Origin of the sequence: Brevibacterium samyangense, from assembly GCF_039529845.1 — a bacterium.
Lineage (GTDB): Bacteria > Actinomycetota > Actinomycetes > Actinomycetales > Brevibacteriaceae > Brevibacterium > Brevibacterium samyangense.
On the sequence record NZ_BAAANO010000017.1, the window covers coordinates 22,505 to 80,175 of the forward strand.

At 70.0% G+C, this 57,671-nt stretch carries 51 protein-coding genes and 1 tRNA gene; 4 read left to right on the forward strand and 48 right to left on the reverse strand.

Going from position 1 to position 57,671, the window contains the following annotated elements; translation table 11 throughout:
* Positions 1-53: 53 nt before the first annotated feature.
* Positions 54-1,529, reverse strand: coding sequence for a 30S ribosomal protein S1 (gene rpsA, locus ABD172_RS09295; protein ID WP_344309003.1), 1,476 nt, complete (start codon positions 1,527-1,529; stop codon positions 54-56).
* 257 nt (positions 1,530-1,786) lie between these two features.
* On the opposite strand from rpsA, the gene ABD172_RS09300 reads away from it, so the two are divergent.
* Positions 1,787-2,620: a class I SAM-dependent methyltransferase gene (locus ABD172_RS09300; protein ID WP_344309005.1), complete on the forward strand. Its 834-nt coding sequence runs from the start codon at positions 1,787-1,789 to the stop codon at positions 2,618-2,620.
* An 88-nt stretch (positions 2,621-2,708) separates the two neighbouring features.
* On the opposite strand, the gene polA is transcribed toward ABD172_RS09300, so the two are convergent.
* Positions 2,709-5,402, reverse strand: a complete 2,694-nt coding sequence (gene polA, locus ABD172_RS09305; RefSeq protein WP_344309007.1) for a DNA polymerase I — start codon at positions 5,400-5,402, stop codon at positions 2,709-2,711.
* Positions 5,403-5,508: 106 nt separating this feature from the next.
* On the opposite strand from polA, the gene ABD172_RS09310 reads away from it, so the two are divergent.
* Positions 5,509-5,997 carry a hotdog fold thioesterase gene (locus ABD172_RS09310; protein WP_344309009.1) on the forward strand — a complete coding sequence of 163 codons (489 nt, stop codon included), beginning with the start codon at positions 5,509-5,511 and terminating at the stop codon, positions 5,995-5,997.
* Here ABD172_RS09310 and ABD172_RS09315 read toward each other — a convergent pair.
* On the reverse strand, positions 5,975-6,583 hold the full coding sequence (locus ABD172_RS09315; protein ID WP_344309011.1) for an ANTAR domain-containing response regulator: 609 nt from the start codon (positions 6,581-6,583) through the stop codon (positions 5,975-5,977). The two genes, ABD172_RS09310 and ABD172_RS09315, sit on opposite strands and share 23 nt — an antisense overlap.
* Before the next feature lie 195 nt (positions 6,584-6,778).
* Here ABD172_RS09315 and ABD172_RS09320 point away from each other — a divergent pair.
* Positions 6,779-6,860, forward strand: a tRNA-Leu gene (locus ABD172_RS09320).
* 82 nt (positions 6,861-6,942) lie between these two features.
* Positions 6,943-7,356 (forward strand): phage holin family protein, encoded by a 414-nt coding sequence (locus tag ABD172_RS09325; RefSeq protein ID WP_344309013.1) that lies wholly within the window; start codon positions 6,943-6,945, stop codon positions 7,354-7,356.
* 51 nt (positions 7,357-7,407) lie between these two features.
* On the opposite strand, the gene pyk is transcribed toward ABD172_RS09325, so the two are convergent.
* From pyk to ABD172_RS09550, 45 genes are all read right to left on the reverse strand, one after another.
* Positions 7,408-8,904 carry a pyruvate kinase gene (gene pyk, locus ABD172_RS09330; RefSeq protein WP_344309015.1) on the reverse strand — a complete coding sequence of 499 codons (1,497 nt, stop codon included), beginning with the start codon at positions 8,902-8,904 and terminating at the stop codon, positions 7,408-7,410.
* Between the two features lie 154 nt (positions 8,905-9,058).
* Positions 9,059-10,513 (reverse strand): glutamate synthase subunit beta, encoded by a 1,455-nt coding sequence (locus ABD172_RS09335; protein ID WP_344309017.1) that lies wholly within the window; start codon positions 10,511-10,513, stop codon positions 9,059-9,061.
* Positions 10,506-15,149 carry a glutamate synthase large subunit gene (gene gltB, locus ABD172_RS09340; RefSeq protein WP_344309019.1) on the reverse strand — a complete coding sequence of 1,548 codons (4,644 nt, stop codon included), beginning with the start codon at positions 15,147-15,149 and terminating at the stop codon, positions 10,506-10,508. The genes ABD172_RS09335 and gltB overlap by 8 nt, the downstream gene beginning before the upstream one ends.
* A 242-nt stretch (positions 15,150-15,391) precedes the next feature.
* Positions 15,392-15,748: a hypothetical protein gene (locus ABD172_RS09345; RefSeq protein WP_344309021.1), complete on the reverse strand. Its 357-nt coding sequence runs from the start codon at positions 15,746-15,748 to the stop codon at positions 15,392-15,394.
* Complete coding sequence (gene trpA / locus ABD172_RS09350; protein ID WP_344309023.1) at positions 15,745-16,545, reverse strand: tryptophan synthase subunit alpha; 801 nt, start codon at positions 16,543-16,545, stop codon at positions 15,745-15,747. The genes ABD172_RS09345 and trpA overlap by 4 nt, the downstream gene beginning before the upstream one ends.
* Positions 16,542-17,771: a tryptophan synthase subunit beta gene (trpB, locus tag ABD172_RS09355; RefSeq protein WP_344309025.1), complete on the reverse strand. Its 1,230-nt coding sequence runs from the start codon at positions 17,769-17,771 to the stop codon at positions 16,542-16,544. Before trpB ends, trpA begins: the two co-directional genes overlap by 4 nt.
* A 59-nt stretch (positions 17,772-17,830) precedes the next feature.
* The gene (gene trpC, locus ABD172_RS09360) at positions 17,831-18,643 is read right to left on the reverse strand and encodes an indole-3-glycerol phosphate synthase TrpC (protein ID WP_344309027.1); all 813 of its coding nucleotides are present in this window, start codon (positions 18,641-18,643) and stop codon (positions 17,831-17,833) included.
* Entirely contained in the window at positions 18,643-18,912 is a 270-nt protein-coding gene (locus ABD172_RS09365) for a DUF6704 family protein (RefSeq protein ID WP_344309028.1), read from the reverse strand. The genes trpC and ABD172_RS09365 overlap by 1 nt, the downstream gene beginning before the upstream one ends.
* A gap of 119 nt (positions 18,913-19,031) precedes the next feature.
* Positions 19,032-19,571, reverse strand: coding sequence for a Trp biosynthesis-associated membrane protein (locus tag ABD172_RS09370; protein ID WP_344309030.1), 540 nt, complete (start codon positions 19,569-19,571; stop codon positions 19,032-19,034).
* Positions 19,568-21,109 (reverse strand): anthranilate synthase component I, encoded by a 1,542-nt coding sequence (locus ABD172_RS09375; RefSeq protein WP_344309032.1) that lies wholly within the window; start codon positions 21,107-21,109, stop codon positions 19,568-19,570. Before ABD172_RS09375 ends, ABD172_RS09370 begins: the two co-directional genes overlap by 4 nt.
* Complete coding sequence (gene hisI / locus ABD172_RS09380) at positions 21,087-21,437, reverse strand: phosphoribosyl-AMP cyclohydrolase (protein WP_344309033.1); 351 nt, start codon at positions 21,435-21,437, stop codon at positions 21,087-21,089. Before hisI ends, ABD172_RS09375 begins: the two co-directional genes overlap by 23 nt.
* Positions 21,437-22,210: an imidazole glycerol phosphate synthase subunit HisF gene (hisF, locus tag ABD172_RS09385; RefSeq protein WP_344309034.1), complete on the reverse strand. Its 774-nt coding sequence runs from the start codon at positions 22,208-22,210 to the stop codon at positions 21,437-21,439. The genes hisI and hisF overlap by 1 nt, the downstream gene beginning before the upstream one ends.
* A 92-nt stretch (positions 22,211-22,302) precedes the next feature.
* Complete coding sequence (locus ABD172_RS09390; RefSeq protein WP_344309035.1) at positions 22,303-23,808, reverse strand: carboxyl transferase domain-containing protein; 1,506 nt, start codon at positions 23,806-23,808, stop codon at positions 22,303-22,305.
* Entirely contained in the window at positions 23,808-25,010 is a 1,203-nt protein-coding gene (locus tag ABD172_RS09395) for a CaiB/BaiF CoA transferase family protein (protein ID WP_344309037.1), read from the reverse strand. Before ABD172_RS09395 ends, ABD172_RS09390 begins: the two co-directional genes overlap by 1 nt.
* 85 nt (positions 25,011-25,095) lie before the next feature.
* Positions 25,096-25,551, reverse strand: coding sequence for a PH domain-containing protein (locus ABD172_RS09400; protein ID WP_344309039.1), 456 nt, complete (start codon positions 25,549-25,551; stop codon positions 25,096-25,098).
* Between the two features lie 38 nt (positions 25,552-25,589).
* A complete protein-coding gene (hisG, locus tag ABD172_RS09405) occupies positions 25,590-26,429 on the reverse strand; it encodes an ATP phosphoribosyltransferase (protein ID WP_344309041.1) in 840 nt (279 codons plus the stop codon).
* A 119-nt stretch (positions 26,430-26,548) separates the two neighbouring features.
* Complete coding sequence (locus tag ABD172_RS09410) at positions 26,549-26,812, reverse strand: phosphoribosyl-ATP diphosphatase (RefSeq protein ID WP_344309043.1); 264 nt, start codon at positions 26,810-26,812, stop codon at positions 26,549-26,551.
* A 74-nt stretch (positions 26,813-26,886) separates the two neighbouring features.
* Complete coding sequence (locus ABD172_RS09415) at positions 26,887-27,537, reverse strand: nicotinamide mononucleotide transporter family protein (protein ID WP_344309045.1); 651 nt, start codon at positions 27,535-27,537, stop codon at positions 26,887-26,889.
* Between the two features lie 45 nt (positions 27,538-27,582).
* Complete coding sequence (rpe, locus tag ABD172_RS09420) at positions 27,583-28,248, reverse strand: ribulose-phosphate 3-epimerase (protein ID WP_344309047.1); 666 nt, start codon at positions 28,246-28,248, stop codon at positions 27,583-27,585.
* A 63-nt stretch (positions 28,249-28,311) separates the two neighbouring features.
* Positions 28,312-29,805: an RsmB/NOP family class I SAM-dependent RNA methyltransferase gene (locus tag ABD172_RS09425; RefSeq protein ID WP_344309049.1), complete on the reverse strand. Its 1,494-nt coding sequence runs from the start codon at positions 29,803-29,805 to the stop codon at positions 28,312-28,314.
* Positions 29,802-30,755 carry a methionyl-tRNA formyltransferase gene (gene fmt / locus ABD172_RS09430; protein WP_344309051.1) on the reverse strand — a complete coding sequence of 318 codons (954 nt, stop codon included), beginning with the start codon at positions 30,753-30,755 and terminating at the stop codon, positions 29,802-29,804. Before fmt ends, ABD172_RS09425 begins: the two co-directional genes overlap by 4 nt.
* A 40-nt stretch (positions 30,756-30,795) precedes the next feature.
* Positions 30,796-32,877: a primosomal protein N' family DNA-binding protein gene (locus ABD172_RS09435; protein WP_344309053.1), complete on the reverse strand. Its 2,082-nt coding sequence runs from the start codon at positions 32,875-32,877 to the stop codon at positions 30,796-30,798.
* On the reverse strand, positions 32,874-34,079 hold the full coding sequence (gene metK, locus ABD172_RS09440; RefSeq protein ID WP_344309054.1) for a methionine adenosyltransferase: 1,206 nt from the start codon (positions 34,077-34,079) through the stop codon (positions 32,874-32,876). The genes ABD172_RS09435 and metK overlap by 4 nt, the downstream gene beginning before the upstream one ends.
* Positions 34,080-34,227: 148 nt before the next feature.
* Positions 34,228-35,511: a bifunctional phosphopantothenoylcysteine decarboxylase/phosphopantothenate--cysteine ligase CoaBC gene (gene coaBC, locus ABD172_RS09445; protein ID WP_344309055.1), complete on the reverse strand. Its 1,284-nt coding sequence runs from the start codon at positions 35,509-35,511 to the stop codon at positions 34,228-34,230.
* Positions 35,508-35,825, reverse strand: a complete 318-nt coding sequence (rpoZ, locus tag ABD172_RS09450; protein ID WP_344309057.1) for a DNA-directed RNA polymerase subunit omega — start codon at positions 35,823-35,825, stop codon at positions 35,508-35,510. The genes coaBC and rpoZ overlap by 4 nt, the downstream gene beginning before the upstream one ends.
* Positions 35,826-35,982: 157 nt before the next feature.
* Positions 35,983-36,561 carry a guanylate kinase gene (gmk, locus tag ABD172_RS09455; protein WP_344309059.1) on the reverse strand — a complete coding sequence of 193 codons (579 nt, stop codon included), beginning with the start codon at positions 36,559-36,561 and terminating at the stop codon, positions 35,983-35,985.
* On the reverse strand, positions 36,558-36,875 hold the full coding sequence (gene mihF, locus ABD172_RS09460; protein ID WP_344309061.1) for an integration host factor, actinobacterial type: 318 nt from the start codon (positions 36,873-36,875) through the stop codon (positions 36,558-36,560). Before mihF ends, gmk begins: the two co-directional genes overlap by 4 nt.
* A gap of 61 nt (positions 36,876-36,936) precedes the next feature.
* Positions 36,937-37,806: an orotidine-5'-phosphate decarboxylase gene (pyrF, locus tag ABD172_RS09465; protein WP_344309063.1), complete on the reverse strand. Its 870-nt coding sequence runs from the start codon at positions 37,804-37,806 to the stop codon at positions 36,937-36,939.
* A complete protein-coding gene (carB, locus tag ABD172_RS09470; RefSeq protein WP_344309065.1) occupies positions 37,803-41,075 on the reverse strand; it encodes a carbamoyl-phosphate synthase large subunit in 3,273 nt (1,090 codons plus the stop codon). The genes pyrF and carB overlap by 4 nt, the downstream gene beginning before the upstream one ends.
* A 29-nt stretch (positions 41,076-41,104) precedes the next feature.
* On the reverse strand, positions 41,105-42,283 hold the full coding sequence (gene carA / locus ABD172_RS09475) for a glutamine-hydrolyzing carbamoyl-phosphate synthase small subunit (RefSeq protein WP_344309066.1): 1,179 nt from the start codon (positions 42,281-42,283) through the stop codon (positions 41,105-41,107).
* On the reverse strand, positions 42,280-42,777 hold the full coding sequence (locus tag ABD172_RS09480; protein WP_344309068.1) for a PH-like domain-containing protein: 498 nt from the start codon (positions 42,775-42,777) through the stop codon (positions 42,280-42,282). The genes carA and ABD172_RS09480 overlap by 4 nt, the downstream gene beginning before the upstream one ends.
* Positions 42,765-44,075 carry a dihydroorotase gene (locus ABD172_RS09485; RefSeq protein ID WP_344309070.1) on the reverse strand — a complete coding sequence of 437 codons (1,311 nt, stop codon included), beginning with the start codon at positions 44,073-44,075 and terminating at the stop codon, positions 42,765-42,767. The genes ABD172_RS09480 and ABD172_RS09485 overlap by 13 nt, the downstream gene beginning before the upstream one ends.
* Positions 44,072-45,112 (reverse strand): aspartate carbamoyltransferase catalytic subunit, encoded by a 1,041-nt coding sequence (locus tag ABD172_RS09490; RefSeq protein ID WP_344309072.1) that lies wholly within the window; start codon positions 45,110-45,112, stop codon positions 44,072-44,074. Before ABD172_RS09490 ends, ABD172_RS09485 begins: the two co-directional genes overlap by 4 nt.
* Positions 45,109-45,681, reverse strand: coding sequence for a bifunctional pyr operon transcriptional regulator/uracil phosphoribosyltransferase PyrR (pyrR, locus tag ABD172_RS09495; RefSeq protein WP_344309075.1), 573 nt, complete (start codon positions 45,679-45,681; stop codon positions 45,109-45,111). The genes ABD172_RS09490 and pyrR overlap by 4 nt, the downstream gene beginning before the upstream one ends.
* Positions 45,682-45,886: 205 nt before the next feature.
* Positions 45,887-46,372, reverse strand: coding sequence for a transcription antitermination factor NusB (gene nusB, locus ABD172_RS09500; RefSeq protein WP_344309077.1), 486 nt, complete (start codon positions 46,370-46,372; stop codon positions 45,887-45,889).
* Positions 46,369-46,932, reverse strand: a complete 564-nt coding sequence (efp, locus tag ABD172_RS09505; RefSeq protein ID WP_344309078.1) for an elongation factor P — start codon at positions 46,930-46,932, stop codon at positions 46,369-46,371. The genes nusB and efp overlap by 4 nt, the downstream gene beginning before the upstream one ends.
* Before the next feature lie 252 nt (positions 46,933-47,184).
* Positions 47,185-48,291 carry a 3-dehydroquinate synthase gene (gene aroB / locus ABD172_RS09510; RefSeq protein WP_344309081.1) on the reverse strand — a complete coding sequence of 369 codons (1,107 nt, stop codon included), beginning with the start codon at positions 48,289-48,291 and terminating at the stop codon, positions 47,185-47,187.
* Positions 48,292-48,354: 63 nt separating this feature from the next.
* A complete protein-coding gene (locus ABD172_RS09515; protein ID WP_344309082.1) occupies positions 48,355-48,927 on the reverse strand; it encodes a shikimate kinase in 573 nt (190 codons plus the stop codon).
* Positions 48,928-49,007: 80 nt separating this feature from the next.
* Positions 49,008-50,201 (reverse strand): chorismate synthase, encoded by a 1,194-nt coding sequence (gene aroC / locus ABD172_RS09520; protein ID WP_344309083.1) that lies wholly within the window; start codon positions 50,199-50,201, stop codon positions 49,008-49,010.
* Positions 50,202-50,421: 220 nt separating this feature from the next.
* The gene (locus ABD172_RS09525) at positions 50,422-51,201 is read right to left on the reverse strand and encodes a prepilin peptidase (protein ID WP_344309085.1); all 780 of its coding nucleotides are present in this window, start codon (positions 51,199-51,201) and stop codon (positions 50,422-50,424) included.
* A 13-nt stretch (positions 51,202-51,214) separates the two neighbouring features.
* Positions 51,215-52,123 carry a shikimate dehydrogenase family protein gene (locus ABD172_RS09530; protein WP_344309087.1) on the reverse strand — a complete coding sequence of 303 codons (909 nt, stop codon included), beginning with the start codon at positions 52,121-52,123 and terminating at the stop codon, positions 51,215-51,217.
* Positions 52,120-53,427 (reverse strand): endolytic transglycosylase MltG, encoded by a 1,308-nt coding sequence (gene mltG / locus ABD172_RS09535; protein ID WP_344309089.1) that lies wholly within the window; start codon positions 53,425-53,427, stop codon positions 52,120-52,122. The genes ABD172_RS09530 and mltG overlap by 4 nt, the downstream gene beginning before the upstream one ends.
* Positions 53,424-53,924, reverse strand: a complete 501-nt coding sequence (gene ruvX, locus ABD172_RS09540; protein WP_344309090.1) for a Holliday junction resolvase RuvX — start codon at positions 53,922-53,924, stop codon at positions 53,424-53,426. Before ruvX ends, mltG begins: the two co-directional genes overlap by 4 nt.
* Positions 53,921-56,584: an alanine--tRNA ligase gene (gene alaS / locus ABD172_RS09545; protein ID WP_344309092.1), complete on the reverse strand. Its 2,664-nt coding sequence runs from the start codon at positions 56,582-56,584 to the stop codon at positions 53,921-53,923. Before alaS ends, ruvX begins: the two co-directional genes overlap by 4 nt.
* A gap of 261 nt (positions 56,585-56,845) precedes the next feature.
* Positions 56,846-57,076 (reverse strand): hypothetical protein, encoded by a 231-nt coding sequence (locus tag ABD172_RS09550; RefSeq protein WP_344309094.1) that lies wholly within the window; start codon positions 57,074-57,076, stop codon positions 56,846-56,848.
* Between the last annotated feature and the right edge of the window lie 595 nt (positions 57,077-57,671).

Genomic DNA, 57,671 nt, shown 5'->3' on the forward strand with positions numbered 1-57,671 from the left:
GGGCTCAGGCGGTGTGGAGTGGCCTCACCGCCCGGGCGCCGATCACAGTGCGATCAGTTGCCCGCGAGCTTCTCGCGGAGTGCGGCAAGCGCCTCGTCGGAGGCGAGGGTGCCTGCGTCCGCCGGCTCCTCGGAGCTGTAGGACGCGCTCGCTGCGGGTGCCTCTGCGGCGTCCTCGGAGCCCGCCTCGGCGTCGGCGGCGATCGCCTTGGCGACCTGCTTCTTGTGCTCCTCCCAGCGGTGCTGAGCGGCGGCGTACTGCGCCTCCCAGGCCTCGCGCTGGGCGTCGAAGCCCTCCATCCACTCCTGGGTCTCGGGATCGAAGCCCTCGGGGTACTTGTAGTTGCCGTCCTCGTCGTACTCCTGGACCATGCCGTAGAGCGCGGGGTCGAGGAACTCCTCGGCCTCCGGGTCGACACCCTCGTTGGCCTGCTTGAGGGACAGCGAGATGCGGCGACGCTCGAGGTCGATGTCGATGACCTTGACGTAGATGGTCTCGTCGACGGAGACGACCTGCTCGGGGAGGTCGATGTGACGCACCGCGAGCTCGGAGATGTGCACGAGGCCCTCGATGCCGTCCTCGACGCGCACGAATGCACCGAACGGAACGAGCTTGGTGACCTTACCGGGCACGATCTGGCCGATGACGTGGGTCCGTGCGAAGTGCTGCCACGGATCTTCCTGGGTGGCCTTGAGCGAGAGGGAGACGCGCTCGCGGTCCATGTCCACATCGAGGACCTCGACCGTGACCTCGTCGCCGACGGCGACGACCTCGGACGGGTGGTCGATGTGCTTCCAGGAGAGCTCGGAGACGTGGACGAGGCCGTCCACACCGCCGAGGTCGACGAAGGCACCGAAGTTGACGATCGACGACACGACACCCGGGCGCACCTGGCCCTTGGCGAGCGTGTTGAGGAAGTCGTGGCGCACCGCCGACTGGGTCTCCTCGAGCCATGCACGGCGGGAGAGGACCACGTTGTTGCGGTTCTTGTCGAGCTCGATGATCTTCGCCTCGACCTGCTGGCCGATGTAGGGAGCGAGGTCGCGGACGCGACGCATCTCCACGAGCGAGGCGGGGAGGAAGCCACGGAGTCCGATGTCGACGATGAGGCCACCCTTGACGACCTCGATGACGGTGCCGGTGACGACGCCCTCGTCTTCCTTGATCTTCTCGATGTCGCCCCAGGCACGCTCGTACTGCGCGCGCTTCTTCGACAGCATCAGACGGCCGTCCTTGTCCTCCTTGGTGAGAACGAGGGCCTCGATGGCGTCTCCGACCTCGACGACCTGAGCCGGGTCGACGTCGTGCTTGATCGACAGTTCGCGCGAAAGGATGACACCTTCCGTCTTGTATCCGATGTCGACCAGAACTTCGTCGCGGTCGACCTTGACGACGGTTCCTTCGACGATGTCACCATCGTTGAAGTACTTGATCGTCGCATCGACGGCCGCGAGGAAATCGTCTGCAGAGCCGATGTCATTGACGGCGATCTGCGAGTTCTGCGCCGTGCCCGGCGTGGTGGTGGTCATAAAGGTAGGGACTCCGTAATGGACTGATGCCCGCGCTGCGTGATTCGCCGAGTCACCGGGAAGCCGAGTCACCGGGAACCGTTCGCGCGGTCTCGATTGTTGATGGATGGACCGTGTGTTGCACACACATTGACCAATAGTAGCACCAACGCCGTCTCCGGGAAGTACCGGTTCCGCCCGTTCCGGCGGGCGCGGACGTGAGTCGCCGCACGTCACGATGCCCGCCCCGGGCGACGCCGGGACCGTAGGATGGCGCCATGACCGACAGCGACTACACGCCCGAGATCATCAGCGGTGGCTACATCGCGATCGACGAGGAGACCTCCGTCCGCGCGAACCGGACGTACTGGGACGGATCCGCCGAGGAGTACCTCGCCGAACACGGGTCCCACCTCGGCGCCAACGACTTCATCTGGGGCCCCGAGGGAATCCGGGAGGCCGACGTCCACCTGCTCGGCGACGTCGCCCGGAAGCAGGTGCTCGAGGTCGGCTGCGGCGCCGGCCAGTGCTCGCGGTGGGTTGCCCTCCAGGGCGCCGTCGCCACCGGGATCGATCTGTCCTCCGGGATGTTGGAGCAGGCCGCCCGGATGCAGCGCGACAATCCGCTGCCGGCCTCCGTCACCCCGCCGACCTACCTCGAGGCGGATGCCCGGAAACTCCCGTTCCCCTCCGGCAGTTTCGACCTCGCGTTCTCGTCCTACGGCGCGCTGCCCTTCGTCAAGGACGCCGATGCGGTGCTCGCCGAGGTCGCACGTGTCCTCCGCCCCGGAGGCCGCTGGGTCTTCTCCGTCACCCACCCGCTGCGCTGGATGTTCCCCGACGTCCCCGGGGAGGCGGGCCTCACCGTCGAGTACCCGTACTTCGACCGCACTCCCTATGTCGAACTCGACGCCGACGGGAACCCCGCGTACGCCGAGCACCACCGGACCCTCGGCGACTGGATCGCCCTCATCGTGGGCGCCGGCTTCGTGCTCGAGCGTCTCACCGAACCGGAGTGGCCCGAGGACAACACCGCCACCTGGGGTGGCTGGTCACCGTTGCGCGGCAAGTTCATGCCCGGCACCGCGATCTTCTCCGCCCGGCTCCCGTAACCGGGCGACCGAACCCACTCCACCGACCGGGTCACTCGTCGGCACCCGAACGCCGCCGTTCCTCGTGGGGAACGGCGGCGTTCGGCGCTCAGTGAGCGGCGTCCTGCCAGGACCGACCGTGCCCGACGTTGACGTCGAGCGGCACCGAGAGTTCGGCGGCTGCGCCCATGCACCCGCGGATGATCCCGGCGACCTCCTCGTACTCGCCCGGGCCGAGTTCGACGACGATCTCGTCGTGCACCTGGAGGAGCATCCGGCTGCGCACCCCTGCGGCCCGCAGTCCGTCCTCGACCCGGAGCATCGCGATCTTCATGATGTCGGCCGCGCTGCCCTGGATCGGCGCATTGAGCGCGGCGCGTTCGGCCATCTCCCTCACCTGGCGACGGTCGCTCGTGAGCTGCGGGAGGTAGCGGCGGCGGCCGTACATGGTCTCCGTGTATCCCGCGGCCCGGGCCCTCTCCACGACCTCGTCGAGGTAGTGCTTGACCGCACCGAATCGTTCGAAGTACCCGTCCATGAGGGCACGTGCCTCCTCGACGCCGATCCGCAACTGTTTCGACAGTCCGAACGCGGAGAGCCCGTACACGAGGCCGTACGACATCGCCTTGACCTTCGAGCGCATCGCCGGCGTCACCTCGTCGGTGGGGACGCCGAACACGCGAGAGCCGACGAAGGAGTGGAGGTCCTCACCCGCGTTGAACGCCGCGATGAGCGCCTCGTCGCCGGAGAGGTGCGCCATGATCCGCATCTCGATCTGCGAGTAGTCCGCCGTGAGGAGTTCCGCGTATCCGCGGTCCCCGTCGGCGACGAACGCCTCCCGGATCCGGCGCCCGGCCTCGGTCCTCACGGGGATGTTCTGGAGGTTCGGGTCCTTCGAGGACAGTCGCCCGGTCGCCGCGACCGTCTGCAGGTACGAGGTGTGGATCCGCCCGTCGTCCGCGACAGTGTTGCCGAGCCCCACGACGGTCTGGCGCAGCTTCGTCACGTCCCGGTACGCGAGGAGGTTCTCGAGGAACGGGTGCCCGGTCTTGACGAGGAGGTCCGCGAGTGCGTCCGCGTCCGTGGTGTACCCGGTCTTCGTCCGCTTCGTCCTCGGCATGTCGAGCTCCTCGAAGAGCACGACCTGGAGCTGTTTGGGCGAGCCGAGGTTGACCTCGTGACCGATCGCCTCGTACGCGGCGTCCCGGGCGGCCTCCGCCTGGGCACCGAACTCCTCGAGGAGGGTCCCCAGTGCACCGGAGTCCACCGCGATGCCCGCGAGTTCCATCCGCACGAGGATCGCCTGGAAGGGCATCTCGATCTCGTCGAGGACACCGAGCCCTCCGGTGTCCGCGAGTTTCGCCCGGAGTGCCTCCGCGAGCGCGACGACACCCCATGCGGCACCGCCGACTGCCTGTGCGGCCTCGTTCGAGAAGGAGAGATCGAGGGTGCCCTGCCCGTCGGTCTCCGGAGGAGCGAGTGAGATCCCGCAGTGCTGGTCCGTGAGCGCCTCGAGGTCGTAGGCGCGGGCGTCGGGCACGAGGAGATACGCGGCGAGTTCGGTGTCGGTCCACACCCGCAGACCGTCGAGGCCCGCCTGCGCGAAGGCCTTGAGCTGTGGCTTCGCGTCGTGCATGACGAGCGCGGTGAACCGCCCGAGTGCGGTGGCGACCTCCGCGAGTTCACCGGCGGAGAGTTCACCGAGTTCGACCGCCACCGCGTCCTCGCCCTGGGCGAGGCCGAGGAGGTCGACGGCGCCCGACCCGCGCTCGAAACGTGCGTCCGAGGCCACCCCGAGGGGCGCCTCGGCATCGCGGTCGGCGAGCCAGGCGAGGAGCCCGGCCCCGTCGAGCACCGCGGTCTCCGGGACCTCCACCGCCGAGGCGCCGGCCCCCGCCGGACTCGTCGTCCCTTCGAGCCCGAGGTCGGCGAGGAGCACCTCGAGGCGCTTCCCGAGGGCCTGGAACTCGAGCTGGTCGAGAAGCGCGGCGAGGGCCTCGTGGTCGATCCGACCGAACTCCGCATCGGCGAGGGCGATCGGCAGGTCGAGGTCGGTGAGCAGGCGGTTGAGGCGGTAGTTGCGCTCGACGTCCGCGAGGTGGTCGCGGAGGTTGCCGCCGGCCTTGCCCCCGATGTCCTCCGCGTGGGCGAGCACTCCCGGCAGGTCCCCGTAGAGCCCGAGCCACTTCGCCGCGGTCTTCTCCCCCACTCCGGGCACTCCCGGCAGGTTGTCGGCCTTCTCCCCCACGAGCGCCGCGAGTCCGCGGTAGTTCGCGGGTGAGACCCCGTACTTCTCCTCCACGGCCGCGGGCGTCATCCGATTGAGATCGGTGATGCCCCGCTTCGGGTACAGGATCGTGATGTCCGCGGACGACAGCTGGAACGAGTCCTTGTCACCGCTCACGATGTTCGTGTCCATCCCGGCCGCCGCGCCCTGCGTCGCGAGGGTCGCGAGGACGTCGTCGGCCTCGAATCCCTCCTTCGTCACGACGGGCACGCCGAGGGCACCGAGGAGGTCCTTGATGAGTTCGACCTGACCGTGGAAGTCGTCCGGGGTCTTCGCCCGGCCCGCCTTGTACTCCGGGTACTCGGCGAGACGGAAGGTCTGCCGGCCGAGGTCGAACGCGACCGCGAGATGCGTGGGACGTTCGGCGGAGAGCGCGGTGAGGAGCATCGACATGAAGCCGTACACAGCGTTCGTCGTCTGCCCCGTGGACGTCGAGAAGTTCTCCGCCGGGAGCGCGAAGTACGCGCGGTAGGCGAGCGAATGACCGTCGATGAGAAGAAGTTTCTGGGAGCTCACCGGATCAGCCTACCGCTCGTGGTCTACTGTCGAGGAGGCCCGAGCGGGGCCGGAACGAGTGCCGCACACCGGGCCCTCGACGTACGCGCACGACACAGGAGAACCGATGACGGAGACGACACTGCCCCGGATGGAACCCGGGCTCACCCCCGAGCAGTACCGCATGCTCATGGAGTACAACCAGGGGCGCGCCGAGGACACCCTCGTGGAGAAGGTCGGGATCGAGTTCACGGACATGGGGTTCGACTGGATCGAGGCCCGGATGCCGGTCGCGGGCAATCTCCAGCCGGCCGGGCTCCTCCACGGCGGAGCACACGTCGTCATGGCCGAGACGCTCGGCTCGATGCACGCGTTCCTCCTCGCGAACGGGAAGAACGTCGTCGGTGTCGATCTCAACGCCACCCATGTCCGGGCGGCCCGCGACGGCTGGGTGTTCGGACGCGCGGAGGTGCTCCATCACGGACGCACGCTCATCTCCCACGAGGTGAAGATGACGAACGAGGCCGGGAAGCTGCTCTCGATCGTCCGGATCACGAACATGGTCCTCGCCTCGCGGGCGAGGGATGAGGCCCTTACTTCTTACCGATCTGGTTGAGCACGGTCTCCGCGACCTCGCGCATGGTCAGGCGGCGGTCCATCGAGGTCTTCTGGATCCACCGGAAGGCCTCGGGCTCGGTGAGTCCCATGTTCGAGATGAGGAGGCTCTTCGCACGTTCGACGAGCTTGCGGGTCTCGAAACGGTCGGTGAGATCGGAGATCTCGGACTCGAGCGCCGCGATCTCCGCATGGCGGGCGAGAGCCACCTCGAGGGCGGGGACGAGATCGGCCGAGGTGAACGGCTTGACGACGTACGCCATCGCACCGGCGTCACGCGCCCGCTCGACGAGTTCCTTCTGCGAGAACGCGGTGAGGAGGACGACCGGGGCGATCCGCGCACGGGCGATCCGTTCGGCCGCGGAGATGCCGTCGAGAACCGGCATCTTGATGTCCATGACGACCAGGTCCGGTCGGAGTTCCTCGGCGAGGCGGATCGCGGATTCGCCGTCCGCGGCCTCTCCGACGACGTCGAAGCCGACCTCACGGAGCATTTCGACGATGTCGAGGCGGATGACGGCTTCGTCCTCGGCGACGACGACGCGACGTACGGGACCGGTTTCGGGGGAGGTCAAGTCATTAGGCACGGGGACGATTCTAAACGCATCACCGCGCGGGCAACGCCCCACGGCCCGGGCCGTCCCTCCATCCGGACGTGAGACTTCCCACCCGCACCCGTCCCGGGCTCGGTGTGGGGCGTGGTGTCGCGTGCGATGTCCGGGACACCCGGGCCGCCGCCGATGTGCAATTCGCCCGGGCCCTGGAATACCATGGGGCTGCTCGCCGGATTGGCGGAATCGGTAGACGCGGCGCACTCAAAATGCGTTGTCGAAAGACGTGTGGGTTCGAGTCCCACATCCGGTACGCGCGTGAAGTCCCGAGGCATCGTTCCCACGATGTCCCGGGACTTCGGCGTTCCCCGGGACCGATGCGTCACACTGGGGTCATGAGATTCCTCGTGGGTGTCCTGTGCAATGCCGCCGGTCTGTGGGTCGCGGCGTGGCTGCTTCCCGGCACGACCATCACCGGTTCGGACTTCCTGTCCCAGACCCTCGGCGCCGTCCCCTCGACGATCGCCGCGTACCTCGTGCTCGGCCTCGTCTTCGGGCTCGTGAACGCCCTCGTCAAGCCGATCGTCGAGTTCGTGAGCCTGCCGATCACGTGCCTCACGCTCGGACTGTTCTCCCTCGTGGTGAACGTCCTCATGGTGCTGCTCACCGGGTGGCTCAGCGGATTCACCCCGGTCGTCCTCGACTTCCGGAACCTGTGGTGGGCGGTCGCGACGACGCTCGTGGTGTGGATCGCCTCCGCCGTGCTCGCCGCGCTGCTGCCGGACACGACGAGGGCCCGGGACGACTGACCTGCCGTCCCGGGCCCTTCCCGCGCGCAGTCCGGCGGACCGCCCGGTCGATCAGCTCTCGGGGATCTCCCCGTAGCCCTCGAGCGGATCGGCCTCGTCCATCTCGTCGCGGTACGCGGCGGCGAGGCCCTTCGCCGCATCACCGATCCGGTGGACGCGCAGGGCGTTCGTCGAGCCCGCGATCCCCGGGGGCGACCCGGCGACGATGATGCACAGTTCGCCCTCCTCCGCGAGACCGTTGCCGAGGAGGACCGTGTCGACCTGGCGGGCCATCTGGTCCGTGTGCCGCACCGACTTCACGAGATAGGTGCGTGACCCCCACGTGAGTGCGAGCTGGTGCCGCACCTTGACGTCCGGGGTGAACGCCATGATCGGGAGGTTCGGGCGCAGACGGCTCATGCGGCGCACCGAATCGCCGGACTGGGTGAAGGTGCACAGGAGCTTGATGTCGAGCTGATGCGCGACCTGGACGGCGGCCGCGGTGATCGCGCCACCGCGGGTGTGCGGAACCGTGCCGAGCGGAGGGATGCGACTCATCCCGTGGTTCTCGGTGGCCTCGATGATGCGCGACATCGTCCGCACCGCCTCGCGCCAGTAGGTGCCGACCGAGGTCTCCCCCGAGAGCATGAGCGCATCCGCGCCGTCGAGCACCGCATTCGCGCAGTCGCTCGCCTCGGCGCGGGTGGGACGGGGCTCGTCGATCATCGACTCGAGCATCTGGGTCGCGACGATCACCGGCTTGGCCTGCTGGCGGCACAGGTCGATGGTCCGCTTCTGGACGAGCGGCACCTGCTCGAGCGGGAGCTCCACGCCGAGGTCACCGCGGGCCACCATGACGCCGTCGAAGGCATCGACGATCTCCCCGAGTGCCTCGACGGCCTGCGGCTTCTCGAGCTTCGCGATGACCGGGACGAGAACGCCCTCCTCGCGCATGACCGCACGGACGAGTTCCGCGTCCGAGGCGTTGCGGACGAAGGAGAGCGCCACCCAGTCGGCACCGAGGTGGAGTCCCCAGCGGAGGTCCGCGATGTCCTTCTCGGACATCGCCGGCACGGAGACGGGGACGCCCGGGAGGTTGATGCCCTTGTGGTCGGAGATGGTGCCGGGCACCTCGACCTCGGTGATGACGTCCGTCGCGGTGACACCCGTGGCGCGCAGGCGGATCCGCCCGTCGTCCACGAGGAGCGGGTCACCGACCCGCACGTCCTGCGGCAGTCCCTCGTAGGTGGTGCCGACCTCGGCCTCCGACCCCTCGACGTCCCGGGTCGTGATGGTGAAGGTCGCACCCTTCTCGAGCGGGATCCGTCGTTCGTCGGCGAAGGTCCCGACCCGGATCTTCGGCCCCTGGAGGTCGACGAGCACGGCGACGGCCTTTCCCGTGTCCTTGGCGGCCTGACGCACCCATTCGTAGCGCTGCCGGTGTTCCTCGTGCGAACCGTGGCTGAGGTTCATCCGGGCGACGTCGACGCCCTCCTCGATGAGCGCACGGATGTCCTCGTAGGTCGACTGGGCGGGGCCGAGTGTGGCGACGATCTTTGCATGCCTCATGGACTCAACCCTACGTCCCCGCCCCCGGATTCGGCAGGCCCCTCGAGCGGGTTCCGGACGAACTCGGGATGAATGAGACACCCCTCACAGCGGGGGACGCCGTGAGGGGTGTGACGAGGGGCGAGCGCAGTGGACGACCACTGCGGGCCGACGGTCACCGGGCGAGCGTGAGGCCCTCGTCCGCCGGGGCGACCGGAGTCGGCAGGAGCGTCGATCCGGTGAGGTAGCGATCCACCTCGGCGGCCGCCGCGCGGCCCTCCGCGATCGCCCACACGATGAGCGACTGGCCCCGCCCGGCGTCCCCGGCGACGTAGACACCCGGGAGGTCGGTCGAGTAGTCCCGGCCGCGGTGGAGACGGTTCCCCGCCAGCGTCGCCCCGTAGGCCTCGAGCTGTGCGGTCTCCGGTCCGGTGAAGCCCATCGCGATGAGGACGAGATCCGCGGGGATCTCCCGCTCCGTCCCCGGCAACGGCACGCGCCGGCCGTCGACGAATCCGGTCTCCGCGACCTCGAGTGCGCGCACCTGACCGGTGCCGTCGTCGACGAAGGACACGGTCGAGGCGAGGAACGTGCGTTCACCGCCCTCCTCGTGGCTCGTCGACACCTCGAAGAGCCGGGGAGTGAGCGGCCAGGGCTCGGATTCGGACCGGGTGCGCGGCGGCTGTTTGCCGATCGCGAGGGTCGTCACCGAAGCCGCACCCTGACGCAGGGCGGTGCCGAGGCAGTCGGAGCCGGTGTCACCGCCACCGATGATGACGACGTGCTTGCCCGCGGCGTCGATGAACGGCACCTCGTCACCGGCGACGTGCTTGTTCGCCGGGGTGAGGTAGTCCATCGCGAACTCGATACCGCGGAGTTCGCGGCCGGGGATCGGCAGGTCGCGGGGCACCGTGGCACCGGTGCACACGAGGACCGCGTCGAAGCGTTCGTCGAGCGCTTCCCAGCTCACATCGACACCGAGCTCGGTGCGTGTGCGGAAACGGGTGCCCTCGGCCTCCATCTGCGCGATGCGGCGGTCGATGTGGTGCTTCTCGAGCTTGAAGTCCGGGATACCGTACCGCAGCAGTCCGCCGATGCGGTCCTCGCGTTCGTACACGACGACGGTGTGACCGGCGCGGGTGAGCTGCTGGGCCGCAGCGAGGCCCGCGGGTCCCGACCCGACGACCGCGACGGTCTGGCCGGAGATCCGTTCGGGGACGAACGGGGTGATGAGCCCCTCCTCGAACCCGCGGTCGACGATCGTCACCTCGATGTTCTTGATGGTGACCGCCGGCTGGTTGATGCCGAGAGTGCAGGAACTCTCGCACGGAGCAGGGCAGGCCCGTCCGGTGAACTCCGGGAAGTTGTTCGTCGCGTGGAGGAGTTCGACGGCGCGCGGGAGTTCGTCCCGCCACATCGCGTCGTTCCACTCGGGGATGTAGTTCCCGAGGGGGCACCCCTGCTGACAGAAGGGGATACCGCAGTCCATGCAGCGACCGGCCTGCGCCACGAATGCCGACTTCGACATCGTGGTGTTGATCTCCTTGTAGTCGAGCAGGCGGACGGGGACGGGGCGCTTCGCGGGGAGTTCGCGCTCGCGCACCTTGAGGAATCCGCGGGGATCAGCCATGAGTAGCCTCCAGGATCTGGGCCCATGCCTCGTCGCCCTCGGGGTCGAGGCCCGAACGTCGTGCGAGGTCCTGGATCTCCAGGACGGTCGCGTAGTCGACCGGCATGAGCTTCGTGAAGCGGGAGAGGACGTCCTCCCCGTGGTCCATCTGGGTCACGAGCGAGCTCGCGAGCGGGGAACCGGTGAATTCGACGTGCCGACGGAGCAGTTCCACGAGCACGGAGGCGTCGTCCGAGGACAGCGCGCTCAGCGAGAACAGTCCGGCGTCGCGTTCCTTCGCGTTCATCCGCGCCGGGTTGAAGTCGAGCATGTACGCGACTCCCCCGGACATACCGGCGGCGAAGTTGCGGCCGACGGCACCGAGGATCACCGCGACACCGCCGGTCATGTACTCGAGACCGTGGTCGCCGATGCCCTCGACGACCGCCCGGGCACCGGAGTTGCGGACGAGGAATCGTTCGCCGACCTGACCGGCGATGAAGAGGTCACCGCTCGTCGCACCGTAACCGATGACGTTGCCCGCGATGACGTTCTCCTCGGGACGACCCCGGACTCCCGGGGCGGTACGCACCGCGATCCGACCGCCCGAGAGGCCCTTGCCGACGTAGTCGTTCGCATCGCCGGTGAGTTCGATGCTCACCCCCGAGGGCAGGAACGCGCCGAGCGACTGCCCCGCGTATCCGTTGAGTTTCACGGTGATGGTGTCGGTGGGGAGGGGCTCCGTACCGAGCGCCTTCGTCACCGTGTGGCCGAGGAGCGTGCCGATCGACCGGTCGACGTTCGTGCTCGTCGCCTCGAGGACGACCGGGGTCCGGTCCTCGAGCGCCGGGCCGATCTGTGCGATGAGCTGCTGGTCGAAGTGCTCGTCGATGCGGTGGTTCTGCACGGTCGTGCGCTTGCGCACCGCCGCGACGGAACCGTCGATGAGCTGCGGTACCGCGAGGATCGGCGAGAGGTCGAGCCCCTCGGCCTTCCAGTGGCGGACCGCCTTCGAGGCGTCGATGCTTTCGACCTGACCGATCGCCTCGTCGAGGCTGCGGAATCCGAGTTCCGCGAGGTACTCGCGCACCTCCTCGGCGATGAACTCGAAGAAGTTCACGACGAACTCCGGCTTCCCGGTGAATCGTTTGCGCAGCTCCGGGTTCTGGGTCGCGACACCGACCGGGCACGTGTCCTTGTGGCAGACGCGCATCATGACACAGCCGGACACGACGAGGGGTGCGGTCGCGAAACCGAACTCCTCGGCACCGAGCAGCGCCGCGATGACGACGTCGCGGCCGGTCTTGAGCTGTCCGTCGACCTGGACGCTGATGCGCTCGCGCAGCCCGTTGAGCAGCAGCGTCTGTTGGGCCTCGGCGAGGCCGAGCTCCCACGGGGCACCCGCGTGCTTGAGCGAGTTGAGCGGGCTCGCGCCGGTGCCGCCGTCGTGGCCGGACACGAGGACGACGTCGGCACTCGCCTTCGCCACGCCCGACGCGACCGTGCCGATGCCGACACCGGACACGAGCTTCACGTGGACGCGCGCCTCCGGATTGGCCCGCTTGAGGTCGTGGATGAGCTGGGCGAGGTCCTCGATCGAGTAGATGTCGTGGTGCGGCGGCGGGGAGATGAGGCCCACGCCGGCCGTCGCGTGACGGGTCCGCGCGACCCACGGATACACCTTCGACGGGGGCAGCTGACCGCCCTCGCCGGGCTTCGCACCCTGCGCCATCTTGATCTGGATGTCCTCGGCCTGCGTGAGGTAGAGGCTCGTGACGCCGAAGCGGCCGCTCGCGACCTGTTTGATCGCGGATCGCCGTTCGGGGTCCATGAGACGGTCGACGTCCTCGCCGCCCTCACCGGTGTTCGACTTCGCGCCGAGCCGGTTCATCGCGATCGCGAGTGTCTCGTGGGCCTCCTGGGAGAGCGAGCCGTAGCTCATCGCTCCGGTCGAGAAGCGCTTGACGATCTCCGAGACCGGTTCGACCTCGTCGATCGGGATCGGACCGCTCGGCAGCGGGCGCAGATCGAAGAGTCCGCGCAGCGTCATGAGTTCACGCGACTGGTCGTCGATGCGCTGTGTGTACTCGCGGAAGATGTCGTAACGACGGGTCTTCGTCGAGTGCTGGAGTTTGAACACCGTCTCCGGGTCGAAGAGGTGCGGGGGCCCCTCGCGCCGCCACTGGTACTCGCCGCCGATCTCGAGCCCGCGGTTCGGTACCGGCGGGTGGTCCTTCGGGTACGCGGCCGCGTGTCGCTCCTCGACCTCGCGGGCGATCCCGTCGATCCCCACGCCCTCGAGGCGTGAGGAGGTCCCGGTGAAGTACCGGTCGACGAACTTCTTCGACAGTCCGATGGCCTCGAAGGTCTGAGCACCGTGGTACGACTGCACCGTCGAGATACCCATCTTCGACATGATCTTGAGCAGACCCTTGCCGAGGGCCTGGAGGAGGTTCTTCACCGCCTGGGCCTCGGTGACGTCGCCGAGGCGTCCCTCGCGGGCCATGTGCTCGGCGGTCTCCATCGCGAGATAGGGGTTGACGGCGGAGGCGCCGAAGGACACGAGCGTCGCGATGTGGTGGACCTCGCGCACGTCACCGGCCTCGACGACGATCGACACCCGGGTCCGGGTCTTCTCCCGGATGAGGTGGTGGTGGATCGCCGAGGTGAGGAGCAACGAGGGGATCGGTGCGAACTCCGCATTGGACCCGCGATCGGACAGCACGAGGAACCGCGCGCCCTTCTCGATGGCCCGGGACGCCTCGGTGCACAGTTCCTCGAGGCGCCGGGCGAGGTTCACTCCCCCGCCGCCGGGACGGTACACACCGCGCAGCACGTGGGCGGCCCGGGTGCGCGCGGGCAGCTTCATCCGCTTGCCGGAGATGTTCACGAGCTTCGCGAGTTGGTCGTTGTCGATGACGGGGTACGGCAGTCGCACCTGCATCGCGTTCTCGGGGCGCGGATCGAGGATGTTGCGTTCCCCGCCGGCCCCGATCGACAGGCTCGTGACGAGCTCCTCGCGGATCGCGTCGAGCGGCGGATTCGTCACCTGCGCGAAGGTCTGCACGAAGTAGTCGAAGAGAAGTCGCGGACGCTCGGCGAATGCGGCGAGCGGGGTGTCGGTGCCCATCGCACCGAGCGGTTCCGCTCCCGCCTCGGCCATCGGGCCGATGAGGATCCGCAGGTCCTCGTCGGTGTACCCGAAGGTCCGCTGGCGGCGCTTCACGGAGGACTGGGGTGCGACGACGTGCTCGCGGTCCGGCAGGTCCGCGAGTTCGATCGAGTTCTCCGCCAGCCACTGCCCGTAGGGCTCGGCGGAGGCCATCGACGCCTTGATCTCGGTATCGGAGATGATGCGCTCGGACTCGGTGTCGACGAGGAACATCCGGCCCGGCTTGAGGCGACCGCGTTTGACGATCCGCTCGTCCGGGATCTCGACGACGCCGACCTCGGACGCGAGGACGACGAGGTCGTCGGTCATCACGTAGCGCGCGGGGCGCAGACCGTTGCGGTCGAGCACCGCACCGGCGACGGTCCCGTCGGTGAACGCGACGGCGGCCGGGCCGTCCCACGGCTCCATGAGGTGCGAGTGGTAGCGGTAGAACGCCCGGCGCTGTTCGCTCATGTGACCGTCGTTCTGCCACGCCTCCGGGATCATCATCATGACCGCGTGGGGCAGGGACCGCCCGGACATGACGAGGAGTTCGAGCACCTCGTCGAAGGACGCGGAGTCCGAGGCGCCACCCGAGACGATCGGGAACAGGCGGCTCACATCGCGGTTGGAGCCGTCGGACCACGGCGAGGAGAGGGCCGGGCTCGCGAGCTGGCTCTCCCGGGCACGCATCCAGTTCCGGTTGCCGCGGACGGTGTTGATCTCACCGTTGTGCGCGATCATCCGGAAGGGCTGGGCGAGCGGCCACGAGGGGAAGGTGTTCGTCGAGAAGCGCGAGTGCACGAGGGCGATGCGCGAGGTGAACCGCGGGTCCTGGAGGTCCGGGTAGAACGGCTCCACCTGGGCGGTCGTGAGCATGCCCTTGTAGGTGAGGGTCCGCGGCGACAGCGAGGGGAAGTAGACGCCCGCGTGCTCGGCGCGTTTGCGGGTCGCGAAGGCACGACGCTCCAGCACCATCGGGACCGGGACCCCGTGTTCGTCGGTCTCGACCGGCAGCGCGGGATCGAGGGCGAGGAAGACCTGCGAGAACAGCGGCATGGTCGCACGCGCCGAGCGTCCGACGACGTCGGGGACGACGGGGACGTCGCGCCATCCGAGGACCGTGAGGCCCTCCTCCCGGGCAAATGCCTCGACCGTCGAGCGTCCGGACTGCGGGTCGGCGGGGTCGAGGAAGGCGGTACCGACGGCGTAATGACCGGCCTCGGGGAGGTCGAGGCCCGACTCCTCGAGGAAGAACGCGTGCGGGACCTGCACCGTGATTCCGGCGCCGTCGCCGGTTCCCTCGTCACCGCCGACCGCGCCGCGGTGCTCCATGTTGCGCAGGGCGACGAGGGCCTGTTCCACGACCTCGTGATCGGCTTCGCCCCGGTAGCGCACGAGCATCGCGAGCCCGCAGGCGTCGTGTTCGTTCGTGGGGTCGTAGAGTCCCTGCGCGGAGGGACCTCCGTGGGATGGCAGACGCGAGGACATGCTGGAGGAGCTCATGGCACCGCCCTTCACCTAGATCGTTCGGACATGACTGAAAGTTCCAGTGGACGGCGCTGTCCTCACTGAACCGCTTTTCCGTGCGGAAAAGACACAAGTCCGTGATGCGTATCACGCATGACGGACTTGCCACTATACATGAGATGACCCATGTCACTGCAGCGTGTCTGTCACGCGGACGTTTCCGCTGCGGGTCCCCCGGGTAACCCGGGGTAACGATCTGTCGGGGTGGTCGTGCGGTGCTACTCCTGCCCCCGGTGCTGCGTGTCCTGCTCGCGCGCCTGCACCCGGCGGATGGCCCGGGTGTCGGTCTGCCCGTCGACCTGCGGGACGATCGAGATCGCCGAGGTGACGGCTCCCCACACGCCGAACGCCCGCTTCGAGGGCACCGGGTCGATGCCGGGAGCCTCGTCCTCCGGCGCGTCGGCGGAGCCGGATCGCCCCGGTCCCGCCGAGGCGCCGTGCGAGCGGGCGCTGCCCGGCGCCTCGAGCCCGGTCCCCGTCCCCCGGCTGCGCCGCAGGAGCAGGACGACGACGCCCGCCCCCGCGGCGAGGACGACGAGCACGAGCAGGAGCACGAGGAAACCGGTTCCCGTCACGCGGTGACTCCGCGGGCGAGTTCGGCGCCGAGCGCCCGCACACCCTCGACACCGTCCGTGTCGAGGGCCCGGACGAGGGCGGATCCGACGATGACGCCGTCGGCGTAGGAGGCGACCTCGGCGGCCTGCTCCGCGTTCGACACACCCAGTCCCACGCACACATGTGCCGCGCCGGCCTCCCGGACCGCGCTCACGAGAGCACGCGCATGGGAGTCGACGGTCGACCGGGTGCCGGTCACGCCCATCGTCGAGGCGGCGTAGACGAAGCCGCGGCTGGCCCCGGCGACGAGGTCGAGGCGTTCGGGCGTCGAGGAGGGCGCGGCGAGGAAGACCCGGTCGAGACCGAACTCCTCGGCGGCCTCGATCCACGCGGCGGCCTCGTCGGGGATGAGGTCCGGGGTGATGATGCCGGCACCGCCGGCGGCCGCGAGATCCCGGGCGAACGCGCGGACGCCGTACTGGACGACGATGTTCCAGTACGTCATCACGACCGCGCAGCCACCGGCCGCGGTGACGGCCCGGACCGCCTCGAAGAGGTCGGTGGTCCGGACCCCGGCGGTAAGAGCGACGTCGTCCGCGTGCTGGATGACCGGACCGTCCATCCCGGGGTCCGAGTAGGGCATGCCGACCTCGACGATGTCCGCACCCGACTCGACGAGGGCGACCATCGCCTCGATGGAGGTCTGTGTCGTCGGGAAGCCGACGGGGAGATAACCGATGAAGGCGGCGCTGCGGCCGGCGGCCTTCGCGGCGTCGATCGCCTCCGCCGTCCGCACGCGTGTGCTCGTCGTGCTCATACCTGGGTCGCCCCTTCCTCGATGTAGCCGAACCACCGGGCGGCGGTCGTCATGTCCTTGTCGCCGCGACCGGAGAGGTTCACGAGAATCAGCGCCTCGGTGCCGAGTTCCCGGCCGAGGCGCAGTGCACCGGCGAGGCCGTGCGCGGACTCGATCGCGGGGATGATGCCCTCGGTCCGTGCGAGCAGCCGGAACGCCTCCATCGCCTCCTCGTCGGAGACCGGCTGGTACTCGGCACGACCGGCGTCGTGGAGGAAGGAGTGCTCGGGACCGACGGACGGGTAGTCGAGGCCCGCGGACACCGAGTGGGAGCCGAGGGTCTGCCCGTCCTCGTCCTGGAGGATGTACGTGGCCGAACCGTGGAGGACGCCGGGACGACCGCCGGAGAACCGGGCGGCGTGGCGACCGCTGTCGACGCCGGCTCCCCCGGCCTCGAAGCCGAAGAGCTTCACGTCCGGGTCACCGACGAAGGCCGCGAAGATGCCCATCGCATTGGAGCCGCCGCCGACGCATGCGCACACCGCGTCCGGCAGGCGACCGGCCTGCTCGAGGATCTGGGCGCGGGCCTCGTCGCCGATGACGCGCTGGAAACTGCGGACCATGGCCGGGAACGGGTGGGGACCTGCGACCGTGCCGATGAGGTAGTGGGTGGTCTCCACATTCGCGACCCAGTCGCGCACGGCCTCGTTCATCGCGTCCTTGAGGGTGCGGGTGCCGTTCGACACCGGGTGCACGGTGGCACCGAGGAGCTCCATGCGGGCGACGTTGAGCGCCTGCCGCTGCGTGTCCTCCTCGCCCATGTACACGACGCACTCGAGGTCGAGGAGTGCCGCGGCGGTCGCGGTCGCGACGCCGTGCTGACCGGCACCGGTCTCCGCGATGACGCGGGTCTTGCCCATGCGCTTGGCGAGGAGGGCCTGGCCGAGCACATTGTTGATCTTGTGGCTGCCCGTGTGGTTGAGGTCCTCGCGCTTGAGGAAGATGCGGGCCCCGCCGGCGTGCCGGGCGAAACGGGGCGCCTCGGTGAGGAGGCTGGGGCGACCGGTGTACTCGCGCTGGAGGCGGTCGAGTTCGGTGGTGAACTCCGGGTCCACGCGTGCCTTGAGCCAGGTCTCCTCGAGTTCGTCGAGGGCGGGCACGAGTGCCTCGGGGAAGAAACGACCCCCGAAGTCCCCGAAATAGGGACCCAGGGGTTCGCTCCCGGTGACCAGATAGTTCTCACTCATCGGTGGGAGTCCGTTCCTCCGGCCCGCCGGTGGCGGAGCCGGTGTCGAGAGGGTGGGGATCAGTGGGCGCCGGCGGTGCGGGCGCGCAGGGAGGTCGTGCCGGCGGCGGTGAATTCGGCAACGGCGTCGCGGGGCCGACCGCCGGTGACGAGGGCCTCGCCGACGAGCGCGAGGTGGGCCCCCTGTGCCGCGTACGCGGCGACGTCCTCGGCGCTCTTCACGCCCGACTCCCCCACGAGGGTGCGATCGGGCGGGCAGAGCCCCGCGAGCGGGGCGAACCGGGCGGTGTCGACCGTGAGGTCCTTGAGGTTCCGCGTGTTGACACCGACGAGGGGTGCGCCGAGGTCCACGGCGGCGGCGATCTCCTCGGGGGTGTGCGCCTCGACGAGGACCGCCATCCCGAGCGACTGCGCGAGTCCGTGGAACTCCTGCAGCTGGGCCGGGGACAGGGCCGCGACGATGAGGAGGACGATGTCCGCCCCGTGGGCCCGCGACTCGTGGATCTGGTAGTCGGTGACGACGAAGTCCTTGCGCAGCAGCGGGACGTCGACCGCGGCGCGGACGGCGTCGAGATCGGCGAGCGAACCGCCGAAGCGGCGCTCCTCCGTGAGGACGCTGATCGCCGCGGCACCTCCGGCGGCGTACGCGGCCGCCAGGGCTGCCGGGTCCGCGATGTCGGCGAGGGCACCGGCCGAGGGCGAGGCCCGCTTGACCTCGGCGATGATGCCGAAGGAGTCCGCGGGGCGCGGCAGGAACGGCCGGGCCGGCGCGGCATCCGCGGCACGGGCCCGGATGTCGGCGTCGGAGACGGCGGACCGGCGTCCCGAGAGGTCCTCGAGAACGCCGGTCACGATGCCGTCGAGCACGGTCATCAGTGGTGACCCGCGGGGGCGGGTGCGATCTTCCCGACGATCGCACCGACGATCGGGCCGCCGATCCAGCCGGCGAGTCCGGCGATCCAGACGACGAGCGGCAGGTCCATGAGGAACGCGACGGTGGCGATCGTCGATCCGAGAAGGATGATGAGGACGGTCGTCCACGCACCCGCCGAATTGCCGTGGCCGGGGTCCTGGACCGCGGCGTAGTCGATCGATCCACGATCGAGGTCGGGGGCGACGTTGCGGATGGTGATCTCGCTCATTGTTCTCCTTTGCACGAAAAGTCCACGGGTATTCTCTCACGAGCCGGAAGCGGAATTGCACACGGGTCACGGGCGGGACGCGAGCCGGCGCCACGGTCCGAGGACGGCCGCGGTGCAGCTCAGCTCGGGTCGTCGCCCCGGGACAGCGAGTCCCAGGCGCGGGTCGGATCGACGTCCTCACCCGGGTCGTCCTCCGGTCCGTTGCCCGGTCCGCCGGCGGCCGAGGTGTCGCGGTCGTAGCGCGAGACGTTCGCCTGCCAGGACCGACTCCCGAGCCCGACCCCGCTCGCGACGACGGCGCCGAGCACGCCGAGCACGATCCCGACGTACGGCCACGCGGTCGTGGCCTCGCCGGCGAGCACGTCGCCGAGGCCGACCGCCGCGTACCCGAGTGCCGCGAGCGCGGTGAGCCCGGTGATGACGAGGCGTCCGAGCTTCCCGAACATCACGAGGAGGAGCGCGGTGACGGCGACGACCGCCGCACACGCTGTGAGCACCGGACTCGTGGCGGTGTCCGAGGTGCCGACCTCCGCGGCGACCCCGGGGACCCCGGCGGCGGGGTTCGCCTCGGCGGGGATCCACGTCTGCGCGGAGACGATCCACATGAGCCCGGCGAGGGCGAGGAGGACGAGGACGGCGCGGGACCGGGTGAGGGTCATCGGGTCTCCCCCACGGACACCCGGTCGTCGGCACCCGGTGTCCGGAGCGTGTGCGCGGCGGCGGCCGCACGGAGGACCGCCGCGGCCTTGTTCTGGGTCTCGACGTACTCGGTCTCCGGCACCGAGTCCGCGACGATCCCGGCGCCCGCGGAGACGCTGATCGTGCCCGGGCGCATGATGCCCGTGCGGATCGCGATCGCGACGTCGAGGTCACCGGTGAAGGAGAGATACCCCACGACCCCGCCGTAGACCCCGCGCGCCACGGGTTCGAGCTCGTCGATGATCCGCAGGGCGCTCGGCTTCGGCGCACCCGAGAGCGTGCCGGCGGGGAAGGTCGCGGCGAGCACGTCGATCCCGTCGACGCCCGGGGCGAGTTCGCCCGTCACGCTCGAGACGATGTGCATGATGTGCGAGTACCGTTCGAGCTCCATGAACTCGGTGACGTCGACGGTGCCCGGGGTGCAGATCTTCGCGAGGTCGTTGCGGGCGAGGTCGACGAGCATGAGGTGCTCGGCGCGTTCCTTCTCGTCGGCGAGGAGTTCGTGCCCCAGCCGGACGTCGGACGCCGGGTCCTCCCCGCGCGGGCGGGACCCCGCGATCGGATGCGTGAGGACAGTGCCGTCGGTGACGGTGACGAGTGCCTCGGGCGAGGACCCGACGACGGTGAGCGGTCGACCGTCCGGGGTCGGGACGTCGAGGAGGTACATGTACGGGCTCGGGTTCGTCGCCCGGAGCATCCGGTAGACGTCGATCGGGGCGGCGTCGACCGGGGAGTCGAAACGCTGTCCGAGGACGACCTGGAAGATCTCGCCGTCGACGATGTCCCGCTGTGCGCGCTCGACGGAGGCGAGGTAGTCCTCCTTCGCGGTGCGCGGCTTCACCTCGGGTTCGAGCGGTGTGAACGTCGCGATCGTCGCGGGGGCGGGGGCGAGGAGGTCGGTGATCATCGCCTCGAGCCGGGCGACGCCCGACGCATGGGCCTCGTCGATCCCGGAGGCCTCACCGTTCATGTTGAAGACGTTCGCGACGAGTGTGAGTCGCGAGGTGTAGTGGTCGAAGATCGCGACGTCCCCGGGGATCGAGAGGCTGAGCTCGGGGACCCGGTCCTCCGGCAGCGGGCCGTGCCCGAGGCGCTCGAACCGGCGCACGATGTCCCACCCGAGGTACCCCACGAGCGAGGAGATCATGGGAGGCAGGTCCGAATCCGGTTTGTCGATCGCGAAGAGCTCGAGGACCGCACGTGCCGCCTCGAGGGGGTCACCGCTCGTCGGGGCGCCGACGGGCACCTCACCGATCCAGGCGACCTCGCCGCCGTCCTCGGTGAGAGTGGCGAGCGGGTTCCGGCCGATGAACGAGTACCGGTTCCACTTGCCCTCGGACGCGGACTCGAGGAGGAACGAACCGGGCGTGCCCTCCGCGAGCTTGCGGTAGACGCTCAGCGGCGTCTCGGAGTCGGCGAGCACCGTCGTCCACACGGGGACGAGACGGTGCTCGGCCCCGAGTGCACGGAACTCCTCACGGCTCGGTGTGCAGTCCATCGAGGTCCCTTCCGGTGAAGCAGGTCGTCGTGTTCGTGTGGCAGGCCGGACCGGTCTGGTCGACCTCCATGAGGAGGGTGTCCCCGTCGCAGTCGAGGGCGATCCGGCGCACGTGCTGGACGTTCCCCGAGGTCTCCCCCTTCACCCAGTACTCCCGGCGCGACCGCGACCAGTAGGTCGCCCTGCCGGTGGCGAGCGACCGGGAGAGGGCCTCCTCGTCCATCCACGCGAGCATGAGCACCTCGCGGGTCGTCGCCTCCTGGACGACGACGGGGACGAGTCCTGCCTCGTTCGTCCGGAGCTTCTCCGAGATCGCGGGATCGAGCATCAGCGGACCTCGAATCCCTCGGCCCGGAGTGCGTCCTTGACGTCACCGACGGTGAACTGCCCGAAGTGGAAGACGCTCGCGGCGAGCACGGCGTCCGCGCCGGCGCGCACGGCCGGTGCGAAGTGGTCGACCGCGCCGGCTCCGCCCGAGGCGATGAGTGGAACGTCGACGGCCGCCCGCGCGGCCCGGATGAGTTCGAGGTCGAACCCGGCCTTCGTCCCGTCGGCGTCGACGCTGTTGAGGAGGATCTCCCCCGCCCCGAGCTCCGCGGCCCGTGCGGTCCACTCGATCGCGTCGATCCCGGTGCCGCGGCGCCCACCGTGGGTCGTCACCTCGAAACCGGAGGGCGTTGGCCGCTCGCCGGCCGGCACGCGCCGGGCGTCGAGGGAGAGCACGAGCACCTGATTGCCGAACCGCCGGGCGATCTCGGTGATGAGGTCCGGGCGGGCGACGGCAGCGGTGTTGACGCCGACCTTGTCGGCACCGGCGCGCAGGAGGCGGTCGACGTCGTCGGCCGAACGCACTCCCCCACCGACCGTGAGCGGGATGAAGACCTGCTCGGCACAGTGCGCGACCATGTCGTAGGTCGTCGCCCGGTCCGAGCTCGAGGCGGTGATGTCGAGGAAGGTGAGCTCGTCCGCCCCCTCCGCGTCGTAGCGCCGGGCGAGCTCGACCGGATCACCGGCGTCCCGGAGCCCCTCGAAGTTCACGCCCTTGACCACGCGGCCGGCGTCGACGTCGAGGCACGGAATGACGCGTACCGCCACTGTCATGTGTTCTTCTCTCCTGCTGTTCGTGGGGCTCGGCAGCGCCGGACCCGTGAGTGTGACCGCCGGACGGGACGGATCCTGGCCGGTTCCGGGAGTCAGAGCCCGAGGCGCCGGTAACGGTCGATCCGCGAGTGCCACCGACGCGTGGCGGGCTCGCGCATGAGCTGGATGATCTCGTGTTCGAGGGTAGCGGAGACGCGCTTGACGAACTCCACCGGCTCCGCGGCCGCATCGGGACGTTCCGCGACGATCCGGTCGACGATCCCGCCGCGTTCGAGTGCCTCCGCCTGGACCCCCTGCTCCTGAGCCATCTGTGCGGCGTGCGCTGTGTCCCGGTACACGATCGCCGAGGCGCCCTCCGGCGGCAACGGCGACAACCAGCCGTTCTCCGCCGAGAGCACCCGGTCCGCCGGCACGAGGGCGAGGGCACCGCCACCGGTCCCCTCCCCGAGGATGACGGACACCGTCGGTGCCCGGAGCGTGATGAGGTCGGCGAGGGACCGGGCGATCTCCCCGGCCATGCCGCCCTCCTCCGCCTGCTTCGAGAGCGCCGCACCCGGGGTGTCGATGACGGTGACGAGCGGGATGCCGAGCTCGCCGGACAGGCGCATGCCGCGGCGTGCCTCGCGGAGCGCCGCCGGTCCCATCGGTTCGCCCGTGCGCTGCCGGTACCGGTCCTGGCCGAGGAGGATGCACGGTGCGGTGCCGAACCGGGCGATCGCCAACAACAGGCCGGCGTCCTTCTCGCCCTGTCCCGTGCCACTCAGCGGCAGGACGGCGTTCGCGCCGTGCCGGAGCAGTTCCCGCACGCCGGGTCGAGCCGGATTGCGGGAGGCCGTGATGATGTCCCATGCGACGGTGTCCCGCGGAGCCGGATCCGGACGGGTGTCGGGGTCCGGCACCGGCTGCGGCATCTCCCGGGCACCCATGAGGACGTCGAGGACCTTCGTCACCGTCTCGCTGATCCGCTCCGGGCCGATGACGGCGTCGATGACGCCCTTGCGGTGGAGGTTCTCCCCCGTCTGCACACCCTCGGGGAACGGGTGGCCGTAGAGCTGTTCGTAGACGCGCGGGCCGAGGAAGCCGATGAGGGCATCGGGTTCGGCGACGGTGACGTGCCCGAGTGATCCCCAGGAGGCGAACACACCGCCGGTCGTCGGATGGCGCAGGTACACGAGGAAGGGCAGGCCTGCCTCGCGGTGCGCCATGACGGCCGCGGTGATCTTCACCATCGAGAGGAACGCGACGGTGCCCTCCTGCATGCGGGTCCCACCGGAGGCGGGGCCGGCGAGGAGGGGCAGCCCCTCGGCGGTGGCCCGTTCGATCGCGGCGACGAGTCGTTCCGCGGCCGCGACGCCGATCGAGCCGGCGAGGAACCGGAACTCGCACGCGATGATCGCGACCCGCCGACCGCCGACCGTTCCGGCCCCGGTGACGACCGCCTCGTCGACGCCGGACTTCTCCCGGGCGCCGGCGAGTTCGGCCGCGTAGTCGTCGGAGATCCCGCCGGCCGGTTCCACCGGGGTGGTGTCCCAGGACTCGAAGGTCCCCGGGTCGACGACGAGATCGATGAGCCCGGCTGCGTCGAGACGGCGTGCCATCAGTCCTCCAGCCAGGAACGGATGACGGCCTCGTGCTCGCCGAGGAGCGGCGGCGCGGCGTGCTGGGTCACGGTCGTCTCCCGTTCCCCGGAGGCGTCGACGTCGAAGAAGCGCAACGGCGAACCCGGCAGATCGACCTCGCCGAGAACGGGGTGGTCGACGGAGACCTTGAGGCCCTGCGAGAGCGCCTGCTCCCAGTCGTAGACCTGCTGGAGGGTCCGGACGATCCCGCCGGGGATCCCTGCGGTCTCGAGCTTCTCGAGCAGCGCTTCGGGCTCGTAGGCGCTGAAGGCGTCCTCGATCGCGGCGGTGACCTGCGGGCGGTTCTCCACGCGTGCGGAGTTCGTCTCCATGCCCGGCGCGGACGGGTCGAGGTCGAAGGCGGCACAGAACCTCTGCCACAGTTTCTCGTTGCCGACCGAGATCTGCACGGCTCCCCCGCGGCACCGGAACATGCCGTAGGGCGAGAGCGAGGGATGGTGGTTGCCACCGGGCTGCGGGTCCTCGCCCGCGATCGTCGCGCGGGTCCCCTGGAACGCGTGGACGCCGACCATGCCGGCGATGAGCGAGGTGCGGACCACCTTGCCGCGGCCGGTGCGTTCGCGTTCGAGGAGCGCAGCGAGCACGCCCACGACACCGTGGATGCCGCCGAGCAGGTCCGCGATCGGCACGCCCACCTTGTTGAAGTCACCGGGGCCGGATCCGGTGAGGGACATGAGGCCGGCCTCGCCCTGGGCGATCTGGTCGTAGCCGGCACGCGCGGCCTCCGGACCGTCGTGGCCGAATCCGGTGATCGAGAGGATCACGAGGCGCGGGTTGATCTCGCTGCAGCGGGCGGTGGAGAAGCCCAGGCGGTCGAGAACACCGCCACGGAAGTTCTCGACGAGGATGTCGGCCCGGGCGATGAGCTTCTCGAGGGTCTCGCGGCCGTCGTCGCTCTTGAGGTCGAGGGCGATGGACTCCTTGTTGCGGTTGCACGAGAAGAAGTACGTGGCCTGCGGGTCGTCCTCCGGACCCACGAAGGGCGGGCCCCACGACCGGGTGTCGTCGCCGGCCGTCGGGTTCTCCACCTTGATGACACGGGCTCCGAGGTCGCCGAACATCTGACCGGCGTGGGGACCGGCGAGAGCACGGGAGAGGTCGACCACGGTGTATCCGTGGAGGGCGCCTGCGGAGCGGGGATTCTCGGGAAGTCGGGACATCTGCTGACCTTCGAACGGCGGAGGGGGACGGTGTTCGGCACTCGCACGTCCGGGGGCTGTGGCGGGACGCCTCGGCCGCAGGGCCTCATTCACCCCACGGATCGGGCTCCTCGGGCGCGGTGCCGAAGTCGTCCACGAGTCTACGCAATCGATCACAGGCCGCGAATGCGCTCTCGCCGTCGGTCGCCTGGATCGCCATGACGGGGTGCGTCGACCCGTCGGACAGGTCGAGGAAGGGCCAGGCGTCGCCGGCCGGGACGGAGAACGAGACCGTGAGGATCTGCGGCCAGGCGAACTCCCGCGTGCCGAAGAAATTGTGCACCCGGAGTCCTGCGGGTGTGGCGATCGCACGGATGCGCGCGAACCGGAGCAGGACGGCGGAGATCCCGGCCCCGATGCCGACGAGCCAGATGTTGTCCCGCCACCGCCAGTGCGACCACCCGCTCTCGGTGAGACCCCAGGCGAGGACGAGGAACGACACGAGCACGCACCCCGCGAGCGTGAGAGTGACCCGCCGCAGCATGCGCGGTCGGAAGACCACGCGGTCCGGACTCGGGGTGCGCGTCGTCGCCGACCTCCTCACATGCGGCAGGACGCGACTGCGGTCACGAGGATCGCCCGTGCCCCGGCGTCGTAGAGACGGTCCATGATGCGGTGGGAGTCCTTCGCATTCACGAGCGCACGGACCGCCTTCCACTGCGGGTCCTGCATGTCGGAGACGGTCGGGCTCTCGAAGCCCGGGGTGAGTGCGATCGCAATCTCGAGGTCCTCGACCCGGATGTCGTAGTCGATGAGCACGTAGTCGCGGGCGACCATGACGCTCTCGAGGCGGCGCAGCAGGACATCGGCCCCGGCGGGCACGCCGTCGTGGGCGATGACGACACCCTCGGACTCGAGGATCGGCTCCCCGAAGGTCTCGAGGCCCGCGAGGCGCAGGGTGGTCCCGGTCTCGACGACATCGGCGATCGCGTCCGCGACCCCGAGCTCGATCGAGACCTCGACGGCCCCGTCGAGCTTCACCGCCGTCGCGGAGATGCCGCGCCGCTCGAGATCGGCCTCGACGAGCTTCGGATAGCTCGTCGCGATCGTCTTCCCCTGGAGCTGCGACGGGTCCGTGAACACGCCGTCCGGCCCCGCGTAGTGGAACCGGGACTTCCCGAACCCGAGCGGGAGGAGCTCGACGGCCTCGGCCCCGGACTCCTGGAGGAGGTCACGGCCGGTGATGCCGATGTCGAGGATGCCGCGGCCGATGTAGATCGCGATGTCGCGCGGGCGGAGGTAGAAGAACTCGATGTCGTTCTCGATGTCGCGATGGACGAGGGTCTTCGACGAGGAGCGCAGAGAGTAGCCGGCCTCCCGGAGCATGGTGGTGGCGGCTTCGGACAGGGCGCCCTTGTTGGGGACGGCGACACGCAGCATGGTGCGACCTCGGTCTTTCGCGGATATTCGGTGGGGGTGAGGGAATGTGGTGCTCGGGTCGTGCGGTGCACAGCGCTCGACGGGCACGGAGTCCGACGGTGCGCGGCGCGCAGCTTCCGTCAGAGCCTGGCGTAGACGTCCTCGAGGGTGAGGCCCCGGGCGATCATCATGACCTGGAGGTGGTAGAGCGCCTGGGAGATCTCACCGGCGAGCTCCTCGTCGGATTCGTACTCGGCGGCCATCCACACCTCTGCGGCCTCCTCGACGACCTTCTTGCCGATCTGATGGACCCCGGCGTCGAGTTCCGCCACGGTCTTCGAACCCTCGGGGCGCAGTCGGGCCTTCTCGGAGAGTTCGTGGTAGAGGTCGTCGAAAGTCTTCACGAGCGTCAAGGGTATTACACGTGCGGACCCGCGCCCCTCCCGGGTTCACGCCCCGGACACCGAGGAGACGAGCGTCACAGGACGTCGGATGCCGGGGCCGCCGGATGCGATACCCGCTGCCGCGAGCGCTTGGCCCAGTCGACGATCCCGACGATCACCATGACGAAGAAGATGCCGTAGACGATTCCGGAGAACACGAGTCCGCCCATGATCGCGAGGGGGATGCCGACGAGGTCGACCGCGAGCCACACGAACCAGAACTCGACGATCGCCCGCCCCTGGGCGTACATCGCGACGAGGGATCCGATGAAGATGTACGCGTCCGGATAGGGGTTCCACGACCACCCGCCGAGGGCGAGGACGAAACCGAACCCGGCCGTCCCGACGGCGAGGACGGCCACGAGAAGCAGACGCTCCTTCCAGGTCGCCCACCGGATGGTGATCTCCCCGGCCTCCTCACGGGCCCTCTTCCACTGGGTCCACCCCCACACGGCGGCGGCGATGATGACGATCTGTCGCGCGGCGTTGCCGCCGAGCCCCGCGGAGACGCTCGCGGAGAACAGGAGCACCGAGCCGAGGATCTGGACCGGCCACGAGAGGACGTTGCGCCGCAGCGCGAGGAACACCGTGGCGATCGCACAGACATTGCCGACGAAGTCGGACCACGGGACGGGTTTGCCGAAGATCTCGAACACGGGGGTGTTGAGCCACTGGAGGAACTCCACAGAACGCCTTTCTCGCGGTTCTCGATGCCGACTGCGGGGCCGGGTTCAGTGCTGGTGGCCGCCGGCGAGGGACCGGAGTTCGTCGATCGCGGCCGCGGGGTTCTCCGCGCCGTAGACCGCGGACCCGGCGACGAGGACGTTCGCTCCCGCGTCGACCACCCGTTCGACGGTCTTCGCGGACACACCGCCGTCGACCTGGAGCTTGATGTCGAGTCCGGCCTCGGAGATCGCGGCGCGGGCCCGGCGGATCTTCGGCAGGCACACGTCGAGGAACGACTGGCCGCCGAAACCGGGTTCGACGGTCATGATGAGGATCTGGTCGAACTCCGGCAGGAGGTCGATGAACGGTTCGATCGGGGTGGCCGGCTTGAGCGCGATCGAGGCCTTCGCCCCGAGACGACGCAGTTCGCGGGCGAGGCGGACGGGTGCTGCTGCGGCCTCGGCGTGGAACGTCACGGACTCACAGCCCATCTCCGCGTACACGGGAGCGTGGACGTCGGCGTCCGCGATCATGAGGTGCGCGTCGATCGGCACCGGCGAGACCGCCCGAATGCGTTCGACCACGGGCGGACCGAAGGTGAGGTTCGGCACGAAGTGGTTGTCCATGACGTCCACATGGGCCATATCGGCGTTCGCGATGCGTGCGAGTTCCCCGCGGAAGTCCGCGAAGTCGCACGACAGGATGCTCGGGTTGATCTCGATTGCGCTCACGGGTGAATTCTACGCGCAGCACGGACCGGCCGGAGTCGGCGGGGCCGGAGTACGCAGCGGCGGTCAGTGCACCTTCCGCAGAAGTGCGAGGAACATCCCGTCCGTGTCGTGCCGGTCGGGCCACAACTGGACGCAGGTGCCGCCGGCGACCTCGGCCGAGGCGAATCGGGCGGCATCGGTCCCGGTGATCCCGGCGAGCACCGCGGGAGCGTCGAGCACCTCGAGCCCGCCGAGCCGGTCGACGGCCTCCCGGATCACGCCGAGGGTCTCCTCCGCGTGCGGCGAGCACGTCGTGTACGCGAGCACTCCCCCGACCGCGAGCGAGTCCCAGGCCGAGGCGAGGAGTGCCCGCTGCACCGGGGCGAGGTCCGTGACGTCGCTCGGTTTCCTGCGCCACCGGGCCTCCGGCCTGCGCCGCAGCGCCCCGAGGCCGGAGCAGGGCACGTCGACGAGCACGCGGGCGAACGCGCCCGGGTGCGCATGACCGAACTCCCGCCCGTCGGCGGCGTGGACCTCGACCGCGTCCGCGAAGACCCGCGTGGAGTCCTCGACGAGGTGCGCCCGGTGGGCCGAGGCGTCGGTCGCGACGACCTGCACCCCTCCCCCGGTCTCCCGTGCCCTCGCCGCGAGCACAGAGGTCTTGCCGCCCGGCCCGGCGCACATGTCGAACCACGGCAGGCCGCGGAGATCCGCCGCCGAGGCGGGGTCCCCAGGGGTGCCGAGCGGCGCCTCGGCGAGAGCGAGGGCGACGAGCTGGGAGCCCTCGTCCTGCACCCGGGCGGTGCCCTCCCGCACGGCGGGCACCGCGAGCGGGTTCCCGCCGTCGAGATGGACGCCGTACGGCGACAGGGGCGTCGGGGTGCCGAACTCCTGCGCGATGGAATCCCGGTCCGCGACCCCCGGCAGGGCGGTCACACACACCCGGGCCGGAGTGTTGTCCGCCGCGAGGAGCGCCTCGATGTCCTCCGGGTCGCGGCCGTGGGCGGCGAGGGCCTCCCGGAGTGCCCGGACGGTCCACGCCGGGTGCGAGGTGCGGACCTCGAGGGTGTGGGCCTCGTCCGCGTCCGCCGTGAGGAGTGCGATCCACTCCTCACGGCTGCGTTCGGAGACCCGCCGGAGCACCGCATTGGTGAAGCCGGCGGCGCGCGGTTGGACCTTCTTCACGAGGGCGACGGTCTCGGAGACCGCGGCGTGATCGGCGGTGCGCATTCCGAGGATCTGGTGGGTACCGAGCCGCATCGCCGCGAGGGCACGGATATCGATCCGCGCGACGGGTCGGCTCGCGGCGTGGGCGATGACGGCGTCGTAGAGGCCGAGTCCGCGCAGGGTGCCGTAGGTGAGTTCGGTCGCGAGGGCGGCCTCGGGCCCGGAGACCCCGGCTTTCGCGAGGGCCCCGGGGAGGAGGAGATTCGCGTAGGCGTCGTTCGCCGCGACGTCGTGGAGGACCTGCCACGCGAGCCTGCGCGGGTTCGGCCGGCCCTGGGGTCGCGCGGTACCGGGCGTCCCCGGGGTGCCGGCTTTCCGGGGACGCCGTGGGCGGCGGGAGAACTCGCTCATGCGCCGGCCCCGTCCCCGTCGGCGTCGACGGCGTCGAAGGTGACGGCCCCGTATCCCCGGAGGAACGCTTCCGCGTCCATCCAGGGTTTGCCGAAGGGCTGGATCCGCTCGACGGTCACTGCACCGTCCGCGGTGCCGATGAGGACGCACGACTCCCCGGCGACCGTCCCGGTGGCAACCGTGCCGACGCCCGGTGAGGGTGCACCCGGTGCGGTGCGGATCCCGGCGAGTTTCGTGCGGGCGCCGCCGAGGAGGGCCCAGGCGCCGGGTGCCGGTGAGACGCCGCGGGCGTGGGCGGACACCACGGCAGCGGGGCGGGCGAAGTCGAGTCGTGCCTCCGCAGTCGTGATCTTCTCCGCGTGCGTGCCCTCCGCCGGCTGCGCCGTGTACGCGGCGGTACCGGCGGCGACGGCGTCGAGAGCCGCGACGAGTTCCGCGGCACCGTCCCGTGCAAAGCGCTCGAGTGCCTCTCCCGCGTCGATCTCGGGGAGTGCGAAGGGCGTGCTGCGGACGATGTCGCCGGTGTCCATCCCGGTGTCGAGGCGGAACACCGTGACCCCGGATTCCTCCTGCCCGGCCATGATCGCCCGTTGGAGCGGTGCGGCTCCCCGCCAGTGCGGCAGGAGCGAGAAGTGCAGGTTGAACCAGCCGTGACGGGCCGCGGCGAGGGCCCGGGGACCGGCGAGTGCGCCGTAGGCGACGACCGCCACGGCGTCGGGCTCGAGGGACTCGATCTCCGTGAGGACGTCCCCGCGGAGGCGGTCGGCCTCGAGGACCGGGAGGCCGACCTCGAGTGCGCGTGCCTTCACCGGACTCGGGGTGAGGACCCGCTTGCGGCCGACGGGTGCATCGGGACGGGTGAGAACGGCGAGGACCTCGTGGTCGGAGGCGAGCAGGGCATCGAGTGAGGGAACGGCCACGGCAGGGGTTCCGGCGAAGAGGAGGCGCACGGCGTTCAAGTCTACTCGCCGGGGATCCGGAGTGCCGGGGTCAGAGGGCGTCGGGGTCGTCGATGCGCACGTGCACGCGACCGGCCTGTCGCATCGACCGGGAGACGACCTCGGCGGCGAACCGGCGGGTGACGGACGGGCCCTCGGCGATCGTGAACGAGAGGACGAGCGAATAGGGGTCGTCGGTCTCGAGGAGCGGGGTGAGGGCCCCGGCCTCCGAGACGGCCGCGAGGACCTCGTCGACGTCCGAGCGCTCACCCGTGAGGACGGCGGTGCGGGTGGCCGGCGGCAGGCCGAGGAGCGTGCGGTCGTGCACCTGCTCCCGGGCCCACGGGATCGGTTCGAACCGGCTCACGACCTTCTGCACCGCGGGATCCTCGTCGAGGAGGAGAACACGCCCGCCGGCCGCGGACGACCGCACGAGGCTCGCGGCGCGCAACCTCCGCGAGATCGCGGCGTCGGTCGCCCGCAGGTGCGGGCCCGGCCACAGGGTGTCGAGGAGGAGACCGACCGCATAACCGCCCGCGGCGTACGGTTCCGCGCCCGTGGTCGCGACGACGATCGACGGTTCGGGCGGCACCGTCTGCAGTACGTGGTGCCCTCCCGACCGGCGGACCGGGACGCCCGGGAACGCCCGTCCGAGTTCCTCGTGGATCTTCTCGAGCCCGTCGACGACCGAGCGCACGGCCGAGTGCCCGCATTCCGCGCACCGGAAGTCGGGACTGCGATGTCCGCACGACCGGCAGGCGAAGGGACCGAGGAGCGAGGCCGCGGTGAACCTGTCGCCGCACGCGGGGCACCGCGCGATCTCCCGGCACCGTGCGCACGCGATGACGGGGAGGTATCCCGCCCGGGGCACCTGGACGAGGACGGGACCGACGGCGGGCGTCCGCCGCGTCCGGCCGAGGGCGGCGCGGACGAGTTCGAAGGCCCGCCCGGGGATCCGTCCCCGGAGGTCCGGTGCGTCCTCGTCCGGCACGAGGACGACGGGGGCCGAGGCGCGCCGCTGGTCGCGGGGCACCGTGATCTCCCCCGCCCACCCGAGGTCGACGAGCCGCTGCACGTCGACGCTCCGTCCGTGATCGAGGAGGAGGACGGCGCTGCGCTGTTGCTGGGCCCGGGTGAGGAGCACCTGGCGGGCGTGCGGATACGGACTGCGGCGCTCGAGGTAGGAGTCGTTGTCGTCGTCGAAGCAGATGAGGAGGCCGGGGTCGACGAGCGGGGCGAAGGCGGCGGCGCGCGTCCCGATGACGAGCCGGGCCCGGCCGGTGAGGACCCGGACCCAGTCCGTCCACCGGGCCGCCGGTTCCTGGTCCGCGGTGAGCACGGCGGTGTGTTCCCGCAGGCCCTCGACCGCGTCGAGGTGCGCGAGGACGAGTTCGAGCTCGCGGTAGTCGGGCACGAGCCACAGCACCGAGAGATCCTGGGCGAGAGCGGTCGTCGCGGCGCGGAGACCGAGGTGCACCCACCCGGTGCCCGGCCGGGAGCCGGGAACGACGGCCATCGCCGCCCGCGGGCCGTGCGCGGTCGGCGGTGTCCCGGGCTCGACGTCGCCACCCCAGCTCCCGAGGGCGTGGAGCCAGTCGTGGAAGTCCGGTGGCTCGTCCGGTGAGGCGGTGAGGGCGAGACCGCCGAACACCTCGGCGGCGGTGACGGAGGCCTCGGGAAGGCGCAGAGCCGTGGTCTCCGCCTTCGCGTGCCGCGGGGGCACCGCGAGCCGAAGAACATCCGGGAGGGTGCCGGCGTATCGGGCCGCGACCTCCTCGCAGAGCGTCCGGAGGGAGGGCGTGAGGACCTCGAGGGTGGAGACGACCCGTTCGATCGGCGCGAGTTCCCCGACGTGGTCGGTGCGGTCCTTCCGGGCGAGGACGAATCCGGAGATGAGGCGCCCGGCGAACCGCACCCGCACCCGAACGCCCGGGCGGGTCTTCGCGTCGAGGGTCTCGGGCACCGCGTAGTCGAAGGCCCGCGCGAGGTGCGGAAGTTCGGTCTCGACGAGGACCGCGGCAATCGGATCCTCCGATGCGGGCGTCACTCCCCCACGGACCCGGAGGGTGCCGTCGTCCGGGACCTCCGGCTCCTCGGGACCGAGGTCCCCGAGCAGGCTGGGGTGGTCGATCACCCGATCGCGGCGAGCAGCGCCTCGGCGCGGTCGGTGCGCTCCCACGTGAAGGCGTCGCCGGTCCGGCCGAAGTGGCCGTAGGCGGCGGTCTGCCCGTACCGGGGACGCAGCAGGTCGAGGTCGCGGATGATCATCGCGGGCCGGAGGTCGAAGACCTCGCGGATGGCAGCGGTGATGCGCTCGCGCGGGGCCTTCTCGGTGCCGAAGGTGTCGACGTAGAGACCCACCGGGCTGCTCTTTCCGATCGCATAGGCCACCTGGACCTCGGCCCGGTCGGCGAGGCCGGCGGCGACGACGTTCTTCGCGACCCAGCGCATCGCATAGGCGGCGGAGCGGTCGACCTTCGAGGGGTCCTTGCCGGAGAAGGCGCCGCCGCCGTGCCGGGCGAATCCGCCGTAGGTGTCGACGATGATCTTGCGGCCGGTGAGCCCGGCGTCCCCCATGGGGCCGCCCGTGACGAACTGTCCGGCCGGGTTCATGTAGAACTTCGTGTCCGAGAGGTCGAGGCCGGTCGACTCGAGGATCGGCAGGGCCACCTCGGACCGGAGGGCCTCGCGGAGGTCGTCGAGCCCGATCTCGCGCTCGTGCTGGCTGGAGACGACGACGGCCTCGACGGTACGGGGGACGTCGTTCTCGTCGTAGCCGATCGTCACCTGGGTCTTGCCGTCGGGGCGGAGGAACGGCAGTTCACCGGACTTGCGGACCTCGCTGAGACGTTCGGCCATCCGGTGCGCGAGGTGGATGGGCAGCGGCATGAGTTCCGCGGTCGAGTTGTCCGCGTAGCCGAACATGAGGCCCTGGTCGCCCGCGCCGAGTTCGTGGCCGGCGTGGTCGTCGCCCTGGGTGCCCTCACGGCGTTCGAGCGAGTTCGTCACTCCCGCGTGGATGTCGTTCGACTGCGAGCCGATCGAGACGGACACACCGCAGGAATTGCCGTCGAAGCCCTTGTCGGAGGAGTCGTAGCCGATCTCCGTGATGGTCTTCCGGACGAGCTGCGCGACGTCCGAGTAACCCTCGGTCCGCACCTCACCGGCGACATGGACGAGACCGGTCGTCACCATGGTCTCCACCGCCACCTTGGCGTCCGCCTGCTGACCGAGGATGTCGTCGAGGATCGCGTCCGAGATCTGGTCGCAGATCTTGTCGGGGTGTCCCTCGGTGACGGATTCCGAGGTGAAGAGGCGCAGATTCGTTGAAGTCACCGGCTCATCCTATCGACGCGCACGGACACACCGGCCCGTCACCGCACCCTCATGACGTTCTGTGACATGCGAGACGGACCACAGTCCGCGTAGCTGTGACGTTCCGTGACTCGGTAGTGAGGTGGCGGTGTGGCGTCGGCGGGTGAGGTCACGCGAGGAGAGCGGCCGCGGCCGTGAGGATCTCGCGGGAGACCGCGTCCTTCGTTCCCGAGGCGCGCGCCACCTCGGCGACCGTGTCACCGGACACCGGGTCCTCCGAACGCCGGTACACGACAACGGAGTTGTCCTCCGTGCCGAACGCCCTGCCCGCGGAGACGTCGTTGAGCACGAGGAGATCGCAACCCTTGCGGAGGATCTTCGCGCGGGCGAGGTCCTCCGGGGTCGCGTCCGCGCTCCCGGTCTCCGCGGCGAAGCCGACGATGATCTGACCGTCCGCACGGCCGGCCACGAGTCCCTTGAGGACGTCCGGGTTCTGGACGAGTTCGAGGACGAGCCCGGCGTCCCCGGACTTCTTCATCTTGTGGGTCGCGACCTCGGCCGGGCGGTAATCGGCGACCGCGGCGGTCATGATCACGAGGTCCGCGTCAGGTTGCCGGGACACGAGCGAGTCCTGCAACTGCGCCGTCGTCTCCACCGGCACGACCTCGACGGAGGGATCGTCCGCGACCGGAGCGAGGACGGCGGACTCGACGTTCGCGGCGACGAGGGTGACGTGGGCACCGGCGGCCGAGGCGGCGGCGGCGAGGGCGACGCCCTGCTTCCCGGAGGACCGGTTGCCGAGGAACCGAACCGGGTCGAGAGGTTCCCGGGTGCCGCCGGCACTCAGGAGGACGTGACGGCCCGTGAGGAGGAGGGGCGCCTCGGGAGAGGAGCCGTCCGCGGGACAGGAACCGGCTCCCGACTGCGAGCGGTCGAGGACCGCGAGTGCGTATTCGACGATCTCCGCGGGTTCGGGCAGACGCCCGGGGCCGGAGTCCGGCCCGGTGAGACGCCCGACGGCCGGTTCCATCACGTGGTGGCCGCGGGCCCGGAGGGTGGCGACGTTGTCGACGGTCGCCGGGTGCTGCCACATCTCGGTGTGCATCGCGGGGACGAACACGACGGGCGCGGTGGTGGTGAGGAGGGTCGCCCCGAGGAGGTCCCCGGCGAGGCCGGCGCGGGCCTTCGCGAGGACGTCCGCGGTAGCGGGGGCGACGAGGACGAGGTCGGCGGTCTGCCCGATCCGGACGTGCTCGACCTCGTCGACCCGCTCGAACACGGTGGTCTGGACGGGTTTCCCGCTCAGGGCCTCCCAGGTCGCGGCCCCGACGAATTCGAGTGAGGCGACGGTCGGGACCACGCGCACGGCGTGGCCCCGGGCTCGGAGATCACGGACGACGTGACAGGCCTTGTAGGCGGCGATCCCGCCCGATACCCCGAGAACGATGTTCACTGCTCGAACGGCACTTCCGTTTCGAAGCCGTAGTCCTCGGCGACGGGAGCCGCGAAGTCGGACTCACGCGGTTCGCGGATGAGGATCTTGCCGTCGTGGACCTCGCGCATCGCGATGGACAGCGGCTTCTCGTTCGGTTCCGGGGTGACGAGCGGTCCGACGTTCTCGAGCAGTCCGTCCTGGAGCTGTGCGTAGTACGCGTTGATCTGACGGGCACGCCGCGACGCCTGGATGACGAGCTCGTACTTGGAATCCGCTCGTTCGAGCAGTTCGTCGATCGGCGGGTAGGTGACGCCTTCGGGCTGAGTGGACACGCGGTCTCCCCTGTTGTAGCGAGTGGTCGGGATCCTCCGGACCCCGATTCAGGTCGTTCAGTGCAGTTCGCTGAGTACAGTTCACTGGGTGCAGTTCACTGAGTGCAACTCACTGGGTGCACGCCGGACGGTGACGCACACCGGATGGGTGCGTCGCTCAGGCGACGGACAATCCCATCAATCGTACTAGTTCCTCCGCCGCGGCACGAACGTCGTGGTTGACGACGGTGTGGTCGAACTCGGGTTCGCACGCGAGCTCGACCTTCGCGGTCTCGAGGCGGCGGGCCTGTTCCTCGGCGCTCTCGGTGCCGCGGCCGATGAGGCGGCGGACCAGTTCGTCCCAGCTCGGCGGGGCGAGGAACACGAAGCGCGCCTCGGGCATCGCCGCGCGGACCTGGCGCGCTCCCTGGAGGTCGATCTCGACGAGCGGCGCGAGCCCCTGTGCGAGTGCCTCGAGAACCGGGGCGCGCAGGGTGCCGTACCGGTACTTGCCGTGCACGGTCGCGTACTCGAGCATCTCACCGGCGGCGATGAGCTCGTCGAACTCCTCCTCGGTCCGGAAGAGGTAGTGCACGCCCTCGATCTCGCCGGGCCGCGGGGGCCGGGTCGTCGCGGAGACGGAGAACCACACCTGCGGGAAGTGCTCCCGGATGTAGGCACTCACGGTGCCCTTGCCGACGGCGGTGGGCCCGGCGAGAACGGTGAGGACGGAATTCTGTGCTGTGTGTGACGTCACTGAGTGTCGAACTTCTCCAGGAGTGCTGCCCGTTGGTGGATACCGAGGCCCTTGAGCCGTCGGGACTCCGCGATCCCGATCTCCTCCATGAGGGATCCGGCGCGGCGGTCACCGACTCCGGGCAGCGACCGCAGCAGGTCGTGCACCTTCATCTTGCTCACGGCCTCGTCGGTGCTCGCTGTCTCGAGCACCTCTGACAAGGTGGTCGTCCCCGCTTTGAGCGCGGCCTTCACTTCTGCGCGAGCCTGCCGTGCCTTGAACGCCTTGTCCAGGGCGGCGGACCGTTGTTCCGGCGTCAGTGGTTCGAGTGCCACGTCGTCTCCTCACGATGAGAGATGTTTCCCACAGGAAGTGTTGTCCGTGGGGAAGCTGCCCTCAGTGTAGGCCCGAAGCCCGGAGGAGAACACCGGTCGTACGCGTGATTTCCGAGGTCATGGCCTCGGTGGACGGCCCGTTCGAGAGGATCGACCGAGAGGCGTTGACGAGCACCCGGCGGGACCGCCAGCTCTCGCCGAACACGGTCTCCAGATCCTCCACGGTGCCGCCCTGCGCACCGAAGCCGGGGGCGAGGACGGGGCACCCGAGCATGCCCAGATCGATCCCGAGGCGCGCCGCGGCATCGCCGATCGTCACACCGACGACGAGCCCGGCCCGCGGGGAGCCGACCTCGGCGTTGAACCTTTCGACTCCGACGGCCATCTCCGCGGCCACCGGCAGCCCCGCGGTCGTGACCGCGTGCTGGACCTGCGGTCCGTCGGGGTTGCTCGTGAGCGCGAGGACGAAGATCCCCGTACCGAACTCCCGCGCCGCGTCGAACGCCGGCGCGAGCGACCCGAACCCGAGGTACGGCGAGAGCGTCACGGCGTCCGCCGCGAGCGGGGAGGACGGATCCATGTACGCCTGCGCGTAACCGGCCATCGTCGAGCCGATGTCTCCGCGTTTGACGTCGAGGACCGTGAGGAGCCCGGCCGCGTTCGCGGCGGCGAGAGTCTCCTCGAGGACCGCGACACCGCGGGAACCGAAGCGCTCGTAGAACGCCGACTGCGGCTTCACGAGGCGCACCGGACTCGCCGCGCACGCCTCGATCACGGCGAGGGAGAACTCCCGGGCACTCTCGGCGGTGTCCGGCAGACCCCACGCGGCCAGGAGTGCCGCGTGGGGGTCGATGCCGACGCACAGCGGTGACTGCGCGGCGGCCTCCTGCCAGAGCGTGCCGAAGTCCTGTTCGGCGGTGACGAGCGTCATGCCCAGTCCTGGAGGGACTTGACGTCGAAGGCAGCGGCGCGCTGCACCTCGATCGCGGCGACGGCGGCACTGAACTCGGAGACCGTGGTGACGAGCGGGATCGAGGCGGCGGTCGCGGCCGCGCGGATCTCGTACCCGTCGGCGCGCTCCTGCCGTCCCTGCGGGACGTTCACCACGAGCGAGATCTTGTTCTCGGCGAGATCGTCGAGGATCGTCCGGTCGTTCTCCCCCGCCTCGAAGTACTTCGGCAGACGGGTCGCCTCGATGCCGTAGCGGGCGAGCACCGCCGCGGTGCCGTCCGTGGCGACGACCTCGAAGCCCATGTCGACGAGCTGCTTGACCGGCAGGACGGCCGACCGCTTCTCGCGGTCCGCGACGGAGACGAACACCGTGCCGGAGTTCGGGAGCGCGGAGCTCGCGGCGAGCTCGGCCTTCGCGAACGCCTTCGGGAAGTTCACGTCGATGCCCATGACCTCACCGGTCGAGCGCATCTCCGGTCCGAGGATGGAGTCGACGACCTTGCCCTCGGGGGTGCGGAACCGGCGGAACGGCAGGACCGCTTCCTTCACCGCGATCGGGTGGTCGAGGCCGAGGGCCGAGCCGTCGCCCTCCTCGGCGAGGAGCGTGCCGCGCATGCTCTCGATCGTGCGACCCACGGAGATGAGCGCAGCGGCCTTCGCGAGCTGGCGCCCCGTGGCCTTCGAGACGAAGGGCACGGTGCGCGAGGCGCGCGGGTTCGCCTCGATGACGTAGAGGACGTCGGCGGCGACGGCGAACTGCATGTTGAGCAGACCGCGCACGTTCGTGCCGCGGGCGATCGCCTCGGTCGCGGTCCGGACCCGTTCGAGCACACTCGCGCCGAGGGTGATCGAGGGGAGGACGCACGCGGAGTCACCCGAGTGGATGCCGGCCTCCTCGATGTGCTCCATGATCCCGCCGATGTAGATGTCGGTGCCGTCGTAGAGGGCGTCGACGTCGATCTCGACGGCGTCCTCGAGGAAGCGGTCGACGAGGACCGGACGGTCGGCGGAGATCTCCGTCGCGGACTCCATGTACTCGAAGAGCTGCTCCGTGTCGTACACGATCTGCATACCGCGGCCACCGAGGACGTAGGACGGGCGCACGAGCACCGGGTACCCGATCCCGAGCGCGATCTCCTTCGCGCCCTCGTACGTGGTGGCGGTGCCGTGCTTGGGAGCGACGAGACCCGCCTCGTCGAGGACCCGGCCGAACTCGCCGCGGTCCTCCGCGAGGTCGATCGCCTCGGGCTGCGTGCCGAGGACGGGAACACCCGCGGCCTTGAGCTTCGCGGCGAGGCCGAGCGGGGTCTGCCCACCGAGGGTGCAGACGACACCGGCGACCGGTCCGGCCGCGAGCTCGGCGTGGTACACCTCCATGACGTCCTCGAAGGTGAGCGGCTCGAAGTAGAGACGGTCGGCGGTGTCGTAGTCGGTCGACACGGTCTCCGGGTTGCAGTTCACCATGACGGTCTCGTAGCCGGCCTCGCTCAGCGCCATCGTCGCGTGGACGCACGAGTAGTCGAACTCGATGCCCTGGCCGATGCGGTTCGGGCCGGAGCCGAGGATGATGACGGCCTCGCGCTCGCGCCCGGCGACCTCGGTCTCCTCGTCGTAGCTCGAGTAATGGTACGGGGTGTGGGCCTCGAACTCGCCGGCGCAGGTGTCGACGGTCTTGAAGACCGGGCGCAGGCCGAGGGCGTGGCGGACCCCGGTGACGACCGCCTCGTCGAGCCCGCGGAGCTCGCCGATCTGGGCGTCGGAGAAGCCGTGGTCCTTCGCGAGGCGGAGGACCTCGAGGGACAGTTCGGGCGCCTCGGCGATCGCTTTCGCGACCTCGTTGATCAGCTGGATCTGGTCGAGGAACCACGGGTCGATGTCGCAGGCCTCGTGGACCTCAGCGACCGTGAGGCCGGAGGCGAGACCGCGTTGGACGACGTGGATCCGTTCGGTCGTCGCATGGGCGATCCGGGCGAGGACGTCCTCCTTCACCGCGGGGTCCGTGAGGTCGTAGAGCGTCGACCAGGAGAACGCCGAACCCTTCTGCTCGAGCGAGCGGAGGGCCTTCTGGAGTGCGGTCGTGAAGTTGCGGCCGAGGGCCATCGCCTCACCGACGGACTTCATGGTCGTCGTGAGGGTGGGGTCGGCGGCCGGGAACTTCTCGAACGCGAACCGCGGGATCTTCACGACGACGTAATCGAGCGTGGGTTCGAAGGACGCCGGGGTCACCTTGGTGATGTCGTTCGGGATCTCGTCGAGCGAGTAGCCGACCGCGAGCTTCGCGGCGATCTTCGCGATCGGGAAGCCGGTCGCCTTCGAGGCGAGGGCCGAGGACCGGGAGACGCGCGGGTTCATCTCGATGACGACGATGCGTCCGGTGTCGGGGTCGATGGCGAACTGCACGTTGCAGCCGCCGGTCTCGATCCCGACGGCGCGGATGATGTCGATCCCGATATTCCGCATGTTCTGGTACTCGCGGTCGGTGAGCGTGAGGGCCGGTGCCACGGTGATCGAATCACCGGTGTGGACGCCGACGGGGTCGAGGTTCTCGATCGAACAGATGACGACGCAGTTGCCGTTGTGGTCGGCCATGAGCTCGAGTTCGAACTCCTTCCACCCGAGGATGGACTCCTCGAGGAGGACCTCGGTGGTGAGGGAGTCGACGAGTCCGGCACCCGCGATGCGACGGAGGTCTGTCTCGTCGTACGCCATCCCGGAGCCGAGGCCGCCCATCGTGAACGAGGGCCGCACGACGAGCGGGTAGCCGAGCTCGGCGGCAGCAGCGAGGCACTCGTCCATCGTGTGGGCGATGACGGAGCGGGCGACCTCGCCGCCGCACTGCTGGACGATCTCCTTGAAGAGCTGGCGGTCCTCACCACGGTTGATCGCGTCGACATCGGCGCCGATGAGTTCGACACCGTACTTCTCGAGGACGCCGGCCTCGTGGAGATTGATCGCCGCGTTGAGCGCGGTCTGTCCGCCCAGGGTGGGAAGGATCGCGTCGGGGCGTTCCTTCGCGATGATCGTCTCGATGACCGCGGGGTCGATCGGTTCGACGTAGGTCGCGTCGGCGATCTCCGGGTCCGTCATGATCGTCGCCGGGTTCGAATTCACGAGGACGACGCGCAGGCCCTCCTGCTTGAGGACACGGCACGCCTGGGTGCCGGAGTAGTCGAACTCGCAGGCCTGGCCGATGACGATGGGGCCGGAACCGATGACGAGGACCGACTTCAGGTCTTCTCTGATGGGCATTGATGTTCTCCTGGATCGGTTCGGGCGGCTCAGGCGTGCGCGGCGTCGGTGGACGCGGCGGGAGCGGCGGTCATGAGTTCGACGAAACGGTCGAACAGTCCACGCGAATCGTGCGGGCCGGCCGCGGACTCGGGGTGGAACTGGACCGAGAACGCCGGGACGTCGAGGCAGCGCAGTCCCTCGACGACGTCGTCGTTGAGGCACACGTGGCTCACGGTCACCCGACCCCAGTCGGCGTTCGCCGGGGCGGTGACCTCACCGCTCGTCGGTGCGTCGACCGCGAAGCCGTGGTTCTGTGCGGTGACCTCGACCCGGCCCGTCTCGCGGTCCATGACGGGGACGTTGATGCCGCGGTGACCGAAGGGCAGCTTGTACGTGCCGAAACCGAGCGCCCGGCCGAGGAGCTGGTTGCCGAAGCAGATGCCGAAGAACGGGATCCGGGCGTCGAGCACCTTCCGGAGGATGTCGATCTGGGTGTCCGCGGTGCCCGGATCGCCGGGGCCGTTCGAGAAGAACACACCGTCGACGCCGGTGCTCCCGAGTTCCGCGAGCTTCTCGAACGGGAAGTCGGACGGCACGACGTGGACGTCGATGCCGCGCTCGGACAGCTGCTGCGGGGTCATCGACTTGATGCCGAGGTCGTACGCCGCGACGGTGAGCTTCTTCTCCCCCACGGCCGGCACGAGGTACGGCTCGTCGGTGGAGACCTCGTCGGCGAGACGGGCGCCGGCCATCGACGGCTGGGCCTTCACCTCGGCGAGGAGGTCGGCGACCGGGCGGGACGCGGCCTCGCCGGAGAAGACGCCGATCCGCATCGCGCCCTTGTCGCGGAGGTGCCGGGTGAGGGCGCGGGTGTCGACGTCCTTGATGCCGACGATCCCGAGGCGCTGCAGGCGGGTCTCGAGGTCCTCGGTGGTGCGCCAGTTCGAGGAGATCCGGGAGGCGTCGCGGACGACGTAGCCGGACACCCAGTAGCCGAGCGACTCGTCGTCCTCGTCGTTGACCCCGGTGTTCCCGATGTGCGGGGCCGTCTGGATGACGATCTGCTTGTGGTACGAGGGATCCGTGAGGGTCTCCTGATATCCCGTCATCGCGGTGACGAAGACGGCCTCGCCGTACGCGGTGCCGACGGCACCGTAGGCATGGCCGGACATCGTGCGGCCGTCCTCGAGGACGAGCACGGCGGGTGTGTGGTCAAGAAGGTTCACGAGGACTCCCCGATGAGCTGGCGGATGGATTCGATGACGTGTGTGCGGTCGGCGGCGGCGCGCGTGCGGAAGCCGGTGTCCACGGCCACCTCGCCGAGCGTCCAGGTGATGACGACCAACCCGTCGCGTTCGACGAACTTGCCGATCATCCCCGAGGCGGTCCGGACGCCGGTGATCGCCGCGCGCGGGATGAGGAGGTCGTCGGTGCCCGCGCGGTCGAGGATGATCCCGTCCGCGGCGATGCTGAGCTCGGCGTCGGTGCGGACCCCGAGGTGGTGCGCCTGCACGCGTTCGAGCGGCTGGTCCGCGAGCGTCGTCGCGACGTACATGCCGGGCACCGGCCCGGCGAGGACCGCGGTGCCCGCGGCCGGACGGGCGGGAACCGGGAACCGTGCGGCCTGCTGTGCGCGCTTGCGGTTCCACCCCCACCACATGAGAGCGAAGAGGACGATGACGACACCGACGGTGAGGAGAGTCGGGATCAGTCGATCCATGCCCCTCCTCCGGTGGAGATCGGGTGCGCCGTGGTGAGCGCACCGTCGGCGACGACCCGGTGGCCGTAGAGGAAGGTGTGGACGATCCGGCTGCCGACGGACAGGCCGCGGAAGGGGTTGTTCCGCCCCATCGTCGCGTGGTCCTCGGGAACGATCGTCTCCGCGGCGGCCGGGTCGACGAGGACGAGGTTCGCCCCGGTCCCGGCGGCGAGCGTGCCGTGGTCGGACAGCCCGGAGATCTCCGCGGGGCGGGTGCTCATGACGCGGGCGACGTCGGACCAGCCGAAGTCGTGGTCCTTCATCGCCTCGACAACGACCTGCAGGGCCGTCTCCATGCCGACCATGCCCATCGCGGCGGCGGTCCACTCGCAGCACTTGTGCTCGGCGGGATGGGGCGCGTGGTCGGTACCGACGATGTCGATGGTGCCGTCCGCGAGGCCGGCGCGCACCGCCTCCACGTCCTCCTGGGTGCGCAGCGGCGGGTTCACCTTGTAGACCGGGTCGTAGGTGCGCACGAGCTCGTCCGTGAGGAGGAGATGGTGCGGGGTGACCTCGGCGGTGACGGCGACGCCACGGGACTTCGCCCAGCGCACGAGATCGACGCTGCCCTTCGTCGACAGGTGGCACACGTGGAGGCGGGAGCCGACGTGCTCGGCGAGGAGGATGTCACGGGCGATGATCGCCTCCTCGGCGACGGCCGGCCATCCCGCGAGCCCGAGTTCGGCGGACACGACACCCTCGTTCATCTGAGCGCCCTCGGTGAGACGCGGATCCTGCGCGTGCTGCGCGATGATGCCGTCGAAGCTCTTCACGTACTCGAGGGCCCGACGCATGAGGAGCGGATCGGAGACGCAGTGCCCGTCGTCGGAGAAGATCCGGACGCCGGCCCGGCTGCGGGCCATCGCACCGAGCTCGGCGAGCTGCGTGCCCTCCTGGCCGACGGTGACGGCACCGATCGGCACGACCTGGGTCCAACCGGCCTCTCGCCCGAGGCTCCAGACCTGTTCGACGACCCCGGCGGAGTCCGCGACGGGAGCGGTGTTCGCCATCGCATGCACGACCGTGTACCCGCCCCGTGCCGCGGCCTGCGATCCGGTGAGGACGGTCTCGGCGTCCTCCCGTCCGGGCTCGCGCAGGTGGGTGTGGAGGTCGACGAGGCCGGGCAGGGCGACGAGACCGGAGGCGTCGACGACGTGGTCGGGATCCGTCACGGCGTCCACGAAGCGACCGTCCTCGATCGCGATGTCGCGGACCTCTCCGCCGAGGACCGCGGCTCCGGTGATGAGGATACGGGTCACAGTGTTCCTTCCTGTCCGGCCGGGGTGGCCTGTTCGGGGGTGAGGGCGGTCCCGACGGCTCCGCCGGTGCCCGGGGCGCCGGTGAGGAGCCGGTACAGCACGGCCATACGCACGGCCACACCGTTGGTGACCTGGTCGAGGACGACGGCGCGCGGCGAATCGGCGGCCTCCGCGCAGATCTCGAACCCGCGGTTCATGGGGCCCGGATGCATGATCGCGGTGCCGGTGGGGAGTGCGCGGTAACGCGCGGGCGTGAGTCCCCACAGACGCGTGTACTCGCGGGTGTTCGGGAAGAACGACTGGTGCATGCGCTCGAACTGCACGCGCAGCATCATGACCGCGTCGAAGGTGTGGTCCGCGAGTGCCGCGTCGAAGTCGTAGTAGACCTCCGCCGGCCAGGTCTCGACGCCCCAGGGCAGGAGGGTCGGCGGTGCGATGAGCACGACCTTCGCGCCGAGGGTGCCGAGGAGGTGGACGTTCGACCGGGCGACCCGGGAGTGGAGGATGTCGCCGACGACGGCGACGGTCGCACCGGTCAGATCGGTCGACCAGGCGCCGCGGGCGGCACCCGAGACGGGAGCCCCGTGGAGCACTCTGCGCAGGGTGAACGAGTCGAGGAGGGCCTGCGTGGGGTGTTCGTGCGTACCGTCCCCGGCATTCACGATCGGGGCGTCGATCCAGTCGGAGTGCGCCAGGCGGTGTGCCGCACCCGAGCCGGAATGCCGGACGACGACGCCATCGGCACCCATGGCGGCGAGGGTCTGCGCGGTGTCCTGCAGGCTCTCGCCCTTCGACACGCTCGAGCCCTTCGCGGAGAAGTTGATGACGTCGGCGGACAGCCGCTTGGCTGCGGCCTCGAAGGAGATGCGGGTCCGGGTCGAGTCCTCGAAGAAGAGGTTGACGACGGTGCGACCGCGGAGGACCGGGAGCTTCTTCACCTCGCGGCTCATCGCCTCGGACATCTCCTCGGCGACGTCGAGGAGGTCGATGGCCGCGGCACGGTCGAGATCGGAGGCCGAGAGGAGATGGCGGGTCATGCCTCCACCTCCGCCGCGGGGGCGTCGGTGGGCGCGGAGATCGTCACCGCATCCTCCCCGTCGATCTCGGAGACACGCACGGAGACGCGTTCGGAGACCGCGGTCGGGAGGTTCTTGCCCACGTGGTCGGCGCGGATCGGGAGGGCGCGGTGGCCACGATCGACGAGGACAGCGAGGCGCACCGCGGCCGGGCGGCCGATGTCGGAGAGCGCGTCGAGTGCGGCGCGGACGGAACGACCGGAGAAGAGGACGTCGTCGACGAGGACGACGGTGCGACCGTCGATCCCGGAACCGGGGATCGTCGTGGGTTCCGCGGCGCGCAGCCTGCCCGATCGCAGGTCGTCGCGGTACATCGTGATGTCGAGGGCACCGCAGATCTCCGCGGGGTCGATCCCGGGTTCGATCTGCGCGATCCGCGCGGCCAGGCGGGCCGCGAGCGGGGCGCCACGGGTGGGAATGCCGAGGAGGACGAGTCCTTCGGCCCCTTTGTTGGCCTCGAGGATCTCGTGCGCGATCCGGGTGACGGCGCGCGAGATCTCCGACGCATCGAGAACTGTGCGAGTACGCAAAGCATCTGCCCTTCTCCGCCTCACGGGACGGTTATTAAAGGAACGCTGATGTGTCGTCCTCCAGCATAGTCCTTCGTTCCCGGCGCCCCACACGCGGGTGGTGTGAGGCACACCTCATCGGTCCCGGACCAGGGCACGAGGCGACGCAGATGCACGACAGGCCCGCACCGGTGGGGGTGCGGGCCTGTCGGGGAGGTGGAACGTGTCACTCGGAGGGGCGGTCCGCCGCCTCGGGAGCCTCCGGATCTGCGGGCGCTTCCTGCGCCTCGGAACCCTCGGTCGCCTCGGGTCCCCCGTTCCGGGAGGCGCTGAGCGCCGAGAGGACCCCGCCCAGGAACTTCGGCGACTCGTCCGTCGAGAAGGTGCGCGCGAGCTGCATCGCCTCGTCGATCGCGACGGGGTCCGGGACCTCGTCGTTGTGGAGGATCTCCCAGCCGGCCACGCGCAGCAACGCGCGGTCGACGGCGGGCATCCGATCGAGGGACCAGCCCTCGGAGTGCTCCGCGATGAGGTCGTCGAGTTCGTCACGGTGCGTGACGACGCCGTCGACGATCTCCACCGCGTACGGCTTCATCGGGTAGTCCGGATCGTTCGACCGCAGCCGGATGAGCTCCGTCTCGGTCATTCCGCGCTGTTCGGCCTCGAAGAGGATCTCGAGAGCGCGACGCCTGGCACGGGTCCGGGAGCTCATTCCTTGACGCGTCCGAGGTAATCGCCGGTCCGGGTGTCGACCTTCACCTTGGTGTTCGGCTCGAGGAAGAGCGGCACCTGGATCTCGGCACCGGTCTCGAGGGTGGCGGGCTTGGTGCCACCGGTCGAACGGTCGCCCTGGAGACCCGGCTCGGTCTCGGTGATGGTGAGTTCCACGGTCGCGGGGAGTTCGACGTAGAGCGCGGTGCCCTCGTGGAACGCGATCTGCACGACCTGGTTCTCGAGCATGTAGTTCGCGGCGTCACCGACGAGTTCCGGGGACAGCGAGACCTGGTCGTAGTCCTTCTGGTCCATGAACACGTAGTCGGAACCGTCGTGGTAGAGGTACTGCATGTCGCGGCGGTCCACGGTCGCGGTCTCGATCTTGATGCCGGCGTTGAAGGTCTTGTCGACGATCTTGCCGCTCAGCACGTTCTTGATCTTGGTGCGCACGAAGGCGGGGCCCTTGCCCGGCTTCACGTGCAGGAACTCCTGAACCTGCCAGAGCTGGCCCTCGAGGTTGAGAACGGTACCGTTCTTCAGATCATTCGTCGTTGCCACGTTTCTTCCTTCGGTCTTCGGTCGGACGGACGAACGCGCCTCGAGTTCCGCCGGGCCGGACCGCTCGGGATCGGTCCCGGGCGATTCATCACTGGAATCATCACCGGGGGCCGACCGCACAGGAGGAGGACCACAGGGTTTTCAGGCGCACCGGTCGTCGATTTTACCAGTGCGGGGACCGGCCCCCGCGCACGGGGCATCGGACCGGGACCCGCCGGGGCCCGCTCGGGGCACCGGACGGGCCCCCGCCGCTCACAGCAGTGAGATCTTCGGCGAGTCGACGCCGATCTCCTGGTACGCGGTGAAGAGGATCGAGGTGTCCGGCACGTCGAGGACGACGGGACGGGCGAGCTCCTCGAGGACGACGAACCGCATGAGGGAACCACGCGACTTCTTGTCCCGGCGCATCGTGTCGAGCAGCTGAGGCCACTTGTCCCCGCGGTATCCGGTCGGCAGGCCGAGCTTCCCGAGGATCGCCCGCAGTCGGTCGACGACCGCCGGATCGAGGTTCTTCGCCATGACGGAGAGTTCCATCGCGAAGACCATGCCGACCGCGACGGCGGCGCCGTGCCGCCATTGGTAACGCTCGGTCCGTTCGATCGCGTGACCGAGGGTGTGACCGAAATTCAGGATCTCGCGGCGGCCGGACTCCGTGAAGTCGCCGCTCACGACCTCGGCCTTCACCGCGATCGTCCGTTCGATGATCTCCCGGAGGGCCGGGGAGGTGGGATCGGCGAGGACCTCGACATCCGTCTCCTCGAACAGCTCGAGGATCCGGGGGTCCGCGATGAACCCGCACTTCACGGCCTCGGCGAGGCCCGTGAAGAGTTCGTTGCGCGGCAGCGTCGCGAGCGAGTCCATGTCGACGAGCACTCCGGCGGGCGAGTGGAAGGCACCGACGAGGTTCTTGCCCTCGGCGGTGTTGATCCCGGTCTTCCCGCCGACGGCCGCGTCGACCATCCCGAGGACGGTGGTCGGGATGTTGACGTAGGTGATCCCGCGCAACCACGTGGCGGCGACGAAACCGCCGAGGTCGCTCACCGTTCCGCCACCGACGGTGACGATCGCATCGGAGCGGGTGAAGTCGCTCTGGCCGAGGACCTGCCAGCAGAAGGCCGCGACCTGCACGTGCTTGGCCTCCTCGGCGTCGGGGATCTCGACCGAGATCGCCTCGTAGCCGGCGGCCTTGAGGTCCTCCTGGACGACCTCGCCGGTGCTGCGCAGTGCACGCGGGTGCACGACGAGCACCTTGTTCACGCGTCCGCCGAGCAGTGCGGGCAGTTCTCCCATGAGACCGGAGCCGACGATGACCGGGTACTCTCCCCCGGCGTTCACCTGGATCCGTGTCGTTTCCGTCATGACCGTCCATTCCTCGAAGATCGTGTGTCTGGCGGGATGAGCGCACATCCCTGCCCGCACACCCTATGTGCTCCGGCCGTCCTCCGTGTGCGGCCCGTCCTCCATGAACCGTGCGTAGTCCTCCCGCCGTTGGAGGGCGGTGAGGACGTCGGAGATCCGGTTGACGACCGTCGACGGCGGGCCGTTCGAGGCCGAGACCGTCACGGTGGCGACCGATTCGTAGAGCGGCCGCCGTTCGGCGACGAGTTCGGACCACCGGGTCACCGGATCGGTGTCGCCGGCGAGCAGCGGACGTGAGGAACCTCGCAACCGTGCGGCCGCGGTCTCCTCGTCGATCTCGATGTACACGACCCGCAGGCGCGGGTGCTTCAGCTGCGCCCGGGTCCCCGGGTTCAGGACCGACCCCCCTCCGAGGGAGACGACGCCCGGCCGATCGAGGAGCCGCCGCAGGCACGTCCGGACGACCTCCCGTTCGATCTCCCGGAACCGGGCCTCGCCCTTGAGGGCGAAAATCTCCGGGATGGGCCCGAAGCGCCGCACGATCTCGTGGTCGGTGTCCGTCATCGGGACGCCGAGGCGGTCCGCGAGCAAGCGGCCGATCGTCGACTTCCCCGCGGCCGGGGGGCCGATGAGCACGATGCGGGACTCGGGGGGGGGGCANNGCAGGGGCGGTACCGGCCGCGGCAGGGGCGCCTCGGACTCCGGTACGTCCGCGGTCACGGCGTACTGCGCAACGCCGCCGGGATCGCGTCGAGGTAGGACTCCAGGTTGCGCTTCACCTCTGCGACGGAGTCCCCGCCGAACTTCTCGAGCACGGCCTCCGCGACGACGAGCGTCACCATCGCCTCGGCGACGACGCCCGCCGCGGGCACCGCGCACACGTCCGAACGCTGGTGGTGGGCCTTCGCCGCCTCTCCCGTCGCGACGTCGATCGTCGCGAGGGCACGCGGGACGGTGGCGATGGGCTTCATCGCCGCCCGGACCCGCAGGGGCGCGCCGGTCGACATGCCGCCCTCGGTGCCGCCGGCCCGGTTCGTGCTGCGCCGGACCCCGTCGGGGCCGACGACGATCTCGTCGTGGGCCTGCGAACCGCGGCGTGCGGCGGTCCGGAAACCGTCACCGACCTCGACGCCCTTGATCGCCTGGATCCCCATGAGGGCACCGGCGAGTCGGGCGTCGAGCCGACGGTCCCAGTGCACGTGCGAGCCGAGTCCGGGCGGGACCCCGTCGACGAGGACCTCGACGACACCGCCGAGCGTGTCCCCCGCCCTCCGGGCGTCGTCGACCTCGGCGACCATGCGCGCGGACAGCTCCGGGTCGAAGCACCGCATGGGATCCGCGTCGAGCGTCTCGACGTCGGCGGCGGTCGGGAGGGCCTCCTCCCCCGTGCCGATGACAGGACCGATCGCAACGGTGTGGGAGACGACGGTGACCCCGAGTTCACCGAGGAACTTCGCGGCCACCGCACCGAGGGCGACGCGCATCGCGGTCTCCCGGGCCGAGGCGCGTTCGAGGATCGGCCGGGCCTCCGCCCAGTCGTACTTCTGCATCCCGACGAAGTCCGCGTGACCGGGCCGCGGCCGGGTGAGGGGCGCGTTGCGGGCGATGCCCTCGAGTTCGGCCGGATCGACCGGGTCCGCGCTCATCACGCGTTCCCACTTGGGCCATTCGGAGTTCGCGACCTCGATCGCCACGGGCGAACCGAAGGTCTCACCGTGCCGGACGCCGCCGAGCAGCCGCACGACGTCCTCCTCGAACTTCATGCGGGCGCCGCGTCCGTAGCCGAGCCGACGGCGGGCGAGAGCGGCGGAGATCTCCTCCCGGGTGACGGGGATGTGGGAGGGGAGCCCTTCGATGATTCCGACGAGCGCCTCACCGTGCGACTCGCCTGCGGTCAACCATTTCAACATTGGTCCAGCTTATCGAAGGCGGCGGCGCCCACCGACCGCGTGTCCACGGTCCGCGCCGTGCTGCAGGGAGGCCCCGGGCGAGTTCCGGACGCTCTGGTGATTTCCCCTCACTGAGCGCGCTCCACGAACGGAACTCGCCATTGTGTCTGGAACTCGCCGCCATCCGTGCGCCCCTCTCAGCCGCCCCTCGCCTCACCCGCCGAGGTGCCCGGGTGATGAATCAGAGTTCCGGCAGGACCGGCACGAGCAGGATCGTGGCCCACAGACCGACGAGCATGTGCGGCCCGAAGGCGATCCGGGTACCGCGGTGCGCACGTCGCCGCACGAGGGCGGACACGACGACGAGGACGGCGCTCACGTGCATGAGGACGACCGCGAGGAACACGTGCGCCGGGGAGATCCATGCGGCGACGAGGCCGAGGGGGAAGCCGAGTTTCACATCTCCGAGGCCCATCCCCCCGCCGCGCAGGAAGAGCCCGAGGAGCGCGAGGAGGAAGAGGGCGAGAAGGAGCACGAGACCACCGAGGAGAGCGGTCCGGGCACCGGGGACGCCGGCGGCCCAGTCCCGCGCGGTGAGGACCGCGCACGCGCCGGCGAGCGGCAGCACGATGCGGTCGGGCAGGCGGTGGATGCGCACGTCGATCCAGAACAACCACCCCGAGGCGCCCGCGACGAGACCGAGGACGCCCGCCAGTCCGAACGCGCCCGGGTCCGCGTGCGCCGCGGCCCCCGTCACCGTGTCCCGGTCCGGGAGCAGACACGCACTCGCGAGGTACCCGAGGGCGAGTCCGATCGGCAGCATGACCCGCAGAAGCCGCCTGCCGGGCACCCGTCCGTGGGGCCGACCGTGGAGGCGCAGCAGCCGCATGCCCGCCTCGTCGTTCACGCACCACGGGAGGGCGAGCCCGATGAGGAGCGCCGTGAGCGCGCTCGTGAGGAGCACGGTGCCGATGAGTTCGATCGGGGCGTCGACGACGAGGAACGGCCGGAGCGGATGCACGACGGACCGCCTCTCAGATTCCCTCGAGCGCGGCGGACATCGCGTTCGCGATCCGGCCGCGCTCGTCCGGACCGACGCCGGTCTTCCCCGGGACGGTACGGGTGAAGGCGAGGAACTGGGCGACGGCCTGGTGGACGAGCATCCGCGTCCCGTCGATCCCGATCCCGCCACGGGCCCGGTAGCCACCCACGAGATCGGTCCGGGACTGCGCGTACGCGACGTCGAGGACGGTCGGCGGGTTCCCGATCGGCGGGTGCCCGTGCGCGGGCACGTCGAGGCGGCCGGGCCATGTGAGGTCCCGTGCGTCGAGCGCGCCGGCGGGCAGGGTCGAGACGGTGAGGACCGACTCACCGGGCTCCCACGTGTCGAGGTGACGCACCCGGGCGTCGACGCCGAGCCTCCGCGCGAGGGCGACCACGGGCGCGGCCCGGTCCGGGTTCCGCACGACGAGGTCGACGAGGGTCGCGCCGAGCTGCGAGGCGGCGACGAGAGCGGACGCCGCGGTGGCGCCGTTCCCGAGGATCACCGCATGCGGATGGACCCGGTCGCCGCAGGCCTCGCGCACGGCCTCGACGATCCCGGTGACGTCGGTGTTGAGCACCCGCACTGCGTCATCGCCGCCGCGTACGAGGGTGTTGGCGGCCCCGGTGAGCGCGGCGGTGTCGTCGATCCCCCATCCGCGTTCCTGCGCGAGGCGCACGAGGGCGTGTTTGAGCGGCATCGTGAGGGAGAACCCCCGGTACTGCGGGAGGTGCGTGTCGAGGAACCCCGGGAGGTCCGCCTCGGCGACCTCGTACCGGCCGTACTCACCGGCCACCCGGCAGGCGGCGAATGCCGCGGTGTGCAGGCGCGGGGACAGCGAGTGCGCGATCGGGGACCCGAGTACGGCGGCACGTACCGGCTCGGCGGCCGGGCCCGTCACTCGCCGTCCTCGGCGGACTCCCCGTGCTCCCGGAGCCATTCGCGGTAGATCTCGACGTTCTCCAGGTGGTCGTCGTAGGTCTCGGCGAACGCGGTCTCCCCGGTGTCGGGATCGATGGCCACGAAGTACAACCACGGGCCGTCCGCGGGGTTCTCCGCCGCATCGACGGACTCGCGGCCCGGGGAGTTCACCGGTCCCGGCGGCAGCCCCTCGTGCTTGTACGTGTTGTACGGGTTGTCGGAGTCCCGCTCCTCGGCGGTCGTCGTGAGATCGTCGCGGGCACCGGCGTAGTAGGCGACGGTCGCATCGGACTGCAGGCGCATGCCCTCGTCGACGCGGTTGAGGAAGACCCGGGCGACCTTCGCCCGGACCTCGTTGTCGCCCGGCGACTCGACCTGGACGAGGCTCGCGAGGGTGAACACCTCGTTGACCCGCTCGTGCGGGATCCCGAGGTCGTCGATCTCCTCGCCGGTGCGGTCCACCATCGCCTGGACCATCTGCTGGGCGTCCATGCCGGGGCGGATCGTGTAGGTCGCGGGATACAGGTACCCCTCGAGGCTCGGGGCGTCGACCTCGAGCCCGTAGTCGGAGGGCACGTGGTCGTCGAGCGCATCGGCGACCTCGTCCTCCGGGAAACCCTGTTCGATCATGCGCGCGCGGATCTGCTCGACGCGGAATCCCTCGGGCACCGCGAGCTTCGCGGCGCCGATCGGGGTGATGAATGCCTCGACCGCGGCCTCCGAGCTCATGCCCGTGCGCAGCGTGTAGTCGGTCGCCTGGATGACGAGTTCGCGGCGTTCGGCCTCCTTGATGAAGGGGCGCGAGGACTTGATGACACCGGCGTCGACGAGCTGATTGGCGATCTCCGTGAGCGAGGTGCCCTCGTGGACCGTGACGACGACCTCGCCGCTGCCCTCGCCCTCGAAGTCACCGCTCCCGGTGAGCTGCTCGACCATGTCCCTGCCGGTCGTGAGGGCGAACGCTCCCGCTCCTCCGACGAGGAGGACGACGATGAGGACGAGGATCGTCGTCCGTCGTCTGCGCAGCATCCGCCTGCGCCGCTGGGCCCGCTGCTCGCTCCGCGAGAGGACGGGCGGGAAGGGTTCGTCCCCGCCGTCCGTGTCTCCGGCCGGGATCTCCTCCCCCTGCGGGGTCTCCCCCACCTGCGGGACCTCGGCCGTCACCGGGGTCTCGGGGGAATCCGGTGCGCCCCCGCCCCCGAGGATCTCCGACACATCGAGTCGGGCAGTCGCGTTCGGGTCGTGTTCCGGCTGCGGCTCGTCGGCCTGGCGGTCGCGTGTCACTCGGGAACTCCTCCGGTGGTCGGGGTCGTGGGCACGTCGTCGAGCATCCGGCCGCCGGGCACTCCGGTCTGCTTCTCCTGGTCGATCGCCGCCTGGAGGATGACGACCGCGGCGACGGAATCGACGATCTCCCGGCGTTTGCGCGCGTTCTTCCCGACCGACTGGAGTACCCGGTGGGCCTGGGTCGTCGTGAAGCGTTCGTCGTGGAGACGGACGGGCACGCCGGTCACCTCGGCGATCCGTCGGGTGAAGTCGAGCGCCACCTGTGCGGAGGCACGTTCGGTGCCGTCGAGCGAGGCGGGCAGCCCCCCGATGATCTCGAGGGGCTCGTACTCCTCGGCGATCGCGCGGATCCGCCGGAGGGCCGTCTCGTCGCCGTCACGGCGGTACACGGTGTCGAGCGGGGTCGCGAGGATCCCGTCGGGATCGCACTGGGCGATCCCGACGCGGACGGAGCCCACATCGATCCCGAGGCGCCGCCCCCGCCGGAAGGTCACGCGCGGTTCTCCAGCTCCCGGGCGAGGGCCGCGAGTGCGGCCGGTGCCTGCGTGGGGTCCTGGCCGCCGCCCTGCGCGAGGTCGGGCTTGCCGCCGCCCTTGCCACCGAGGACCCCGGCGCCGAGGCGCACGAGGTCGCCGGCCCGCAGGCCCGCGTCCTGGGCGGCCTGGTTCGTCGCGACGACGATGCTGGGGCGCCCGGAGGAGGACCCGACCGCGGCGACGACCGCGGGAGCGGCGTTGCCGAGGCGGCCGCGGACGTCGAGCACGAAGGCACGGACGTCGTTCGCACCGGACACCTCACCGAGGTCGGTCGTGCTCAGCGTGATCCCGCCGACCTGCGTCGCGGCCGCGGCGGCGTCACCGGCGGCGGCGAGGACCTTCTCCTGGTTGAGGCGGGCGATCGTGCGCTCGGCCTCCTTGATCCGGTCGAGGAGACCGGACACCCGCTCGGGCACGTCGAGGCCCGGCACCTTGAGCATGTCGGAGAGGGACTGCACGATGGTGCGTTCCTTCGCGAGTTCGCGGAACGCCGAGAGACCGACCGAGGCCTCGATACGGCGCGTACCGGAACCGACGGAGGCCTCGGAGAGGACGGAGATCGGACCGATCTCCGTGGTGCGCTGCACGTGGGTGCCGCCACAGAGCTCGCGAGACCACACACCGTTGATGTCGACGACACGCACGACCGAGGGGTACTTCTCGCCGAACAGTGCCATCGCCCCGGACTTCTTCGCGTCCTCGAAGGGCAGGTACTCGTAGGAGACGTCGAAGTTGTCGCGGACCGCGACGTTCGCCGCGTCCTCGATCTCCGCGCGCATCTGTGCCGAGACCGCCTCCGGGAAGGAGAAGTCGAAGCGCAGGTACCCGGGCTGGTTGAGCGAACCCGCCTGTACCGCGTTCGGTCCGAGGATCTCGCGGAGCGCGGCATGCACGAGGTGGGTCGCGGAGTGCGCCTGCGCGGACTGGAACCGGTGCCCCGGATCGACCTCGGCGAGGACATCGGCGCCCTCGGAGATCTCACCCTCGAGGATCTCGACCCGGTGTGCGGGCAGGCCCTTGAGCGGATTCTGGACGTCGAGGACCTTCGCGAGGAACCCGTCGCCGCGGATGAGGCCGACATCGGCACGCTGACCGCCCGCCTCGGCGTAGAACGGGGTCACGTCGAGGACGAGGTCGAGGGTGTCCCCGGCGGTCGCGGTCTCCACCGCGGTGCCCTCGGCGACGAGTCCCCGGATCCGCGAGTCCGCGGAGAGGTTGTCGTATCCGACGAACTCGGAGGCACCCGATTCGAGGAGTGCGCTGAAGGCCGAGAGGTCCTTCGCGAGACCGCCCTTCTTCGCCTTCGCGTCCTCCTTCGCCCGGCGCCGCTGCTCGCTCATGAGCTCGGTGAAGCCCGACTCGTCGACGGCGACGCCGTGTTCAGCGGCCATCTCGAGGGTGAGGTCGATGGGGAAACCGTGGGTGTCGTGGAGCGTGAACGCGATGTCGCCACCGATCGTGCCGCCCCGGCCGACCTTCTCGACCGCGTGCCCGAGGAGCGCGGTGCCGGACTCGAGGGTCCGGAGGAACGCCTTCTCCTCCGCATAGGCGACGCGGGAGATGCGGTCGAAGTCCGCCTCGAGTTCCGGGTAGCTCGCCCTCATCGCCTCCATGGAGGTCGGGAAGAGCGTCGGCAGGACGGGATCCGTGACGCCGAGGAGTCGCATCGCGCGGACGGCACGGCGCAGCAGGCGGCGGAGGATGTACCCGCGGCCCTCGTTCCCGGGGCGCACTCCGTCACCGATGATGATGAGTGCGGAACGGATGTGGTCGGCGACGACGCGCATGCGGACGTCGTCCTCGGCGTGTGCGCCGTAGGACTTGCCCGAGAGGGTGCAGGCGGCCTCGATGACGGGGTAGACCTCGTCGATCTCGTACATGTTCTCGACGCCCTGCTTGAGGAACGCGACGCGTTCGAGCCCCATGCCGGTGTCGATGTTCTTCGCGGGGAGTTCGCCCTTGATGTCGAAGTCGGTCTTCGACCGCACCGCGCCGAGCTCGAACTCCATGAAGACGAGGTTCCAGATCTCGATGTAGCGGTCCTCGTCCGCCTCCGGGCCGCCCTCGACCCCGTAGTCGGGGCCGCGGTCGTAGTAGATCTCGGAGCAGTACCCGCCGGGACCGGGCTGGCCGGTGTGCCAGAAGTTGTCGGCATTGCCGCGCATCTGGATGCGCTCGCGGGGCACCCCGGTGCGGGCGAGCCACAGGTCGATCGTCGCGGCATCGTCGTGGTGGACGGTGACCCACAGGCGTTCGGGATCGAATCCGAGACCGCCGTCCGCCTCCGGCGTCGTGAGGAGGGCCCACGCGAAGGTGATCGCGTCCTCCTTGAAGTAGTCACCGAAGGAGAAGTTGCCGTTCATCTGGAAGAACGTGCCGTGGCGGGTGGTCTTGCCGACCTCCTCGATGTCCTGCGTGCGCACGCACTTCTGAACGCTCGTGGCGCGGGAGTACGGGGCGGGTTCTCGGCCGGTGAAGTAGGGAATGAACTGCACCATTCCCGCGATGTTGAAGAGGATCGAGGGGTCCGAGCTGATCACGGACGCCGAGGGGACCACGGTGTGACCGTTCTTCTCGAAGAACTCGAGCCAACGCCGTTTGATCTCTGCCGTCTTCATTCCGACCTTTCCATTGCCCGTCGCCGGAGGTTGAGTCCGGGAAACGGGCCGTCGACGCCCACGAGGGGGCCTGGGGTTGTGGGGTGCGCGCGTGCGACACGCGTGCGGAGCTTCCGGGCAATCATACAAACCGCCGGCGGCCGTTTCCGAACCGAACCGTCACCGCGCGGGGCGCCCCTGCGGGAGGTACCACCGGCCGGGGACACCACCGGCCGGGAAGCCACGGACGGGAGACGCCGTCGACGGGCCGCTGCGTTCGCATCACAAAGCGCATTCGCCGGTGGTGTCGAGAACGCGTTGGCCTACTCCGCCGTCGTCGAGGTAGCGCTTGCTGTCTTCGCCGCGTCGAGATCGCGATGGCGTGCGCTCGTCGGCGGGGTGTTGAGAACGCGATTGCGTGCGCTCGTCGCCGTCGTCGAGATCGCGTTTGTCCGCTCCCCCGGCGTCGAGATCGCGATGGCGTGTGCGTTCCCGCCCGAACTCAGCATTCAAGTGCGATATGGGCGAGGCGAATCACGCAGATTCGCGATGTCGAATCCCGTACGTTGGTGCACTGCCGAAAAGCACCGGCACCCCAAGACGTTTGCGTCCACGGGGTACGAGACTGATGTTCCCGCCGGCCGGCACCCGCGCCATGCCAGAAAGTACCGGCACCCACACAACGTCCGAGGCCACGGAGTACAGAACCGATGTCTCCGCCGGGCTTCACACCGCCAGTGCCGAAGAGCACCCCCGCCCCCAAGACGTTCGCGGCCACCCCGAGGATTTCTGGGGCCGAGGGGTCGGCGGCCGCGACGCTGGTAAACCCAGGGCGGGTCTCCTCCTCCGGCCAGGCCGTCGGGGTGGGTCCCGTTGTCGCCCTCCCCGGTGAACCCGAAGTTCCCGGGCGGAGAGCAAACCGGAGGGAATCAGCTGCGCAGTTTCGCACGATCTCGGAATCAGCTGCGCACTCTCGCACGAGAACCGGGCACTGGATCGTGCAGGATCGCACAGGTGATTGCGGGTTGCCGGGCGGCACGACCCGAAACGTATTCGGCGGCGTCGTCCCCGTGCGAGCCGTGCCGTGCATCGAGATCGCGATCGACTG

Bases quoted from the DNA above. Each gene is read 5' to 3' on its own strand.
- rpsA (WP_344309003.1), bottom strand. From the start codon at position 1,529: ATGACCACCACCACGCCGGGCACGGCGCAGAACTCGCAGATCGCCGTC.
- ABD172_RS09300 (WP_344309005.1), top strand. From the start codon at position 1,787: ATGACCGACAGCGACTACACGCCCGAGATCATCAGCGGTGGCTACATC.
- ABD172_RS09310 (WP_344309009.1), top strand. From the start codon at position 5,509: ATGACGGAGACGACACTGCCCCGGATGGAACCCGGGCTCACCCCCGAG.
- ABD172_RS09325 (WP_344309013.1), top strand. From the start codon at position 6,943: ATGAGATTCCTCGTGGGTGTCCTGTGCAATGCCGCCGGTCTGTGGGTC.
- pyk (WP_344309015.1), bottom strand. From the start codon at position 8,904: ATGAGGCATGCAAAGATCGTCGCCACACTCGGCCCCGCCCAGTCGACC.
- ABD172_RS09335 (WP_344309017.1), bottom strand. From the start codon at position 10,513: ATGGCTGATCCCCGCGGATTCCTCAAGGTGCGCGAGCGCGAACTCCCC.
- gltB (WP_344309019.1), bottom strand. From the start codon at position 15,149: ATGAGCTCCTCCAGCATGTCCTCGCGTCTGCCATCCCACGGAGGTCCC.
- trpA (WP_344309023.1), bottom strand. From the start codon at position 16,545: ATGAGCACGACGAGCACACGCGTGCGGACGGCGGAGGCGATCGACGCC.
- trpB (WP_344309025.1), bottom strand. From the start codon at position 17,771: ATGAGTGAGAACTATCTGGTCACCGGGAGCGAACCCCTGGGTCCCTAT.
- trpC (WP_344309027.1), bottom strand. From the start codon at position 18,643: ATGACCGTGCTCGACGGCATCGTGACCGGCGTTCTCGAGGACCTCTCG.
- ABD172_RS09365 (WP_344309028.1), bottom strand. From the start codon at position 18,912: ATGAGCGAGATCACCATCCGCAACGTCGCCCCCGACCTCGATCGTGGA.
- ABD172_RS09370 (WP_344309030.1), bottom strand. From the start codon at position 19,571: ATGACCCTCACCCGGTCCCGCGCCGTCCTCGTCCTCCTCGCCCTCGCC.
- ABD172_RS09375 (WP_344309032.1), bottom strand. From the start codon at position 21,109: ATGGACTGCACACCGAGCCGTGAGGAGTTCCGTGCACTCGGGGCCGAG.
- hisI (WP_344309033.1), bottom strand. From the start codon at position 21,437: ATGCTCGATCCCGCGATCTCGGAGAAGCTCCGGACGAACGAGGCAGGA.
- hisF (WP_344309034.1), bottom strand. From the start codon at position 22,210: ATGACAGTGGCGGTACGCGTCATTCCGTGCCTCGACGTCGACGCCGGC.
- ABD172_RS09390 (WP_344309035.1), bottom strand. From the start codon at position 23,808: ATGGCACGCCGTCTCGACGCAGCCGGGCTCATCGATCTCGTCGTCGAC.
- ABD172_RS09395 (WP_344309037.1), bottom strand. From the start codon at position 25,010: ATGTCCCGACTTCCCGAGAATCCCCGCTCCGCAGGCGCCCTCCACGGA.
- hisG (WP_344309041.1), bottom strand. From the start codon at position 26,429: ATGCTGCGTGTCGCCGTCCCCAACAAGGGCGCCCTGTCCGAAGCCGCC.
- ABD172_RS09425 (WP_344309049.1), bottom strand. From the start codon at position 29,805: ATGAGCGAGTTCTCCCGCCGCCCACGGCGTCCCCGGAAAGCCGGCACC.
- pyrF (WP_344309063.1), bottom strand. From the start codon at position 37,806: ATGACGCTCGTCACCGCCGAACAGGACTTCGGCACGCTCTGGCAGGAG.
- carB (WP_344309065.1), bottom strand. From the start codon at position 41,075: ATGCCCATCAGAGAAGACCTGAAGTCGGTCCTCGTCATCGGTTCCGGC.
- ABD172_RS09480 (WP_344309068.1), bottom strand. From the start codon at position 42,777: ATGGATCGACTGATCCCGACTCTCCTCACCGTCGGTGTCGTCATCGTC.
- ABD172_RS09490 (WP_344309072.1), bottom strand. From the start codon at position 45,112: ATGACCCGCCATCTCCTCTCGGCCTCCGATCTCGACCGTGCCGCGGCC.
- nusB (WP_344309077.1), bottom strand. From the start codon at position 46,372: ATGAGCTCCCGGACCCGTGCCAGGCGTCGCGCTCTCGAGATCCTCTTC.
- aroB (WP_344309081.1), bottom strand. From the start codon at position 48,291: ATGACGGAAACGACACGGATCCAGGTGAACGCCGGGGGAGAGTACCCG.
- aroC (WP_344309083.1), bottom strand. From the start codon at position 50,201: ATGTTGAAATGGTTGACCGCAGGCGAGTCGCACGGTGAGGCGCTCGTC.
- alaS (WP_344309092.1), bottom strand. From the start codon at position 56,584: ATGAAGACGGCAGAGATCAAACGGCGTTGGCTCGAGTTCTTCGAGAAG.